The 57,671-nt window shown below is 69.9% G+C and carries 40 protein-coding genes (2 of these 40 cut by a window edge); 13 read left to right on the top strand and 27 right to left on the bottom strand.

Annotated features, from left to right (window positions below; genetic code table 11):
* Positions 1–1,131, bottom strand: the start of a protein-coding gene (locus HNQ52_RS05275) for a hypothetical protein (protein WP_183960076.1). Its footprint begins 1,734 nt before the window's first position; 1,131 of the gene's 2,865 nt are visible here — the first part of the coding sequence; the start codon lies at positions 1,129–1,131; the stop codon falls past the left edge of the window.
* 617 nt (positions 1,132–1,748) lie between these two features.
* Between HNQ52_RS05275 and gltB the strand changes: the two genes are divergently transcribed.
* Together gltB and HNQ52_RS05265 are read left to right on the top strand one after the other, a co-directional pair.
* The gene (gene gltB, locus HNQ52_RS05270; protein ID WP_183960075.1) at positions 1,749–6,227 is read left to right on the top strand and encodes a glutamate synthase large subunit; all 4,479 of its coding nucleotides are present in this window, start codon (positions 1,749–1,751) and stop codon (positions 6,225–6,227) included.
* 107 nt (positions 6,228–6,334) lie between these two features.
* On the top strand, positions 6,335–7,768 hold the full coding sequence (locus HNQ52_RS05265; RefSeq protein ID WP_183960074.1) for an FAD-dependent oxidoreductase: 1,434 nt from the start codon (positions 6,335–6,337) through the stop codon (positions 7,766–7,768).
* Between the two features lie 554 nt (positions 7,769–8,322).
* On the opposite strand, the gene HNQ52_RS05260 is transcribed toward HNQ52_RS05265, so the two are convergent.
* The 5 genes from HNQ52_RS05260 to HNQ52_RS05240 all read right to left on the bottom strand — a co-directional run bounded on the left by HNQ52_RS05260 (position 8,323) and on the right by HNQ52_RS05240 (position 15,330).
* Positions 8,323–9,261 carry a hydroxymethylglutaryl-CoA lyase gene (locus HNQ52_RS05260; RefSeq protein WP_183960073.1) on the bottom strand — a complete coding sequence of 313 codons (939 nt, stop codon included), beginning with the start codon at positions 9,259–9,261 and terminating at the stop codon, positions 8,323–8,325.
* Positions 9,262–9,546: 285 nt separating this feature from the next.
* Positions 9,547–11,610, bottom strand: coding sequence for an acetyl/propionyl/methylcrotonyl-CoA carboxylase subunit alpha (locus HNQ52_RS05255; protein ID WP_221281955.1), 2,064 nt, complete (start codon positions 11,608–11,610; stop codon positions 9,547–9,549).
* On the bottom strand, positions 11,607–12,416 hold the full coding sequence (locus HNQ52_RS05250; RefSeq protein ID WP_183960072.1) for an enoyl-CoA hydratase/isomerase family protein: 810 nt from the start codon (positions 12,414–12,416) through the stop codon (positions 11,607–11,609). Before HNQ52_RS05250 ends, HNQ52_RS05255 begins: the two co-directional genes overlap by 4 nt.
* Positions 12,417–12,420: 4 nt before the next feature.
* Positions 12,421–14,028: a carboxyl transferase domain-containing protein gene (locus HNQ52_RS05245; RefSeq protein ID WP_183960071.1), complete on the bottom strand. Its 1,608-nt coding sequence runs from the start codon at positions 14,026–14,028 to the stop codon at positions 12,421–12,423.
* Between the two features lie 144 nt (positions 14,029–14,172).
* Entirely contained in the window at positions 14,173–15,330 is a 1,158-nt protein-coding gene (locus tag HNQ52_RS05240; protein ID WP_183960070.1) for an isovaleryl-CoA dehydrogenase, read from the bottom strand.
* Positions 15,331–15,520: 190 nt separating this feature from the next.
* Between HNQ52_RS05240 and HNQ52_RS05235 the strand changes: the two genes are divergently transcribed.
* Positions 15,521–16,126, top strand: coding sequence for a TetR/AcrR family transcriptional regulator (locus tag HNQ52_RS05235; RefSeq protein ID WP_183960069.1), 606 nt, complete (start codon positions 15,521–15,523; stop codon positions 16,124–16,126).
* 66 nt (positions 16,127–16,192) lie between these two features.
* Here HNQ52_RS05235 and HNQ52_RS05230 read toward each other — a convergent pair whose 3' ends face one another.
* From HNQ52_RS05230 to ubiB, 5 genes are all read right to left on the bottom strand, one after another.
* Positions 16,193–16,927 carry a 2OG-Fe dioxygenase family protein gene (locus HNQ52_RS05230; protein WP_343059225.1) on the bottom strand — a complete coding sequence of 245 codons (735 nt, stop codon included), beginning with the start codon at positions 16,925–16,927 and terminating at the stop codon, positions 16,193–16,195.
* Positions 16,928–16,967: 40 nt separating this feature from the next.
* Complete coding sequence (locus HNQ52_RS05225; RefSeq protein ID WP_183960068.1) at positions 16,968–17,594, bottom strand: ECF-type sigma factor; 627 nt, start codon at positions 17,592–17,594, stop codon at positions 16,968–16,970.
* 90 nt (positions 17,595–17,684) lie between these two features.
* Positions 17,685–18,389: a pseudouridine synthase gene (locus tag HNQ52_RS05220; protein WP_183960067.1), complete on the bottom strand. Its 705-nt coding sequence runs from the start codon at positions 18,387–18,389 to the stop codon at positions 17,685–17,687.
* Between the two features lie 7 nt (positions 18,390–18,396).
* Positions 18,397–18,978: an ECF-type sigma factor gene (locus tag HNQ52_RS05215; RefSeq protein ID WP_183960066.1), complete on the bottom strand. Its 582-nt coding sequence runs from the start codon at positions 18,976–18,978 to the stop codon at positions 18,397–18,399.
* 128 nt (positions 18,979–19,106) lie between these two features.
* The gene (gene ubiB, locus HNQ52_RS05210) at positions 19,107–20,762 is read right to left on the bottom strand and encodes a ubiquinone biosynthesis regulatory protein kinase UbiB (RefSeq protein WP_183960065.1); all 1,656 of its coding nucleotides are present in this window, start codon (positions 20,760–20,762) and stop codon (positions 19,107–19,109) included.
* 174 nt (positions 20,763–20,936) lie between these two features.
* Here ubiB and HNQ52_RS05205 point away from each other — a divergent pair, with 174 nt between their 5' ends.
* Positions 20,937–21,797 (top strand): NAD(P)-dependent oxidoreductase, encoded by an 861-nt coding sequence (locus HNQ52_RS05205; protein WP_221281954.1) that lies wholly within the window; start codon positions 20,937–20,939, stop codon positions 21,795–21,797.
* A 76-nt stretch (positions 21,798–21,873) separates the two neighbouring features.
* Entirely contained in the window at positions 21,874–24,303 is a 2,430-nt protein-coding gene (locus tag HNQ52_RS05200) for a DUF7507 domain-containing protein (RefSeq protein WP_183960064.1), read from the top strand.
* Positions 24,304–24,340: 37 nt separating this feature from the next.
* Here the strand turns inward: HNQ52_RS05200 and HNQ52_RS05195 are convergent, their stop codons facing one another.
* Positions 24,341–24,943 (bottom strand): SPOR domain-containing protein, encoded by a 603-nt coding sequence (locus HNQ52_RS05195; RefSeq protein WP_183960063.1) that lies wholly within the window; start codon positions 24,941–24,943, stop codon positions 24,341–24,343.
* A complete protein-coding gene (gene argS, locus HNQ52_RS05190; RefSeq protein WP_221281953.1) occupies positions 24,943–26,724 on the bottom strand; it encodes an arginine--tRNA ligase in 1,782 nt (593 codons plus the stop codon). Before argS ends, HNQ52_RS05195 begins: the two co-directional genes overlap by 1 nt.
* A gap of 225 nt (positions 26,725–26,949) precedes the next feature.
* On the opposite strand from argS, the gene HNQ52_RS05185 reads away from it, so the two are divergent.
* A complete protein-coding gene (locus tag HNQ52_RS05185) occupies positions 26,950–30,057 on the top strand; it encodes a TonB-dependent receptor (RefSeq protein WP_183960062.1) in 3,108 nt (1,035 codons plus the stop codon).
* A 345-nt stretch (positions 30,058–30,402) separates the two neighbouring features.
* A complete protein-coding gene (locus tag HNQ52_RS05180; protein WP_183960061.1) occupies positions 30,403–32,118 on the top strand; it encodes a hypothetical protein in 1,716 nt (571 codons plus the stop codon).
* Between the two features lie 169 nt (positions 32,119–32,287).
* On the opposite strand, the gene HNQ52_RS05175 is transcribed toward HNQ52_RS05180, so the two are convergent.
* The 3 genes from HNQ52_RS05175 to radC all read right to left on the bottom strand — a co-directional run bounded on the left by HNQ52_RS05175 (position 32,288) and on the right by radC (position 34,635).
* The gene (locus tag HNQ52_RS05175; protein ID WP_183960060.1) at positions 32,288–33,331 is read right to left on the bottom strand and encodes a hypothetical protein; all 1,044 of its coding nucleotides are present in this window, start codon (positions 33,329–33,331) and stop codon (positions 32,288–32,290) included.
* A gap of 73 nt (positions 33,332–33,404) precedes the next feature.
* A complete protein-coding gene (locus tag HNQ52_RS05170) occupies positions 33,405–33,914 on the bottom strand; it encodes a methyltransferase domain-containing protein (protein ID WP_183960059.1) in 510 nt (169 codons plus the stop codon).
* 46 nt (positions 33,915–33,960) lie between these two features.
* Positions 33,961–34,635: a RadC family protein gene (gene radC, locus HNQ52_RS05165; protein ID WP_183960058.1), complete on the bottom strand. Its 675-nt coding sequence runs from the start codon at positions 34,633–34,635 to the stop codon at positions 33,961–33,963.
* A gap of 117 nt (positions 34,636–34,752) precedes the next feature.
* On the opposite strand from radC, the gene coaBC reads away from it, so the two are divergent.
* The 3 genes from coaBC to HNQ52_RS17380 are packed head-to-tail and all read left to right on the top strand — an operon-like array spanning position 34,753 to position 38,762.
* Positions 34,753–35,961 (top strand): bifunctional phosphopantothenoylcysteine decarboxylase/phosphopantothenate--cysteine ligase CoaBC, encoded by a 1,209-nt coding sequence (gene coaBC, locus HNQ52_RS05160; protein WP_343059224.1) that lies wholly within the window; start codon positions 34,753–34,755, stop codon positions 35,959–35,961.
* A 1-nt stretch (position 35,962) separates the two neighbouring features.
* Entirely contained in the window at positions 35,963–36,421 is a 459-nt protein-coding gene (gene dut / locus HNQ52_RS05155) for a dUTP diphosphatase (RefSeq protein ID WP_183960057.1), read from the top strand.
* A 34-nt stretch (positions 36,422–36,455) separates the two neighbouring features.
* Entirely contained in the window at positions 36,456–38,762 is a 2,307-nt protein-coding gene (locus HNQ52_RS17380; RefSeq protein WP_183960056.1) for a phosphomannomutase/phosphoglucomutase, read from the top strand.
* 48 nt (positions 38,763–38,810) lie between these two features.
* Here the strand turns inward: HNQ52_RS17380 and HNQ52_RS05145 are convergent, their stop codons facing one another.
* The 7 genes from HNQ52_RS05145 to HNQ52_RS05115 all read right to left on the bottom strand — a co-directional run bounded on the left by HNQ52_RS05145 (position 38,811) and on the right by HNQ52_RS05115 (position 47,897).
* A complete protein-coding gene (locus tag HNQ52_RS05145) occupies positions 38,811–39,440 on the bottom strand; it encodes a DUF4124 domain-containing protein (RefSeq protein WP_183960055.1) in 630 nt (209 codons plus the stop codon).
* Positions 39,441–39,460: 20 nt separating this feature from the next.
* The gene (pyrE, locus tag HNQ52_RS05140; RefSeq protein ID WP_183960054.1) at positions 39,461–40,105 is read right to left on the bottom strand and encodes an orotate phosphoribosyltransferase; all 645 of its coding nucleotides are present in this window, start codon (positions 40,103–40,105) and stop codon (positions 39,461–39,463) included.
* A 65-nt stretch (positions 40,106–40,170) separates the two neighbouring features.
* On the bottom strand, positions 40,171–42,420 hold the full coding sequence (locus tag HNQ52_RS05135) for a DUF559 domain-containing protein (RefSeq protein ID WP_183960053.1): 2,250 nt from the start codon (positions 42,418–42,420) through the stop codon (positions 40,171–40,173).
* Positions 42,421–42,429: 9 nt separating this feature from the next.
* The gene (cphA, locus tag HNQ52_RS05130; protein ID WP_183960052.1) at positions 42,430–45,219 is read right to left on the bottom strand and encodes a cyanophycin synthetase; all 2,790 of its coding nucleotides are present in this window, start codon (positions 45,217–45,219) and stop codon (positions 42,430–42,432) included.
* A gap of 134 nt (positions 45,220–45,353) precedes the next feature.
* Positions 45,354–46,190: a cyanophycinase gene (locus HNQ52_RS05125; RefSeq protein ID WP_183960051.1), complete on the bottom strand. Its 837-nt coding sequence runs from the start codon at positions 46,188–46,190 to the stop codon at positions 45,354–45,356.
* A gap of 56 nt (positions 46,191–46,246) precedes the next feature.
* Positions 46,247–47,434, bottom strand: a complete 1,188-nt coding sequence (iadA, locus tag HNQ52_RS05120; RefSeq protein WP_221281951.1) for a beta-aspartyl-peptidase — start codon at positions 47,432–47,434, stop codon at positions 46,247–46,249.
* A gap of 154 nt (positions 47,435–47,588) precedes the next feature.
* A complete protein-coding gene (locus HNQ52_RS05115; RefSeq protein WP_183960049.1) occupies positions 47,589–47,897 on the bottom strand; it encodes a hypothetical protein in 309 nt (102 codons plus the stop codon).
* Positions 47,898–48,014: 117 nt separating this feature from the next.
* Between HNQ52_RS05115 and HNQ52_RS05110 the strand changes: the two genes are divergently transcribed.
* Both HNQ52_RS05110 and polA read left to right on the top strand, forming a co-directional pair.
* On the top strand, positions 48,015–49,148 hold the full coding sequence (locus HNQ52_RS05110; RefSeq protein ID WP_183960048.1) for an acyltransferase family protein: 1,134 nt from the start codon (positions 48,015–48,017) through the stop codon (positions 49,146–49,148).
* Between the two features lie 49 nt (positions 49,149–49,197).
* On the top strand, positions 49,198–51,954 hold the full coding sequence (gene polA, locus HNQ52_RS05105) for a DNA polymerase I (RefSeq protein WP_183960047.1): 2,757 nt from the start codon (positions 49,198–49,200) through the stop codon (positions 51,952–51,954).
* A gap of 446 nt (positions 51,955–52,400) precedes the next feature.
* Here polA and hemF read toward each other — a convergent pair whose 3' ends face one another.
* Positions 52,401–53,306, bottom strand: a complete 906-nt coding sequence (gene hemF / locus HNQ52_RS05100; protein WP_183960046.1) for an oxygen-dependent coproporphyrinogen oxidase — start codon at positions 53,304–53,306, stop codon at positions 52,401–52,403.
* A gap of 150 nt (positions 53,307–53,456) precedes the next feature.
* Here hemF and HNQ52_RS05095 point away from each other — a divergent pair, with 150 nt between their 5' ends.
* Positions 53,457–54,353: a chorismate transformation FkbO/Hyg5 family protein gene (locus tag HNQ52_RS05095; protein WP_183960045.1), complete on the top strand. Its 897-nt coding sequence runs from the start codon at positions 53,457–53,459 to the stop codon at positions 54,351–54,353.
* A 50-nt stretch (positions 54,354–54,403) separates the two neighbouring features.
* Here HNQ52_RS05095 and HNQ52_RS05090 read toward each other — a convergent pair whose 3' ends face one another.
* The 3 genes from HNQ52_RS05090 to HNQ52_RS05080 all read right to left on the bottom strand — a co-directional run.
* The gene (locus HNQ52_RS05090; RefSeq protein ID WP_183960044.1) at positions 54,404–56,149 is read right to left on the bottom strand and encodes a hypothetical protein; all 1,746 of its coding nucleotides are present in this window, start codon (positions 56,147–56,149) and stop codon (positions 54,404–54,406) included.
* A 101-nt stretch (positions 56,150–56,250) separates the two neighbouring features.
* A complete protein-coding gene (gene tsaC, locus HNQ52_RS05085) occupies positions 56,251–56,811 on the bottom strand; it encodes an L-threonylcarbamoyladenylate synthase type 1 TsaC (protein WP_183960698.1) in 561 nt (186 codons plus the stop codon).
* 72 nt (positions 56,812–56,883) lie between these two features.
* Positions 56,884–57,671: the 3' end of a DNA topoisomerase I gene (locus tag HNQ52_RS05080; protein ID WP_183960043.1), read on the bottom strand. It continues 1,720 nt past the right edge of the window; the window shows 788 of its 2,508 coding nt (coding positions 1,721–2,508); its start codon lies beyond the right edge, outside the window — the gene reads right to left on this strand; it ends in the stop codon at positions 56,884–56,886.

Below are 57,671 nucleotides of genomic sequence, written 5' to 3'. Positions count from 1 at the left end.
GATCTGCGCGGCGGCGGCCTCGCGCGCGCGCGCGGCCTCGGCGAATTTCGCGCGCAGCCGTTCTGCGAGGTCGCGGAACCGGCGCTCGGTCTCGCGCTCTTCGTCGAGCAGCGGCTGCGCCTGCGACAGCCGGGCGAGCCAGCGGCGCTCGATGCCGTCCAGGTCGCGCGGACCGAGCCGGTCGGCGCGTGCTTCCAGCTCGCCGAGCAGGGCGATGAGCGCGGGGTCGACGTCGCGCGTGGGCAGATCCGGGATCGGCGCGGGGATCGGCGCCGGGGCGTCGGGCAGGTCGAGGTGGCCGTCATGTTCGAGCGCGGGCGTGGCGCCGGCCGGGGCGCTGGCGGCGGTGCGCGGCTGCGGCGCGGTGATCGCGGCCGCGAGCGCGGTGAAGTAGCCGGCCACGCGGCGTTCCATCGTCTCGTCGAAGCGCTCGCGCAGCAGGTTCCACTCGGCCTGCAGCGCGTCGGCGCGTTCGCGCGCGGTGCTGGCGACGGCGCGGCGCAGCGCGTCGAGTTCGTCGCAGATCGCGAGCGCGCGTTCGCGCGAGGCCGCCGCATCGCCGCGTTCGAGTTTCAGCGCAAAGGCGCGCTCGCGCGCGGTGCGGGCGAGGGTCTTGTCGGTCTTGCGTGCGGCGTCGGCGATGCGTTCGAGCGCCGGCACGCCGTCGATGCGGTCGAGCAGCCACAGGCGCAGTGCCGGATCGGGGTCCTTCAGGCAGCGCTCGGCGATGAGTCCGGGGCGGGCGACGCGTTCGAGCGCGAGCTGGCGCAGTTCCGGCTCCGGCGCGGACACCGCGAGCTGGGCGAGGATGTCGTTGTCGTCTTCCACGCGCAGCACGCGTTCGCGTTCGGTCACGGGCACGCGCGCGTCACCGAGGCGTTGCAGGTAGCGCTGGCGCGCGGCGGCGCGGACGCCGGCGTCGGTGTCGTTGCGCATGCGGTCGCCGAGCAGCGAAAGATCCTCAACGCGGCGCAGCGCAGCCAGCCGCACCTGTGCGTCGGCATCGTTGCGGGCCAGGTCGGGGAGTTTCTGCAGCAGCTCGGGGCTGGTGTCGCGCGCGGCGGCGTCGGCGCGGCGGGCGGCGTCGCGGTGTTCCCAGGCGGGTTTGCGCAGGAGGGAGAACAGGCTCACGGGTGGACGGTTCCAGAGATGCGCCTGTGGGCGGCGCCGGTCGGCGTTTTTAGCACGAAAGGGTGGCGGGGTTGGGGGGCGAGGGTGGGTGGATGACGATGTGGGGCCGCCTTTGTGTGATGTCGGGATTGCGCTTCGCACTCCCCCTTCGGCGTCATTGCCGCGCATCCGTCCAGCTCTTCGGGGATCTCGCGACACCACCCACCGTCGTCCCGGCGAAAGCCGGGACCCAGTGACGCTGCTCTGTCTGGCTGTGGTGTGGTCGCGCCGGAGCAACGCCGCTGGGTCCCGGCTTTCGCCGGGACTACGGTGGGGGCGGGTGTCGCAGCCTGGAGGACGCGGGACTTCGTTGCTGTGCCACCCCATCCCCCTTTCCCGACACCGCGCCGACACATTTGCCGCGCCGCAACATCTGTGCTTAAGTCGACACGCGACCCCTCGTTCCCCGTCACGGACCGCAACGTCCGCGCGTGGAGGTGTCGCCCGGCGATCAAGGGATGCATCGCCGTCGCCGTGTCGGCAAACGTCGCGCGAATGCGCGGACGCGCCGGCATGGAACCGTCGCACGCCGTGCCGGATTGCCGGTCGGGCGACTTGCGGAACAGGGAGCGGAACCGATGTCGGCGCAAGCCAGTGCGAGTGGGGCCGGCCTCTACGACCCGCGATTCGAACACGACAGCTGCGGTTTCGGGCTGATCGCCAACCTGGACAACAAACCCGGCCGCTGGCTGGTCGACACGGCGCTGTCGTCGCTGGCGCGCATGTCGCACCGCGGCGCGATCCTGGCCGACGGCAAGACCGGCGACGGCTGCGGCGTCCTGCTGCACCGCCCCGAGAAATTCCTGCGCCGCGTCGCCGACGATGCCGGCATCCGCCTCGGCCACAGCTTCACCGCGGGCAACATCTTCCTGCCGCGCGACAACGATCTCGCGCAGCGCGCACGCGACACGCTCGCCGCCGAGCTCGAACGCGTGGAAGTGCGCGTCGCGGGCTGGCGCGAGGTGCCGGTGGTCGAGTCCGCATGCGGGCCGATCGGGCTCGCCTCGCTGCCGCGCATCGAACAGCTGTTCGTGTGCCCCGCCGCATCGATGGACCAGAACAGCTTCCAGCGCGCGCTGTTCCTCGCGCGCCGTCGTGCCGAAATGCGCCTGCACGACGTCGAGGATTTCTACGTCATCAGCCTCTCCGCGTGGACGCTCGGCTACAAGGGCCTTGTGCTGGCGCCAGCGCTCGCGGACTTCTTCCCCGACCTGACGCATCCGGACATGGCCGCCGCCGTGGCCGTGTTCCACCAGCGCTTCAGCACCAACACCGCGCCGCGCTGGCCACTGGCGCAGCCGTTCCGCTTGCTCGCGCACAACGGCGAAATCAACACCATCGAAGGCAACCGCCGCTGGGCGCGTGCGCGCGTGGCGAAGTGGCGCAGCCCGACGATCGACCTGCGCGAACTCACGCCGCCGGTCTCGCTCGAAGGCTCCGATTCGCAGAGCCTCGACAACATGCTGGAGCTGCTGCTCGCCGGCGGCATGGACCTGCTCTGCGCGATGCGCATCCTCGTGCCGCCGGCCACCTCGGTGCTGGAAAACACCGATTCGGATCTGGCCGCGTTCTACCAGTATTTCGGCCTCAACTCCGATCCGTGGGACGGCCCCGCCGGGATCGTGCTGTGCGACGGCCGCTACGCCGCGTGCACGCTCGATCGCAACGGCCTGCGCCCGGCGCGCTGGTCGCTGACGCGCGATCGCCACCTCACCATCGCCTCGGAAACCGGCGTGTGGGATTGCCCGCCGGAGCAGATCGTCGCGAAGGGCAAGCTCGGCCCGGGCGAGATGATCGCGGTCGATCTCTACAGCGGCGAGCTGCTCGATTCGCCGAAGATCGACGAGATCAATCGCGAACGCGCGCCGTTCAAGCGCTGGCTCAAGCGCGGGCTCAAGTACGTCGAACAGGACCTGATCGATCCCTCGCTCGCGGCCGAGCCGATGGACCCGGCCACGCTGCGCCGCTACCAGAAGCTCTTCAACCTCAGCCGCGAAGAACGCGAATCCGTGCTGCGCGTGCTCGCCGAAACCGAGCAGGAAGCCACCGGCTCGATGGGCGACGACACGCCGATGGCCGTGCTGTCGCAGCAGCATCGTTCGCTGTACGACTACTTCCGCCAGGCCTTTGCGCAGGTCACCAATCCGCCGATCGATCCGCTGCGCGAATCGATCGTGATGAGCCTCACCACGCCGATCGGCCGCGAAGGCAATCCCTTCGAACTCACGCCGGAATCCGCGCACCAGATCGTCATCAACTCGCCGATCCTGTCGCAGCGCAAGTTGCGACAGATCCTCGCGATGGAGGAATTCCGCGAGGCGCAGGCCACGATCAAGCTGTTCTACGATCCGGCGCAGGAATCGATGCGCGATGCCGTCACGCGGTTGGCCGATGAAGCCGAGGCGGCGGTGCGCAACGGCGCGGTGATCCTGCTGCTGTCCGACTTCGATCCGCAGCGCGGGCTGTATTTCGTGCATCCGCTGATGGCCGTCGGCGCGATCCACGAGCGCCTCGTGGCCGCCGGCATCCGCTGCGACTGCAACCTCATCGTCGAAACCGGCACCGCACGCGATCCGCACCACTTCGCCTGCCTGATCGGCTTCGGCGCCACCGCGATCTATCCCTACCTCGCCTACCAGACGCTGTTCGACCTCGGCCGCAGCGGCATCCTCGATGCGAAGCGTGGTTCGGAACCCGCGCAGCTCGGTCGCAGCTACCGCCGCGGCATCTGCAAGGGCCTGCTCAAGATCCTGTCGAAGATGGGCATCTCCACCATCGGCAGCTACCGTGGCGCGCAGCTGTTCGAGATCGTCGGGCTGGATCGCGACATCGTCGACCTGTGCTTCCGCGGCACGCCCAGCCGCATCGGCGGCGCCACGTGGGCCGCGTTCGAGGAAGAGACGAACGCGCAGTCGCAGGAAAGCTGGGACGATGCCGCGCCGCTGCTGCCCGGCGGCCTGCTCAAGTACGTGCACGGCGGCGAGTACCACGCCTACAACCCGGACGTGATCGGCAGCCTGCAACGCGCCGTGCGCAGCGGCGATTACGCCGACTACAAGGTCTTCGCCGACCATGTGAACGGCCGGCCGATCACCGTGCTGCGCGACATGCTCGTGCTCGATGCCTCGCGTTCGCCGATCCCGATCGACGACGTGGAGCCGGCGGAATCGCTGCTGCCGCGTTTCGATTCCGCCGGCATCAGCCTCGGCGCGCTGTCGCCGGAAGCGCACGAAGCCCTCGCCATCGCGATGAACCGCCTCGGCTGCCGCAGCAACTCCGGCGAAGGCGGCGAAGACCCGGTGCGTTACGGCACCGAGAAGATGTCGAAGATCAAGCAGGTGGCGTCCGGCCGCTTCGGCGTCACGCCGGAATATCTGGTCAACGCCGAAGTGCTGCAGATCAAGGTGGCACAGGGCGCGAAGCCCGGCGAAGGCGGCCAGCTGCCCGGCCACAAAGTCAACGAACTCATCGCGCGCCTGCGCTACGCGAAACCGGGCATCGGCCTGATCTCGCCGCCGCCGCACCACGACATCTACTCGATCGAGGATCTTGCGGAACTGATCTTCGACCTCAAGCAGATCAACCCGATCGCGCTGGTGTCGGTGAAGCTGGTCAGCCACGCCGGCGTCGGCACCATCGCCGCGGGCGTGGTGAAGGCGCACGCCGACCTCATCACCATCTCCGGCTACGACGGCGGCACCGGTGCCTCGCCGATGTCGTCGATCAAGTACGCCGGCACGCCGTGGGAACTCGGCGTGTCCGAAGCGCAGCAGGTGCTGCGCGCGAACGGCCTGCGCCACAAGGTGCGGCTGCAGACCGACGGCGGTTTGAAGACCGGCCTCGACGTGATCAAGGCCGCGATCCTCGGCGCCGAGAGTTTCGGCTTCGGCACCGCGCCGATGGTGGCGCTGGGCTGCAAGTATCTGCGCATCTGCCACCTCAACAACTGCGCCACAGGCGTCGCCACGCAGGACAAGCGCCTGCGCGACAACTTCTTCATCGGCCTGCCGGAGATGGTGATCCACTACTTCCGCTTCGTTGTGCAGGAAACGCGCGAGTGGATGGCGGTGCTCGGCGTGCGCCGGCTGGAAGACCTGATCGGCCGCACCGAGTACCTGCAGGTGCTCGACGGCGCCACGACCAAGCAACGCGGCCTCGACCTCTCGCCGCTGCTCGCCGACGGCGGCGCGGCGGACGACGCCCCGCGCTTCTGCACCGACGCGCAGAACGCACCGCACGACAGCGCCGACCTCGCCTCGCGCATGGTCGCCGACACGCGCGAGGCGATCGCGCACAAACACGGCGGCGAATTCTCCTACGCGCTCAAGAACTTCGACCGCGCCATCGGTGCCGCGCTCTCGGGCGAGATCGCCCGCGCGCACGGCAACCACGGCATGGGCGACGCGCCGATCACGCTGCACCTCACCGGCATCGCCGGCCAGAGCTTCGGCGTGTGGAACGCGAACGGCCTCGAACTCAAGCTCGAAGGCGACGCCAACGACTACGTCGGCAAGGGCATGGCCGGCGGCAAGATCGTGCTGCGCCCGCCGCGCGAGGCGCGCTTCGTGGCGCGCGAGACGCCGATCATGGGCAACACCTGCCTCTACGGCGCGACCGGTGGCGTGTTGTATGCGGCCGGGCGTGCAGGCGAACGTTTCGCCGTGCGCAACTCCGGCGCCACCGCGGTGATCGAAGGCGCGGGCGACCACTGCTGCGAATACATGACCGGCGGCGTCGTCACCGTGCTCGGCCGCACCGGCGTCAACTTCGGCGCGGGCTTCACCGGCGGCTTCGCCTACGTGCTCGACATGGAGCGTGATTTCGTCGACCGCTACAACCACGAACTCATCGACATCCATCGCCTCTCGCCCGAAGGCATGGACAGCCAGCTGCAGCACCTGCGGCTGCAGATCCTGCACCACGTCAACGAAACCGGCAGCGTCTGGGGCGAACAGATCCTCGGCGACTTCCGCGATTTCGTCGGCAAGTTCTGGGTGGTGAAGCCGCGCGCGGCGTCGCTGGATTCGCTGATCGACGCACTGCGGAGGGCGGCGTGATGGGGAGTGTGATTCGGGATTCGGGATTCGGGATTCGAAAAAGCGCGGTGCGCCTCCCGATTATCGACAACGTCGCTCTTGCCAATCACTAATCACGAATCACGCCCATGGCTGACAACGTCTTCCAGTTCCTCGACATCCCGCGGCGCATGCCGGCGGAAGTGCCGACCACGGTGCGCATCACCGGCTGGCAGGAAATCTACGGCGGTTTCGATGCCTCGTCCGCCGCGCAGCAGTCCGGCCGCTGCCTCGACTGCGGCAATCCGTACTGCGAGTGGAAGTGCCCGGTGCACAACTACATCCCGAACTGGCTCGCGCTGGCGAAGGCCGGCCGCCTGTTCGAGGCCGCGGCGCTGGCGCACGAAACCAACCCCCTGCCGGAGATCTGCGGCCGCATCTGCCCGCAGGACCGGCTGTGCGAAGGCGCATGCACGCTCAACGACGACTTCGGCGCGGTGACGATCGGCTCGGTCGAGAAATACATCGTCGATGAAGCGTTCCGGCAAGGCTGGCGGCCGGATCTGTCGCGCGTCGTGTCCACCGGCAAGCGCGTCGCCGTGATCGGCGCGGGGCCTGCCGGGCTCGCGTGCGCGGATCGCTTGGCGCGCCGCGGCATCGAGGCGCACGTGTTCGACCGTTACGAGGAAATCGGCGGACTGCTCACCTTCGGCATCCCGCCGTTCAAGCTCGAAAAGGACGTCATCGCCACGCGCCGCGGCGTGCTGGAAGCGATGGGCGTGCGATTCCATCTCGGTGTCGACATCGGCACCGACCTCGCCTTCGCCGACCTGCTGCGCGACTACGACGCGGTGTTCGTCGGCACCGGCGCCTACACGCCGCTCGATGGCCGCCTGCCGGGGCAGGATGGGAACGATGTACGCCTCGCGTTGCCGTTCCTGGTCGCGAACGTGCGACGCCTGCTGGCCATTTCGTCCGACAGTACGCCGGCATCCGAGCGCGGCGACGTCGATCCGCTGCTCGACGTCGCCGGCAAACGCGTCGTCGTGCTCGGCGGCGGCGACACCGCGATGGACTGCGTGCGCACCTCGGTGCGCCTGGGCGCGATGCAGGTCACCTGCGTCTACCGCCGTGACGAAGCCAACATGCCGGGTTCGCGCCGCGAGGTGAAGAATGCGCGCGATGAAGGCGTCGGCTTCGTCTTCAACCGCCAGCCGCTGGCGATCGAGCATGATGCGGACGGAAACCTCGCCGGCGTGCGCGTCATCGAAACACGCCTTGGTCCGCCGGACGCGAAGGGCCGCCGCAGCGCGGAGCCGGTGGAAGGCAGCGAGCAGCTGATCGCTGCCGACGTGGTGATTCTCGCGTTCGGCTTTCGCGCGAGCCCGGCGGCGTGGCTCGGCGAGCACGGTGTCGATCTCGAAGCCGACGGCCGCGTGCGCGCGGTGGCGCCGAAATACCAGACCAGCAATCCGAAGATCTTCGCCGGCGGCGACAACGTGCGTGGCGCGGACCTCGTGGTGACCGCGGTGCACGACGGGCGCGAGGCCGGCGAGGCGATTGCGAGGTATCTCGCGTCCTAGTTGCGCTGCTGTTCGAAGCAGCGCATGAGAGAGCCGCGATGCATCCCGATCTCGTCTTCCCGCGAATGCGCATGGCTGTCCGGAGAGCGTCTTGCACCGCATCCCGTCGTCCCGGCGAAAGCCGGGACCCAGTGACGTTGCTTGGTTCTCCTGCGTGATCGGTCTGCCCAGAGCAACGTCTCTGGGTCCCGGCTTTCGCCGGGACGACGGTGGGTGGTCGGTGATCGAGTCGCGGGTTGGCCTGGTTGCCGTGCCGGTCGCGTGGCGGCACGCCGAGCGGCGTGGAGTTGGCATTTTCTCCGGAGAGCACTGCGCATTTGCGGGAATGACTATCCGGAAGGGGTTGCGCAAGCGACTGGCTACGGATTCCGATGCAGGCTCAATCCGTGATTCCGCGGCAAGTGCATATCGGCGCGGAACAGGACAATTGGGTAGCTGGGTATAGGGCCAGAGGGGCTTCTCAGGGCCGCTGTGCCGAAGGTCGATGTCAGTTCGTCACGAAAAGCGAAGGCGCGCGCGTCCGCCGTCGTGACCATCGAGTGTGCGAACGAATCTCACGCCGCGCTCGTCTTCGGAAACCGTCGCTCGTTGGGAATCTGCGCCAGCCGACTCACCGGCGCTCGCCGCAGCTCGCCATTGATCCACCGCGCGGTATCGCACACCGCATCGAGGTCGACACCCGTCTGCATGCCCAGCCCGTGCAGCATGTAGACCAGATCCTCGCTCGCCACGTTGCCGCTCGCGCCCTGCGCGTACGGGCAACCGCCGAGGCCGCCGACGGCGCTGTCCACGATGCGCACGCCGGCGTCGAGGCAGGCGGCGATGTTGGCGAGTGCCTGCCCGTAGGTGTCGTGGAAATGCACGGCGAGTTTCGCCATCGGCACGTCGTCGGCGCAGGCTTCGAGCATCGCGCGCGCCTTGCGCGGCGTGCCGACGCCGATGGTGTCGCCGAGCGAGATCTCGTCGCAGCCGAGTGCGTACAGCTCGCGCGTGACGCGTGTGACGTCGGAGAGCGGAACCTCGCCTTGGTACGGACAGCCGAGCACGGTGGAAACGTAGCCGCGCACCCACAGGCCGTCGGCCTTGGCGCGCTCGATCACCGGCGCGATGCGGCGCAGCGACTCGGCGATGTCGCAGTTGATGTTGCGCTGGTTGAAGGCGTCCGACGCCGCGGTGAAGACGGCGATTTCGCGTACGCCGGCAGCCAGTGCGCGGTCGAGGCCTTTTTCGTTCGGCACGAGGACGGGATAGAGCATGCCGTCCTTGCGCGCGATCGCGGGCAGCACGTCGTCGGCATCGGCAAGTTGCGGTACCCATTTTGGGCTGACGAAGCTGGTGGCTTCGACGACCGGGAAGCCGCAGGCGGATAGGCGGTCGATCAGCGCGATCTTCGTCGCCGCGGGGATGATGGTTTTCTCGTTCTGCAGGCCGTCGCGCGGGCCGACTTCGACGATGCGGACGTGGTTTGCGTTCGAGGTGTCAGGAGTATTCACGTCTGTCTCCGGTGTTGCCGAATGTTGCCGGTATCGCCGTCGAACCGAGGCCTCGCTCACGACGCCGACGCGTCGCTCTTGATGTCCGATCCGAAGCTCGTGCGCAATACGTCACGAAAACCTCTCCCACCGTCATTCCCGCGAATGCGGGAATCCAGTGACCTTGCTCGGTTTTGAAATGCCGACGAAGCAAAGTCAGGAGAAATGAACCAAAGAAAGGTCACTGGATTCCCGCATTCGCGGGAATGACGGTAGGAGAGGGTGGTCGTGGTCCGCGGCTCCGTTCTAGTCCGCGTCGGCCTCGAAATCGACCAGCGTCGCGCCGTCCGCCACCTGCTCGCCAACCGCCGCGAAGAATCCTTTCACCACACCCGCCGCCGGCGCAGCCACCGTGTGCTCCATCTTCATCGCCTCCATCACCAGCAACGGCGCGCCGCGTTCCACGCGCGCGCCCGGCGCGGCGAGCAATGCGACGATCCGCCCCGGCATCGGCGCCACGAGTCCACCATGCTGCGCGTCGTGTTCACCGGCATGCGCCAGCGGATCGATCACGTCGAACACAAACCGTGCATCGTCGACGAACAGGTGGAGACGATCGGGCACGAACACCACCCCGGCGTCGATGCGGCGCTCGCCGAGCACGGCCTGCAGCCGGCCCGCGTGCAGCGTGCCGCGGGCCTGCCAGGTCGACGTGCCAAGCGACAGTGCGAAGCCGTCGGCCGAATGCGTGGCCCGCACATCGCGCCGCTCGTCGCCGATCGACAGCGTCACGTGCGACACCAGCACGCCGTTGAGACGCCAGCCGTCGCGGATGTCCCACGGCGATGATGTCGACGCCCCCGCGCGAGCTGGCGAAAGCGAGTCGCCGTGCCGCTGCGCGCCGACTGCATCCGTGTCGAGGCCATGACTGCCCGCACCACGATCCCGCAGCAGCAACGCCAGCGCCGCCAGCGCCCATGCCGCGTCGTCCGGCGACGCAATGGCCGGAAACAAGGCATCGTGATGCCGCGCGATCAGGCCGGTATCGAGGTCCGCCGTCGCAAACGGCTCGCTGCGCACCAGCCGTTCGAGGAACCCGACATTGCTGCGCACGCCCACCACGCGCACCTGCGCCAGCGCGCCCGCCATGCGCTGCAGCGCACGTTCGCGCGTGCTGTCCCAGACGATGAGCTTGGCGATCATCGGATCGTAGAACGGCGCGATCGCATCGCCCTGTTCCACGCCGGTATCGACGCGCACATGCTCCGACGCCGGCGGGAACGACAGATGCTGCAGCGTGCCGGTCGACGGCAGGAAACCGCCCTCGGGATCCTCGGCATAGATGCGTGCTTCGATCGCATGGCCGTCGATCGTCAGCTCGTCCTGCGACAGCGGCAGCGCTCCCCCGGCCGCCACGCGCAGTTGCCACTCGACCAGATCCTGCATCGTGATCATCTCGGTGACCGGATGCTCCACCTGCAGGCGCGTGTTCATCTCCATGAAGTAGAACGCGCCGTCCTGGCTCGCGATGAATTCCACCGTGCCCGCGCCGACGTAACCGACCGCGCGCGCCGCTTCCACCGCAGCCGCACCCATCGCCGCACGGCGCTCGGGCGTCATGCCCGGCGCAGGCGCTTCTTCCAGCACCTTCTGGTGGCGTCGTTGCACCGAGCAATCGCGCTCGAACAGGTGCACGACATTGCCGTGGCTGTCGCCGAACACCTGGATCTCGATGTGGCGGGGGCGTAACACGTATTTCTCGACCAGCACGTGCTGATCGTTGAACGACGACGCAGCCTCGCGCTGGCACGAGGCGAGTGCCGCTTCGAAGTCCTCGCTGCGTTCGACCAGCCGCATGCCCTTGCCGCCACCACCGGCGCTGGCCTTGATCAGCACGGGGTAGCCGATCGCATCGGCCTGCTCGCGCAGGAACGCAGGGCGCTGATCGTCGCCGTGGTAACCCGGCGTCAGCGGCACGCCGGCGGCGCCCATCATTGCCTTCGCCGCACTCTTGCTGCCCATCGCGCGGATCGCGCTCGCGGGCGGGCCGATGAAGACGATGCCGGCCGCGGCGCAGGCGTCGGCGAAGTCCGCGTTCTCCGACAGGAAGCCATAGCCCGGATGGATCGCCTGCGCGCCGGTCGCGCGGGCCGCGGCGAGGATGCGCTCGGCCACCAGATAACTCTCGCGCGCAGGCGCGGCGCCGATGTGCACGGCAGTGTCGGCGAGGCGCACGTGGCGGGCGTTCGCATCGGCGTCGGAATACACGGCGACCGTGCGGATGCCGAGCCGGCGGCACGTGGCGATCACGCGGCAGGCGATCTCGCTGCGGTTGGCGATCAGGACGGTGTCGAACAGACGGGTGCTCATGCGCGTTGCGTCCAGGCTGCGGCGCGTTTGTCGAGGAAGGCGCCGAGGCCTTCGCGCGCTTCGTCGGTGGCGCGGATGCGGGCGATGCGGTCGGCGGTGTCGGCGACGAGGGCGTCGTCGACTGGCTGGCCGGCGAGGTCGGCGATCAGGCGTTTCGAGGCGGCCTGTGCGTTCGGACCGCCGGTCGACAGTGCGCTGACGATCTCGGCGATCTTCGTATCGAGTGCATCGGACGCGACGACCTCGTGCACGAGGCCGATCTGCAACGCACGCGCCGAATCGATGCGTTCGGCGGTCTGGAAGTAACGCAAGGCCTGCCGCGCACCGATCGCGCGCAGCACGTAGGGGCCGATGGTCGCGGGAATCAGGCCGAAGCGCACTTCGGAGGTCGCGAACACGGCGTTGTCCGACGCGACGGCGATGTCGCAGGCGCACGCGAGGCCCATGCCGCCGCCGAGCGCGGCGCCGTGCACGCGTGCGATGGTCGGCTTCGGCAGCTCGGCGATCGTGCGCAGCATCGCGGCGAGTGCATCGGCGTCGGCGCGGTTCTGGTCGATGCCGTAACCCGCGGCGCGGCGCATCCAGTCGAGGTCGCCGCCGGCGGAGAAGCTCTTGCCGCGGCCGGCCAGCACGACGACGCGCACGGCGTCGTCCTCACCCATCGCGCGGCTGGCGCGGGCGAGGTCGTCGATCAGGGTTTCGTCGAAGGCGTTGTGCTTGTCGGCACGCGTCATCCACAGCGTGGCGACGGTGCCGCTGCGTTCGATCTCGAGGTGGCCGCTCTGAAACTGAGTGCAAGTGATCATCGCATCACATCCGGAAGATGCCGAACTCGGTCTGCTCAACTGGTGCATTGAGCGAGGCCGACAGCGCGAGCCCGAGCACGCGGCGCGTCTGCGCGGGATCGATGATGCCGTCGTCCCACAGTCGCGCGCTGGCGTAGTACGGGTGGCCCTGCGCCTCGAACTGCTCGCGGATCGGCGCCTTGAACGTGTCCTCGTCCTCGCTCGACCACGAGCCGCCGCGCGCCTCGATGCCGTCGCGCCGCACGCGTGCGAGCACGCTCGCAGCCTGCTCGCCGCCCATCACGCTGATGCGCGCGTTCGGCCACATCCACAGGAAACGCGGCGAGTACGCGCGGCCGCACATGCCGTAGTTGCCGGCGCCGAACGAGCCGCCGATGACGACGGTGAACTTCGGCACCTTCGCGCACGCCACCGCCATCACCATCTTGGCGCCGTCGCGCGCGATGCCGCCGTTCTCGTACTTGCGCCCGACCATGAAGCCGGTGATGTTCTGCAGGAACAGCAGCGGGATGCCGCGCTTGCTGCACAGCTCGACGAAGTGCGCGCCCTTGAGCGCGGACTCGGAGAACAGGATGCCGTTGTTGGCGACGATGCCGATCGGATGCCCGTGCAGGTGCGCGAAGCCGGTGACGAGCGTGGTGCCGTAACGCGCCTTGAATTCGTCGAAGCGCGAGCCATCGACGAGGCGCGCGATCACTTCGCGCACGTCGTAGGGTTTGCGTGTGTCGGCCGGGATCACGCCATAGAGTTCGTCCGGCGCGTACAGCGGTTCCGCGACCGGTTGCATCGCAAGCGAACCCTGCTTGCGCCAGTTGAGGTTGGCGACGATGCGGCGCACCTGCGCCAGCGCGTGGTGGTCGTTCTCGGCGAAGTGGTCGGCCACGCCGGACACGCGCGTGTGCACGTCGGCGCCGCCGAGGTCTTCCGCGGTCACGTCCTCGCCGGTGGCGGCCTTCACCAGCGGCGGGCCGCCGAGGAAGATCGTGCCCTGGTCCTTCACGATGACGGTTTCGTCGCTCATCGCCGGCACGTACGCGCCGCCCGCGGTGCACGAGCCCATCACGCAGGCGATCTGCGGGATGCCCTGCGCGGAGAGATTGGCCTGGTTGAAGAAGATGCGGCCGAAGTGGTCGCGATCGGGGAAGACTTCGTCCTGCATCGGCAGGAAGGCGCCGCCTGAGTCGACGAGATAGATGCAGGGCAGGCGGTTCTGCTGCGCGATTTCCTGCGCGCGCAGGTGTTTCTTCACCGTGATCGGGTAGTAGGTGCCGCCCTTCACCGTGGCGTCGTTGGCGACGATCACGCATTCGGTGCCTTCGATGCGGCCGATGCCGGCGACCATGCCGCCGCAGGGCACGTCGCCGTCGTGCATGCCGTGGGCGGCGAGTGGGGCGATCTCGAGGAAGGCGGTGCCGCGGTCGAGCAGGGCGTCGATGCGGTGGCGGGCAAGCAGCTTGCCGCGGGCGACATGCTTGTCGCGGGCGGCCTGGCTGCCGCCCTGCGCGGCCTGTGCGACCTGTGCGCGGAGGTCGTCGACGACGGTGCGCATGGCGTCGGCGTTGGCGCGGAAGGTGTCGCTCGACGGTTGAAGCTGGGATTTGAGGATGGTCATCTTGTGCTCTTCCTTCTCCCCGCGGGAGAAGGTGCCGAAGGCGGATGAGGGCGCCACGTTTCGTCTGGCGTCGAGGGCGGGTGAGAGGTGGCGCCCTCATCCGCCCTGTCGGGCACCTTCTCCCGCGGGGAGAAGGAACCAGCGTCAGCCGGCCTGCTGGAACAACTCGCGACCGATCAGCATGCGCCGGATCTCCGACGTGCCCGCACCGATCTCGTACAACTTCGCATCCCGCCACAAGCGCCCGGTCGGGTATTCGTTGATGTAGCCGTTGCCGCCGAGCGCCTGGATCGCCTGGCCGGCCATCCACGTCGCCTTTTCGGCCGCGTAGAGGATCGCGCCGGCCGCATCCTTGCGCGTGGTCTCGCCGCGATCACACGCCTTCGCCACCGCGTACACGTAGGCGCGGCAGGCATTGAAGCCGACGTACATGTCGGCGATCTTGCCCTGCATCAGCTGGAACTCGCCGATGCTGCGGCCGAACTGCTTGCGGTCGTGCACGTAGGGCAGCACCACGTCGAGGCAGGCGGCCATCAACCCGAGCGGGCCGCCGGACAACACGAGGCGTTCGTAGTCGAGCCCGGACATCAGCACGCGCACGCCGCGGTCGACGCCGCCGAGCACGTTTTCTTCCGGTACTTCGCAATCCTGGAACACCAGTTCGCAGGTGTTGGAGCCGCGCATGCCGAGCTTGTCGAGCTTCTGCGCGGTGGAAAATCCCGGGAACGTCTTCTCCACGATGAACGCGGTGATGCCCTTGGACCCTGCGGCCACGTCCGTCTTGGCGTAGACGATGAGCGTGTCTGCGTCCGGGCCGTTGGTGATCCACATCTTGTTGCCGTTGAGCACGAAACGGTCGCCACGTTGTTCCGCGCGCAACCGCATCGACACCACGTCCGAACCGGCGCCCGGTTCGCTCATCGCAAGCGCGCCGACGTGTTCGCCCGAGACAAGCTTCGGCAGATACCGCGCCTTCTGCGCTGGCGTGCCGTTCTTGCGCAGCTGGTTCACGCACAAATTGGAGTGCGCGCCGTAGGACAGGCCGATGGCGCCCGAGGCGCGCGAGACTTCCTCCATCGCCACCACGTGCGCCAGGTAACCCATGTCGCTGCCGCCGAATTCTTCCTCGACGGTGAGCCCGAGCAAACCCATCTCGCCGAGCTTCGGCCACAGCTGGTTCGGAAAGGCGTTGTCGTGGTCGGCCTGCGCGGCCAGTGGCGCGATTTCCGCCGCGGCGAAGCTGCGCACGGCGTCGCGCAGCATGTCGATCGATTCGCCGAGGTCGAAGTTGAGGCCTTGCATCGTTCCTCCCGCGCGGGCGCGGCGACGGTGATCCGGTGGCGGTTCCGGCAGCGGCGGGGCGATGACGTCGGCGCGCGCTTCGACTACCCTGAACACGGCTGTTGCCCCGTCAGCCTACCGCATCCGCGCATAGAAGTGAATTCCGGTTCATTTGTTTGCGCCGCCACACGTCTGTCTTGCCGAGCCCGCCATGGCCTACCGCCGCACCCGCCTGATGCAGGAACGCCTCGCCAGCAACCGCGAGAAGATCCTGCTCGCCACGCGCAAGCAGATCGCCGAAGGCGGCTTCCGCAATGCGCAGATCGCGGCGGTGGCGGCCGAGGCGGGCGTGTCGACGGGCATGATCTACCGCTACTTTCCGTCGAAGGCCGAGTTGTTCGTCGAAGTGCTGACCGCGGCGGTCGATTACGAGATCGCGATCCTCAAGCGCATCGCGGCCGAACCGCGCGACGCGCGTTCGCGCCTGCACGACCAGGTGGCGTCGTTCGTGCGGCGCGCGTTGACCGGCCCCAATCTTGCGTACGCCTTCATCGCCGAGCCCGTCGATCCGGAGGTGGACGCCGAACGCATCCGCTGCCGCAAGCGTTTCGGTGCGGTGTTCAAGGCGGTGCTGAAACAGGGCGTGGCGGCGCGCGAATTCCCGGCGCAGAACCTCGACGCGGCGGCGGCGTGCATCGTCGGTGCGTTCACCGAGGCCCTCGTCGGCCCGATCGGACCGAGCCGCAAGAGCGTGCGCGACAAGGAGCGGCTGGTCGATGCGATCAGCGCGTTCTGCCTGCGCGCGGTCGGAGCCTAGAGCGAGTGGAGAGTGGATAGGTGTGGGAAACGAGTGAGAGCCCCAACACGAGCTTCTGCTCGTTTCTCACTCCTCTCCACTCATTGCTCGCTCCGCCCGGAATGTCACCACCAGCACGTCGCGGAACGCCGGCAACGACGGGTCGACCGGTTCCACCGCGGTGACGCCGTGGTACACGCGCGCATCGTCCACGAGCGCTGCGTCGAACGGCTCGGCAAGGGTGAAACTGCCGAGCGGGGTGCGATCGAGTGCGTGGATGGTGGTGGTGCCTTCGGCGATGTTGGTGCGGCGGATCATCAGCACCAGCACGTAGTCGACGCCGTCGCGGTGCATGCCCTCCGGCGTCGGGCGGCCGGGTCGGCCGGGCACCGCTTCGATGCGGAACTGGTGCACCTCCACGCGCCAGCGCTGCACGTCCGGCGCCCATGCGCCGAAGTGCGCGTGGCACCAGCGCAGGATGGTGGTGAGGCTGTCGCCGCCGGCAAGCGCGTCGGCCACCGGCGCGAACCAGCGCGCGACGCCGCCGTTGAGCGGGTTGTAGTGCAGGCTTTGCCAGTGCGGCTGGTCCGCTTCGCGCGTGATCCGTCCGTCGCGCGCGATCGAGAACACGGCGTGGCGGCGGCGGCGGTCGCGTCCGCCGTCGGCCATGTACTCGTCCATCGCAAGATCGGCCCAGCTGGCCTCGAACGCGGGCCAGTCGGCCAGGGCACCGGCCTGCCGCAGCCAGCGCTGCATCGTCGTGCCTTCGACGAATGCGAAGCCCTGCGCGGCGAGCTGCGCGACGATGGCGGCCGTGGGCACGGTCAATGCGTCCGGTGCGCGTGCGAGGGGCTCGGCGCGCTCACGCGTCGGGCGCGGCGCCGTCGCGCCGCGCCTCCAGCGCCAGCGTCAGCCAGGTGCGCGCCTTGTGCCAGTCGCGGTTGACGGTGCGCACGGTCACCTCCAGCAGGTCGGCGGTTTCCTGCGCCGAATAGCCGGCGAAGTAGCGGTACAGCACCACCTGCGCGAGGCGCGGATTGAGCTGTTCCAGTTCGTCCAGTGCCGAATCGATTTCGAGCAGGCGCGCGAGCTCGGCGGCGTCCTCGTGCGGGCGGTCGCGCAGTTCGCGTTCCACCTCGCGCATGCGGCGCTGCTCCGCGAGGCGCGAACGTGCGTGGTCGATGAGGATCTGCCGCATCGCGCGCGCCACGAGCGAGAAGAAATGCACGCGGTCAGCGAGTCCCGGATGATCGGCGCGGCGCAGCTTGAGATAGGCCTCGTTGACGAGCGCGGTGGTCGAGAGCGTTTCGCCCGGCTCCATCTGGCGGCGCTGCGCACGGGCCAGGCGGCGCAGGTCCGCATAGACCAGCGGCAGCAGCCGGTCGAGCGGTTCGGGTTCGCCGGCCGCAGCAAGGATGGCGGTGATCTGCCCGATGGCGTCGCCCTCGGAGCGGGCGGACGGCGGCGTGGGCGCGGGAGGCGTGGTCATGGTGGGTGTGCGGTGATGGTCCGGAACGCGAACGGCAGGCCCGCAGGCGGGCATTGTGCCCGGGGCGCAAGCATGCGCGCAAAGCGCCGCTTACGTCGGCGTCGGTTCGGCCCAGCCGAACAGCGCCAGCGCACGGCGAAATTCCGCGTCGAGCGGTGCGTGGATACGCAGGTGTTCGCCGCCGGACGGATGCTCGAACGCCAGCGTCCACGCGTGCAGCAGCATGCGGTGGATGCCCAGGGCACGGAAATCGCGATTGCGCCGCCCGTCGCCGTGGCTGGTGTCGCCGATCAGGTGGTGGTGGACGTGCTTCAGATGCCGGCGGATCTGGCGGAAGCGGCCGGTCTGCGGCCGGCACGCGAGCAGCGCGTAGCGCGAGGTCTCGAACCCCGCCGCCGGTACCTGCATCTCGCCGGTGGCGAGGCGCTCGAAATGCGTGACCGCCGGCTTCTTCAGCGGTTTGCCGGGACCGCCGTCGAGGTCGTGCTCGATCGTGCCGGCGGCGTCGGGCCAGCCGCGGCACACCGCGAGGTACGTCTTCTCGACCGCGCGCGCCATGAACTGTTCGCCGAGCCGGCTCGCGGCCTCGCGTTCGAAGGTCAGCAGCAGGCAGCCGCTGGTGGCGCGATCGAGCCGATGGACCAGATGGATCGGCCGGCCGAACTGCTGGCGCAGGCGATCGGCCGCGAAGTCGTCTTCGCCGCGTGCCAGCGTGCTGTCGTGCGCCATCAGGCGCGCGGGCTTGTCGACCACGGCGAGCACGTCGTCGCGGTACAGCACGGGCAGCGCGGTCATGCGCCGATCAGAGGTCCGGTTCGAGTTCGCGTTCGAGGAACGCGCGCGCGGCGCGCGTGTCGCGCTTGATCGTGGCTTCCGACACGCCGAGCAGATCGGCGATTTCGGTGACTTCCAGCCCGCCGAAGAACCGCATCTCGACGATCTGCACCAGGCGTTCGTCGAGCTGCGACAGACGCGTGAGCGCCATGTCGATCTGCACCAGGCGCTCGGCCTCGGCGTCGATCGCCAGCGGTTCGCCTTCGAGGCCTTCGAGCGAGGCGTGGTCGCGCTTGCCGCCGCCGCGGCGTTCGGCCAGGCGCTGGCGCGCGTAATCGATGACCACCTGGCGCATCGCCACGGCGGCCGTCGCATAGAAGTGCTTGCGGTTCTCGTACACCCGCGGCGAGCCGCCGAACAGCTTGAGGTACGCCTCGTTCACCAGACCGCGCGTATCGAGCGTGGCGCCGCGCCGGTGCTTGGCGAGCTCGGCGCGCGCGATCTTGACCAGTTCGTTGTAGACCACGCCGAGTGCGTGCTTGCGGCGCTCCGGGTCGGCGGGACTGGCGGAGAGCGCGTCGATGATCTGTTCGGCGTTGAAGGAGGTCACGGCTGCTGTCCGCGGCGGGGCGAGACCAGTGTAATGCGTTCGCGGAGCGCCGGGGAGGGATTGGATCGAACTGTGAGAGGGGTCGCTTGACGGTTGTCAAATTTTGTGAAACGTGTGGCGGGTGCCCGTCACCGCGGGCGCGCCGCGACGAAGGCGAACAGCGCCGCGGCGCCGGTGGCCCAGGCCGCCACCGGCAGGCCGAGCATGCTCCTGCCGCCGTCGTGGAACAGCGCCAGCAACACGCTGCCGATCAGCAGGCCCGTGCCGGCCAGCGCCCAGACGATGCGCTTTTCCGCATCGCGCGCGATTCTGACCAGGGCCGCGATATCGTCCGAACGCATGCGCAGCAGATGCTCGCCGCTGACCTGCTGCGACAGCCAGGCGTGCATCAGGCGCGGCATGTCCGGGGCGCGGGTGACGAGTTCGGGCAGGCGTTTGCGGAACTCCTTCGCGAGCTGCTTCGGGCTGTAGCGCTCGCGCAGGATCTGTTCCAGCACGGGCCGGGCCACGGCCCAGATGTCGAGCTTCGGATCGAGCCGGCGGCCGACGCCCTCGATGCTGAGCAGGGTCTTCTGCAGCAGGATCAGCTGCGGCTGGATGGTGAGTTCGTAGCGTTGCGCGGTGCGGAACAGCTTCAGCAGCACTTCGCCGAGCGAGATTTCCGACAGCGGCCGGGTGAAGTACGGCTCGCAGACCGAACGCGCGGCGGCCTCGAGTTCGTCGAGGCGGATGTGCGAGGGCATCCAGCCGGCCTCGACGTGCAGTTCGGCGATGCGGCGGTAGTCGCGCTGGAAGATCGCCATGAAGTTTTCGGCGAGGTAGTACTGATCCTGCGCCGAGAGCTGGCCCATGATGCCGAAATCGAGCGCGATGAAACGCGGGTTCTCGCGCCGCGCCGGATCCACCCAGATGTTGCCGGCGTGCGCGTCGGCGTGGAAGAAGTTGTCGCGGAATACCTGGGTGTAGAACACGCGCACGCCCTTCGCCGCGAGCGCGGGGCGATCGATGCTGGCGGCGTCGAGGCTCGCGATGTCGTCGCTCGGGATGCCGCGCACGCGTTCGAGCGTGAGCACGCTTTCGGAGGTGTGGCTCCAGAACACTTCGGGCACGTAGAGGTCGTCGCTGGCGAGCCAGTTGCGGCGCAGCAGGCTGGCGTTCGCGCCCTCGCGCTGCAGGTCGAGTTCGGCGTGCAGCGTGGATTCGATTTCGTCGACCACGCTCTGCGGGCGGATCTTGTCCGCGCGCGGGTGGTGGCGCTGCGCGAGCGAGGCGAGGATGCGCAGCAATGCGATGTCGCCGGCGATGCGTCCGCCGATGCCGGGGCGCAGGACTTTCACCACCACCTCGCGCCCGTCCGGCAGCGTGGCGGCGTGCACCTGCGCGATCGACGCGGACGCCAGCGGCTCCAGCGCGAAGTCCGCGTAGAGCTGCGCGATCGGCGCGCCCAGCGCCTGTTCCACGAGCCGGCGCGCGCTGTCGCCGTCGAACGGCGCGACGCGGTCCTGCAGCAGGGTCAGCTCGTCGGCGATGTCCATCGGCACGATGTCGCGCCGGGTGGACAGGATCTGCCCGAACTTGACGAAGATCGGTCCCAGTTCCTGCAGCACCAGGCGGATGCGCGCGCCGCGCGGCAGGTTGGCGATCTCGTCGCGCGCGCGCGGCACGAACGGCTTGAGCAGACGCAGGCGGCGTTCGAGCAGGGTGCCTTCGAGCAGTGCGTCGAGGCGGTAGCGCAGCAGCACGCGCGCGATCTGCAGCACGCGCAGCGAGCCGCGCGTCAGCATCGGAAACTCGTGGAGTGGCGGGGCGGGACCATGCGCTGCGCGGGTGGGAACGGACGCGACACTGTGACACGCGGGGTGGGGCAAGCCAATATCGCGCGCCGCGGCGCTTGCGCGGCGGCGTGGCGCGGAGTGAAATCGCGGTCTGCGCGTCGTTGCGCTGTCGTCGGATTCGCCATGCCCATCCTGCGTTGCGGTTTCATCGGACTCGGCGCAATGGGCGCGCCGATGGCGCGGCACCTGCATTCGCGCGGCCTGCTCGCGGTGGTGGGCAACCGCAGCGCGGCGAAGGCGACGGCGCTGGCCACCGAGCTGCAGGTCCGCGGCGCGGCCGCGCCGGCGGCGTTTTCCGGCTGCGACGTGGTGCTGCTGTGCGTGTCGGCCGATGCCGACGTGCTGCAGAACGTCGATGCGCTGGCCGCGGTCCTGCAGCCGAGCGCCATCGTGGTGGACCACTCCACCGTGGCCCGCGCCACCGCGCTCGACGCGGCGCGACGCCTCGGGGAACGCGGCATCGGCTTCGTCGATGCGCCGGTCTCCGGCGGCGTGGAAGGCGCGCGCAACGGCAAGCTGTCGGTAATGGCGGGCGGCGTTGCGGAGCACGTGGACCGTGTCCGCCCCGCGCTCGATGCGTACGCGGCGCGGGTCACGCATCTTGGCGGCGTCGGCGACGGGCAGGCGGCGAAAGCGGTGAACCAGGTCCTCGTCGCGGGCATCAACGAGGCCGTGTGCGAAGGCCTCGCGCTCGCCGAACGGCTCGCGCTCGATCCGGCGAAGCTGCTTCCCACGCTCGGCGCCGGCGCTGCGGCCAACTGGTTCCTCGACAAACGCGGCGCGACGATGCTGCGCGACGAGTTCGTCCCGGGCTTCAAGTGCGCGCACATGCTCAAGGACCTGCGCATCGTGCAGGCGATGGCGCAGTCGGCCGGCGTGCGCCATGCGGTGATCGACCAGGCACTGGCGGACTACGCCGAACTCGTCGCCGCCGGCCGCGGCGACGAGGACACCTCCGCCCTGATCCGTCTCAAGCGCGATTGAACTGCGCACGACGCTGCGTTGCGCCGCGATGGTATAAAGCAGGGCTCGGGGGCCAGCGACACGGACGGAGAGAACGATGCGATTCCCACACGCGGCCCTGTGGGCCTTCCTGCTGCTGCTCGGCGCACTGCCGCTTCGCGCGCAACCGCTGCCTGCGGACCTCGCGCTGGTCACGATCAATCCCGGCCAGAACCTTCCGGGCGTGGTCGGCGTGCGCCATGCCGGCGACGGCAGCGATCGCCTGTTCGCCATCGTCCGCACCGGACAGATCCGCATCTTCGACGACGAACGCGATCTGCTGGCGACGCCGTTCCTGAACCTGCAGGCCGATTCCCCGCCGCTCGGATTCACCGTGGTCGGCGCCACCGGCGGCGACGAACGCGGCCTGCTCGGACTTGCGTTCCATCCGCTGTATGCGATCAACGGCAGGTTCTACGTCTACTACCTCGATGGCGCCAGCAACAGCGTCGTCACCGAATACACCGTGTCCGCCGGCAACGCGAACGTCGCCGATCCGGCGTCGGCGCGCGTAATCCTGCGCGTCTTCCAGCCCTTCACCAACCACAACGGCGGCGACATCCATTTCGGCGCCGACGGCTATCTGTACGTGGGCCTGGGCGACGGCGGCTCGGGCAACGATCCGTGCGAAAGCGGCCAGGCGCTGACCTCCGGCGCCATGAGCAACAGCGCAAGCTGCATCGCCGACGCCGCGTTCACCGGCACCCCGCCGGCCGGCGTGCCGCAGGGGCAGGCCGCCTCGCGCGCGCTGCTGGGCAAGATGCTGCGCATCGACGTGGACAGCACCGACACGCCCGCCGGCGCGGACCTGTGCGGCGCCGATCCCGCCAACCGCCGCTACGGCATTCCGGCCGACAACCCGTTTGCCGGCGACGCCGGCGGCAACGCCGCGGCCTGCGACGAGATCTACCACTATGGCCTGCGCAATCCCTACCGCTTCAGCTTCGATCGCGACACGCACGATCTGATCATCGGCGACGTGGGCCAGGGCACGTTCGAGGAAGTGGATCTCGTGCCGCCGGCCGGCGGCCTCAACTTCGGCTGGAAGGTGTGCGAGGGCTTCAACCAGCGCGGCTCCACCGGCATCGACTGCCCGCTCGCCGGCGCCACCGATCCCATCCTGACCTACGGCCGCGACTTGGGCGTCTCGATCACCGGCGGCTTCCGCTACCGCGGCCCGTACACTGCGCTGCAGGGCGTGTACTTCTACGCCGATGCCTACTTTTCCACCGTGTTCTACGCGCGCGAGACCGCCGGCAGCTGGACCGGCGCCACGTGGCTCAACAACCAGGGCACCGTGGTCGGTTTCGGCGAGGACGAGGCCGGGCATCTGTACCTCACGACGCTGGCCGGGCAGGTGAAGCGGTTCACGCTGCCGCAGGGTGACGTGGAGGTGACCAAGACCGCCACGCTCACGACCGACGGCGGCACGCCGGGCGTGGCGGATGCCGGCGACGTCATCACCTATGCCGTGTCGGTGCAGAACATCGGCTCGCGCGATGTCACCGATCTGGCGGTGGAGGACAGCTTCGGCGGCGGTGCACCGCAACCGCTCGCGTGCACGCCCGTCGCCACGCTGGCGCCGGGTGCCACCGCCACCTGCACGGCCTACACGTACACCGTGACGCAGGACGACATCGATGCGGGCATCGCGCTGGTGAACGTGGCGCAGGCGGTGGCGCAGACCGCCGAGGCGGGCGAGGTCGGCGACAGCGACGCCGCCGAAGTGTCCGTGGCCCCGGGCCAGTCCGGGCTGGACGTGCTGCTGGACGCGACGCTGGACGACGCCGACGAGAGCGGCGCCGCGAGCGCGGGCGAGGACATCGTCTACACCTTCGCGGTACGCAACACGGGCAACGTGCGGGTGCACGACGTCGTCCTCGTCGCGTCGCTCACCGGTCCGGCCACCTGCACGCCGACCACGCTCGATCCCGGCGCCACGGCCGACTGCGGCAGCGCCACGCACACGGTCACGCCTGCCGAGGCCGGAGGCGGCGTCGACATCGTCAACGTGGCGCAGGCCGACGCGTCGGCCCCCGACGACAGTCCGGTGTCCGGCAGCGCACAGGCGCAGACCCCCGTGGACGGCGCGCCCGGGAAACCCGCGCTTGCGCTGGCCGGGACCATGACGCTGCAGGACGACGCCGACGGCGACGGTCTCGTGGACGAGGGCGACAGCGTCGTCCACGTCTACACCGTCGAGAACACCGGCGAGGTGGATCTCGCGGCCGTCGCGGTCGACAGCACGCTGCACGGAGACGTGGCGTGCGTCCCTGCGGCGATCGCGCCGGGTCAGACGGCCACGTGCACGTCCGCCGCGTATGTCGCGACGGCCGCGGATGCGGCGCAGAGCGCGCTCGGCGACACCGCGGTGGCGCAGGGCGAGGTCGAAGGCGGCGGTGCGCCGGTGCAGTCCGAACCGCTGCTCACCGCGCTCGACGTGGACCGCCCCGACGCGCTCTTTGCCGACGGCTTCGAGGGCGGCTGACCGCGATCCCCGGCCCGGGCCGCCGCGCGTCGTCGCGTTACGGCTTGGGTTCCCGCACCGCGATCGTCTGGCTGATGCCGTTGTCGGCGAGCTGCTTCTTCGCCGCTTCGAGCTCGCGCGCCGAGGCGTACGGGCCGAGGCGGACGCGGTAGATCGGGCGGTTGTCGATCTGCGCGGTTTCCACGCGCGCCACCAGGCCCGACAGCGCGACGCGCGCCTTGAGCGCTTCGGCGTCGCGCGTGTCGCGGAAGGCACCGGCCTGCAGCACGTAGCGTTCGCTGGCCGCCGCCGCGGTGGGCGGCGCTGCCGCTTCGTCGCGCGCCTTCTGCGCCAGCTCCGAATCGGGCACCAGCACCTCCTTGCCCGGCAGCACGGTGTAGAAGTCGTAGCGCGGCTTGCGCGGCTTGTCCTCGACCGCCGGCGGCGGTGCCACGGCCGGCGTGCGTTCGGTCTCGCGCGGGGCCTGCGCTTCGGGATTGGGGCGCGGCACGCCGCGGTTGCCGCCGCCTTCGCGCATCAGCACGAACACCGACAGCGCCAGCCCCAGCAGCAGGCCGGCCAGCAGCCAGATCCAGCCCGGCACGCGCCGCGCCTGCGCGCCGCCGCGCCTGGCCTGCGATTTTCCGCGCCGCGCCGCCATCACATCTTCTCCGGGGCGGACACGCCGATCAGCGCAAGGCCGTTGACCAGCACCTGCCGGATGCCCTGGCACAGGCCCAGGCGCGCGTTGCGCAGGTCTTCCTCGGGCACGAGGATGGCGGTGGCGTTGTAGTAGCTGTGGAACGCGGCGGCCAGTTCGCGCAGGTAGTTGGCGACGGTCTGCGGTGCGCGGTTGGTGGCGGCCGATTCCACCACCTCGGGGAAGCGCAGCAGTTCGCCGAGCAGCGCGATCTCCTGCGGATCGGTCAGGCGCGCGCGTGCGGCGTCGGCGGCGCTGCGGTTGTAGCTCCACTGCTTTTCCGCCAGCTGGCGCATCAGCGCGCAGATGCGCGCGTGCGCGTACTGCACGTAGTAGACCGGGTTGTCGTTGGACTGGCTCTTGGCCAAGTCCAGATCGAAATCCAGGTGCTGGTCGTTGCCGCGCATGATGTAGAAGTAACGCGCAGCGTCCGTGCCCACTTCCTGGCGCAGTTCGCGCAGCGTGACGAAACTGCCGGCGCGCGTGGACATCTGCACCCGCGTCTCGCCGCGGTACAGGATGGCGAACTGGACCAGCGGAATCTCGATGCGGGCCGGGTCGAAACCCAGACCCTGCGCGGCCGCGCGCAGGCGCGCGATGTAGCCGTGGTGGTCCGCGCCGAGGATGTAGATCGCCCGATCGAAGCCGCGCTCGAACTTGCTCAGCAGGTAGCCCAGATCCGACGCGAAATACGTGGTGACGCCGTTCTCGCGCACCACCACGCGGTCCTTGTCGTCGCCGAAGGCGGTGGCGCGGAACCACGTGGCACCGCCGTCGTCGTACAGGTGGCCACGCTCGCGCAAGGTGTCGATGGCACGCTGCACGTAGCCGTCGGTCATCAGCGAGCGTTCGGAGAAGAACGTGTCGTGGTGCACGCCGAACTGCGCGAGATCCTCGCGGATGTCGGACAGGCACCACTGCAGGCCGGTGTCGAACACCAGGCGATAGTCGGTCTCGCCGAGCAGCGCCTTGGCGCGTGCGATGAGCGCGTCGACGTGCGCTTCCTTGTCGCCCGGCGCGGCCTCGCTGCCCTGGCTTTCGTCCGGCGGGAGGTCGGCGGTGATCTCCATCATGGTGCGGCGCAGGCGGTCGCCTTCCTTCGCGCGCAGGGCGCGCGCGATGTCGACCACGTAGTCGCCCTTGTAGCCGTTGTCCGGAAAACGCACGGAGACGCCGCCGAGCTCCAGGTAGCGCAGCCACACGCTGACGCACAGGATGTCCATCTGGCGGCCGGCGTCGTTGACGTAGTACTCGCGCTGCACGGTGTGTCCGGCGGCCTGCAGCAGGTTGGCGACGCTCGCGCCGAACGCGGCGCCGCGTCCGTGGCCCACATGCAGCGGGCCGTTCGGGTTGGCCGAGACGAACTCCACCGTGACCGACTCGCGCGATTCCTCCGGCTGCCAGCCGTAGCGCTCGCCCTGCTCGGCGATGCGGCGCAGCACGCTCAGGCGGCAGGCCTGATTGATGTGGAAGTTGATGAAGCCCGGGCCGGCGATATCGGTGCGTTCGAGGTGCTGCGATTTCGGCAAGGACGCGGCGATGGCCTGCGCCAGTTCGCGCGGATTGCGGCCCAGGGGCTTTGCCAGCAGCATCGCCACGTTGCTGGCGTAGTCGCCGTGCTGGGGGTTCTTGCTGCGGTCGATCGCGAACGCGGGTTCGCCGTCCAGCGTGATCTGGCCGGAGCGCTTGAGATCGAGCAGGGCCTGCAGGACCAGCTCGCGCAGGTGGTCTTTGATGGACATCGGGGTTCCTCGGAGAGCCGCCTAGTTTAGCGCGCCGGGGCCGTGCCTGCCTGAGCGGCCGCCCACGCGCGGGGCCTCCATGACAGCGCTGTCACGGTTCTGTCACGCCGCCCGCCTAGCCTGTGACGATCCGGAGCGGTACGGACCACCGGCGCGGCGGCGGCCTGCCGCCAGGCGCGGATGCGGCCGGCCGCCGCCTGTTTCCGCATCCCAGAGTCCATCGCCATGAAACGCTCTCCTCTCGCCGCTGCCGTGCTGGCCGCGCTGCCGCTGCTGTTTGCCGGCGCCGCGCAGGCCGGCCCGGCCGTCGTCGATTTCTACCTGTTCGACGGCAGCACGCCGGTGTCGGGCGTCGAACTGCAGCTCGATACCGCGCCACAACCGCCCACCGGCGACAGCGGCGGCGCGCGCCTCGAAGTGGCACCCGGCACCCACGTGCTGCGCGCACGCACGCCGTCCGGTGTCGAGATCGACATGCCGCTCGACGTGGCCGACGACGAAACCCTGCAGATTTCCGCCGCACTGTATCCGGACCGGCCGCCGGTCTACCGCGTGGTGAGCTCGGTCTCCGGCGAAAGCACCGTGGACCTGTCGCAGACCGACTCGGCCGAACTCGCCGGCACCGTGGTCGATGCCACCGGCGCACCCGTGGCCGGCGCGGAGGTGACCGTCAACGGCGTCACCGCCACCACCGACGCGAGCGGTGCCTACACCCTGCGCACCCGGCCCGGCACCTACCCGCTGCTCGTGGCGGCGCCCGGCTACGAATTCACCTCGCTGCCCGGCACCGGGCTGGCGTACGGCGACAACGCCGTGCCGCCGGTGACGCTGGCGGCCGCGGCACCGGTGGCCGGTGCGGGTCCGGCGTCGTCCGAAGCGAGCACGCTGCAGGGCGTGACCGTCGAGCAGGCGGTCGAAACCGACGACGGCGGCGAATTCGAGCTCGCCGTGGAGCGCCGCGACACCGCGCAGGTGATCGACACCCTGTCGATCGACCAGATCTCGCGCGCCGGCGACTCCGACGCCGCCACCGCGCTCAAGCGCGTCACCGGTCTGTCGCTGGTCGACGACAAGTTCATCTACGTGCGCGGGCTCGGCGAGCGCTATTCGTCGGTACTGCTCAACGGCGCGCAGATCCCGAGCCCGGATCCGACCCGCCGCGTCGTGCCACTCGACCTGTTCCCGTCCGACATCCTCAGCGCCATTGCCGTCCAGAAGACCTACAGCCCCGACATGCCGGGCGAATTCGGCGGCGGCACCGTGCAGCTGCGCACGCGCGGCGTGCCGGATGCGTTCCTGTTGCGCGCCTCGGGCACGCTCGGCTACGTCGACGGCACCACCGGCGAAGACGGCCTGCGCTCGGTCGGCGGCGGGCGCGACTGGCTCGGTCGCGACGACGGCTTTCGCGATGCCCCGGACGGCCTGTTCCAGCGGCCGCTGCCGCCGCGCGGGTCCGACGCGCTCGCCGCGCTCGGTCGCGACATCGCCGGCAAGGGCCTGGGCGTCGGACGCAAGGAGATCGGACCGGACACCGGCTTCGGCGTGTCGGTCGGCAACCGCTTCGGCGACGACGACTTCGCACTCGGCTTTCTGAGCGCGGTGCGCTACGCGCAGAACTGGGACCAGCGCGAGGAGCATCGCCGCGAGTTCAGCACCGATGCCACCGGCACGCTCACCGCGCGCGAGGACTACATCCGCGAGCGCACCGAGCGCGTGATCGACAGCGGCCTGTTCCTCGCCGCCGGCGCCGACATCGGCAGCGAACACCACCTCACCGCCACCGCGATGCAGCTGCGCCAGACCGAGGCCGAAGACGCTATCGACGAAGGCCTGCGCTCCAACGGCAGCGTGCAGCGCAGCACGCGCATCGAGTGGACCGAGAACGAGCTCACCACGCTGCAGCTCGGCGGCGAGCACACGCTCCCGGCGGCCGGCGATCTGGGCATCTTCTGGCAGTACACGGACTCGCGGGCCACGCGCGACCTGCCGCTCGGCCGCGCCTACCGCTACGGCCAGAACGGCGCCGGCGAGTTCGTCTACACCGCGAGCTTTCCGCCGCAGGTGCGTTACGAATTCCTCGACGACAACGCCGACGAGGCGCAGTTCGGCCTCCGCTATCCGTTCACGCTGGGCGACGAACGCACGCTCACGCTCGACCTCGGCGGCAGCCGCGTGCGGCGCGACCGCGCGTCAGAGATCTGGCGCTACAGTTTCCGCAATCTCGTCGCCGCGCCCGGCGGCGAGGTGCCGATCGACGACATCATCAACCCCGGCGCCATCGACAGCGGCACCATCGAACTCATCGGCGTGAGCAACGCCACCGACTTCTACACCGCGGACCAGAGCCTCGACGCGCTCTACCTCAACGGCGACCTGCAGCTGGGCGACTGGCGCATCAACCTCGGCGCGCGCCAGGAAGACAACACCCAGCGCGTGATCACGCAGAACCCGTTCCTGCCCGGCACGCCGCCGGTGGTTGCGGGCATCGACGGCAACGACCTGCTGCCGAGCGCGGCGATCACGTGGGCATATTCCGAAAGCGCGCAATGGCGCCTGGGCTACAACGAGACCGTGTCGCGTCCGGAATTCCGCGAACTGTCGACCGCGCCGTACGACGACCCGCTGCTCGACATTTCCGTCGTCGGCAATCCGGACCTGGTGCAGACCGACATCCGGAGCGTCGACCTGCGCTGGGAGTATTACTTCAACGATCTGGAAAGCGTGTCGATCGCGCTTTTCAGCAAGCAGTTCGACAACCCGATCGAGCTGGTGCGCACGCCCGGCTCGAACGATCTGCTGAGCCTGCGCAACGCCGACAGCGCGGACAGCCGCGGCATCGAATTCGACATCTCGCGCAGCCTGGGCTATTTCGAGGAAGCGACGTGGCTGCCCGAGTCGTGGCGCCGCAGCTTCTGGCAGGACCTGAGCGTGTCGGCAAACTACGCGTGGATCGACTCGGAAGTGGATCTGGGCGATGCGGTCGGGATCCAGACCTCGGCCCGGCGCCCGCTGCAGGGCCAATCGAAATACCTCGCCAACGTCGCGCTGTCCTGGTTCGATCCCGAAGGCCGCGGCGACGCGACCCTGCTCTACAACGTCGCGGGCGAACGCGTGACCCGCGCCGGGCAGAGCGGCCTGCCGGACGAATACGAGCAGCCTTTCCATCAACTCGACTTCACCTGGAGCCGCACCCTGCCGTGGGACGGCTGGAAGGCGAAGCTGCGCCTGCGCAACCTGCTCGATCCGGAAGCCGAGTTCACCCAGGGTGGCGAGGTGTCGCGCCGCTATCGCAAGGGCCGCGAGGTGGCGGTGTCGGTGGAGTGGAAGTACTGAGGCGTTGTTGACGTGGAGCGCCCCCCTTCCGCCTGCGTTCCGCCGGTGGCAACCGGCGTCACCCTTCCCCCGCTGCGCGGGAGAAGGGATCTTCGATGAGGTTGCCGGATAACTGATGGCACTCTGGTTCCACGCATCCTTGCTCGGAGAAATCCTTCTCCCGCGCAGCGGGGGAAGGTGCCGGCAGGCGGAAGGGGGCGCGCGGAGCGCGACGAGGCCCCGCATGACGCCGGTAGCAATTCTGTCACCCGCCTGCATCGCGACTGTCACGCAAGCGTCGCAACATGCCGAGGTTCATGGCGAGCCCGGCTCGCCGCTCCGACCCACGACGCCGAGGATCTCCGCATGACCATCCGCTTCCGCAAATCCCTGCTCGCCACCGCGCTGCTCGCCGCCGCCGGCGGTGCCAGCGCCGCCATCACCCTCAACGACGGCCTCGACGGCACCTGGGCCAACGCGGCAGAAAGCGGCCGCGGCGTGGCGCTCGACGTGATCCCGGGCGCCGACGGCTCGGCCATCGTTTCCGGCGGCATCTTCAGCTACGACGCGGACGGCAATCCGGTGTGGATGACCTTCGCCGGTTCGATCGGCGCGGGCGAAAGCGCGGTCGACGGCGTCGCCCTGAACCTGTTCGAAGGCGGCAGCTTCGGCGCGCCGTTCACCGCGCCCGGCGCACCGGTGCAGGCCGGCACCGCGGCCATCGTGTTCGACAGCTGCACCGCGATGACCGTCGACCTCGACATGACCGAGGCCTCGGGCCTCGACGACGTCACGCTCGAACTCGAACCCACCCAGACGCTCATCGGCGGCAGCGCCAACCCGCTGTGCAGCAGCGTGGCCGAACTGGCCCAGTGCCCGGACGGCACCACCGCCGACGGCGACGCCTGCGCGCTGCCCAACAGCATCACCGGCGCGCTGCACCTGCCGGCCGGCAAGGTCTACACCCTGCAGGGCGAGGTGGCCGTCGAAGACGGCGCCACGCTGACGATCGACCCGGGCGTCACCGTGCGCGGTTCCGACGACACCAGCGCGCTGAACTACCTCGCCGTCAAGCGCGGCGGTCGCCTCTATGCCGAAGGCACCGCCACGCAGCCGATCGTCTTCACCGGTCCGGACGATGTCATCGGCTCGTGGGGTGGCCTCGTGATCGCCGGCAACTCGACCTGCAACGACGGCACCGACACCGACGCGTGCGAATTCGAAGCCAATCCGGCCATCACCTACGGCGGCACCGATCTGAACGACAGCTCGGGCGCGTTGCGCTACGTGCGCGTGCAGTACGCCGGCATCGCGATCAGCGAAGACAGCGAATTCAATTCGATCACCCTGCTCGGCGTCGGTGCCGGCACCGTGCTCGACCACGTGCAGGTCGACAGCGGCAAGGACGACGGCTTCGAAATGTTCGGCGGCAGCGTCAACGGCCGTTACCTCGTGTGCTCGAACATGGGCGACGACTGCTTCGACTTCGACCAGGGGTACACCGGCAAGATCCAGTTCGCGCTCGGCCTGCAGGGCGAAAACACCGACCTGGGCGACGACTCCAACGGCATCGAGTCCGACAACGACGGCGACAACAACGACAAGCTGCCGCGCACCCAGCCGCAGATCTCGAATCTCACGCTGGTCGGCAAGCCGGAACTGACCCGCCATGCGATGCGCCTGCGTCGCGGCACCGGCGGCAACTACACCTCGGTCGTGATGACGAGCTACACCGAAGAATGCCTGGAGCTGGGCGACACCGGCACGTTCGCCCAGGGCACGGCGAGCGAGCAGGGCGAGACCCTGTCGATGACGCACACCTTCATCGGCACCTGCACCGGCGGCGAATTCAAGGACGACGCGAGCGACGCCTACCTCGTCAGCGACTGGTTCGCCGCGGGCGAAGGCAACGAATCGGGCGGCGATCCGATGCTCGACGGCTTCCTGCCGATGCCCGGCTCGCCGGTGCTCGAAGGCGGCGCCGCGAACGCCGACGCCTTCTTCCGCCCGACCAGCTACCGCGGCGCGTTCGCCGAAGGCGAGAACTGGACGGCCGGCTGGACCGTCAACCTCGGCAACTGATCCGCACGCGTCATCGCTGCACATCGGGCCGGCCTTGCCGGCCCGATGCCGTTTCGGGGGGCGGGAAACACCGTGGCCCGCACTTCGTGCCGGCGCGCGACATGACACGCGCAGGTCTGCATTGCGTATGTTGCGAGCGTCCGGGTGCCGTGCGCTGCGACGGAGCCGATCAGCCCCGTGCCAGCGCCAGCGCCGAGAACGCCCGCAGCGCGTCCGCGCCGGTGTCGAACCGCGCGGTGCCGATCTGCGCGGCCATCGCGCGCACATGCTGCGCATTCGCCCGTTTGCCCGGCTCGAAGGTCGTGCGGCCGAGGGCCGAGCAGAAGCGGTGCAGGTCGAAGAAGTAGCGTTCCTGCCCGGTGCTGAGGAAGCCGGCGCACGGTTGCGCCGATTCGGCGCTGTCGAGCGCGCGGCCGAAGCGCATTTCGCGTTCCTGGCACAGGCGGCTCGCGCTCTCGGCGAGCCAGACCAGCGGTTCGGCGACGTTCGCGGTGTCGAGGTCGGAGGCGATCTGCGCCAGCTCCACCGCGCGCACGATGTCGGCGTCCTCGCGCCAGCCCGGGCGCTCGGCATCGAGGATGGCGGGGAGTTTCGGCGCCAGCGCCCCGCCACTGGCGGCCAGTTCCGCCGAGTTGCTTTCCGCCGTCGGCGGCGCCGGACGGGCGTCGAAGGTCGAGCCGGCGATCATCAGCTGCAGCGCGAGGAACAGGCGGCGGTCGCGTGTCGCGTCGAAGCCGGCGAGTTCGAGGATGCGCGCCGTCTCGGCGATGCTCGCGGCCTCGTTGTTGCCGATCGGGTGACTGAAGTCGAGCACCTCGCGCTGGCGCAGATCGTGGCAGGCGGCAAACAGCGACAGCGCCAGCCAGTCCCGCGCATCGAGCGCGTCGGTGCCGGCGTGTTTCAGCAGTTGCCCGAGGCGCCCGTCCAGCACCTCGAGCGCATGGTTTTCGTTGTGGTAGTGGTGGAAGTCGCTGCCCCAGCTGCCGTGGCGCACGCCGAAGCGCGCCAGCGCCAGCAGCAGCGCGTCCTCGCAGCGATCGAGGTCGGGCAGCAGTGCATTGCCGAAGGCGCCGAGCAGCAGGTCGCGGCGCGCGGCCAGCAGCACGCCCACGTCCGTGCGCTGCGCACCGACCAGCCGCCGCGCGCTGGCCACGTCCGGCACGGCCCGTTCCACCGCATCGGCGGGAAAGGAATTGGCCAGCCCCACGATCACCGCATCGGTCTCCCCGCGGGCACTCCCTCCCGCGTGCCGCCGAGTATACGGCGGGCGCGCGCCGCGGCGGCGCTCAGCGCCGGACCAGGGTTGCGCGCAGTTCGGCCACCACGTTGAGCGAATGCGCGCGAGCGCGGTCGAGTTCGGCCTTCGGCAGGTGCGCGAACTGCGGCAGCACGCTGAAGCCGAAACTCACGTCGAAATCGCAGCGGATCGGATAGAAATCCACGCCCATCTGTTCGCGCAGAGCCTTGCTGAAGTAGTGGTACGACTGCTCGGCGATCGGCGGCCACTTGTGCGTCGGATCCTGCACCGCGCCGACCCAGCTCCAGTACGGCGTGACGATGAGCGCAGTGCCGCCCGGGCGCAGCACGCGGTAGAGCTCCTCCATGAAGGCGATGCGTTCCTCGCCGTCGAGGTGTTCGAGAAAATGGCCGGAGTACACCTCGTCGACGCTGGCATCGTCGAACGGCCACGGCATGCAGCGCAGGTCGTGCAGCACGTCCGGACTGCAGGCGGCGGACATGTCGACGCCGATGAAGCCGGCGCGGGGTTTGCGGCCGCAGCCAAGATCCAGTTTCACGCGCGGTCTTCCCGACATGGCCCGCGCGCAGCATACCGCGCCGCGTTCACAGCCAGCCGCGCGCGGCAAAACTCAGCACAGGTCCGTCGCCGACGATGAAATGATCGAGCACCCGGATGTCCACCAGCCGCAGCGCGTCCACGAGCCGCCGCGTGACTGCGCGATCGGCGGCGCTGGGGTCGGTGACCCCGCTCGGATGGTTGTGGCCGAAGATCACCGCCGCCGCGTTGTGCTGCAGGCAGCGGCGCACGACTTCGCGTGGATAGACGTCCGCACCGTCGAGGCTGCCGGTGAACAGTTCCTCGAACACGATCATGCGGTGGCGGCTGTCGAGGAACGCGCAGGCGAACACCTCCTGCGGCCGATCGCGCAGGCGGACGGAGAAGTAGGCGGCGGCGCGGCCCGGATCGCCGAGCGGGTCGCCGCGGTCGAGATCCGCGCATAGGTGCCGGGCGGCCAGCTCCAGTGCGGCGAGCAGGCGTGTCGTACGCGCCGCGCCGAGTCCGCGTTCGCGCAGCAGGGCTGCCGGCGGCAGGCGCAGCAGCGGGCGCAGGCCGCCGTGGCGGCGCAGCAGATCGCGGCCCAGTTCGACGGCGTCCATGCCGCGCAGGCCCGAGCCCAGGAACACGGCCAGCAGTTCGGCATCGGACAACGCCGCGGCGCCGCGCAGCAGCAGTTTTTCGCGGGGCCGTTCGCTGTCGGGCCAGTCCCGGATCGTCATCGTGGTTCGCCTGCATATCGACAGGCGCCAGTGTCATGACGCACGCGCCGCGCCGCAGCGGGAGAAAATGCGACATTCGGGTAAGCTGATCGCCCTTTGCAGGCAGGATTTTCGCCCGTGACCCCGGATCCGCACCGCCCCCGCATCCTGCTCGGCGTGAGCGGCGGCATCGCCGCGTACAAGGCCGCCGAGCTCGTGCGGCGCCTGCGCGAGCGCGAGGCAGACGTGCGCGTGGTGCTGACCGACAACGCCGCCCGCTTCGTCACGCCGCTCACCTTCCAGGCGCTCTCCGGGCAGCCGGTGCGCAGTTCGCTGTGGGACGACGCGGCCGAAGCGGCGATGGGCCACATCGAACTCGCGCGCTGGGCCACGCGCGTGGTGATCGCGCCGGCCTCGGCCGATCTCATCGCCCGCCTCGCGCACGGTCTCGCCGACGACCTGCTGACCACGCTGTGCCTGGCCACCGAGGCGCCGATCACCATCGCCCCGGCGATGAACCGCGTGATGTGGGCGCAGCCGGCGGTGCAGGCCAACGTCGCCACGCTCGTCGCGCGCGGCGTGCAGGTGCTGGGACCGGATGCCGGCGACCAAGCCTGCGGCGAAACCGGCGCAGGGCGCATGTGGGAGGCGCCTGCGATCGCGCAGGCCGTGCTCGCGCCGATGCAGGGCACGGCATGGGCCGGCCGCCGCGTGCTGATCACCGCCGGCCCCACCTACGAGGACTTGGACCCGGTGCGCTACCTCGGCAACCGCAGCTCCGGCCGCATGGGCTACGCCGTGGCCGCCGCCGCCGCCGCGCAGGGCGCCGAGGTGACCCTCGTCAGCGGCCCGGTGACTCTCGCCACGCCGCCCGGCGTGCGCCGCATCGACGTGCGCAGCGCCGAGGCGATGCACGCCGCCGTCCTGGACGCGTTGCCGGGGCAGCACGTGTTCATTGCCACCGCCGCCGTGGCCGATTTCCGACCGCGCGAGCGGCAGGCCAGCAAGATCAAGAAGCAGGCCGGCAGCGGCCTCGCGCTGGACCTGGTGCAGAACCCGGACATCCTCGCCGATGTCGCGGCGCGTCAGCCGCGGCCCTTCGTGGTCGGTTTTGCCGCCGAGACCGACGACGTGGAGCGCTACGCGCGCGACAAGCTCGTGCGCAAGAAGCTCGACATGATCGCCGCCAATCGCGTCGGCACCGACGATTGCGGCTTCGATTCGGACCGCAACGCGCTCGCGGTGCTGTGGCACGACGGCGGCGCGCAGGTGGACATGGCCGACAAGGCCACCGTGGCACGCCGCTTGCTGGAACTGATCCTCGCGCGCCTGCCCGACGGAGCCTGACATGCTCGACGTGCAACTGAAGATCCTCGATTCCCGCCTGGGCACCGAGCTGTACCCGCTGCCGGACTACGCCACCGCCGCCTCGGCCGGCATGGATCTGCGTGCCATGCTCGACGCGCCGCTCGCGCTCGCGCCCGATGACGCCGCCCTGGTGCCGTCCGGTCTGGCCTTCCATATCGGCGACCCGGGCTGGTGCGCCGTCGTGCTGCCGCGTTCGGGCCTGGGCCACCGCCACGGCCTGGTGCTCGGCAACGGCACCGGCCTCATCGATGCCGACTATCAGGGCCCGCTGATGATCAGCCTGTGGAACCGCAGCGGGTCGGCCTATACCATCGCGCCAGGGGATCGTGTCGCGCAGCTGGTGTTCCTGCCGGTGGCGCGGGCGCGCTGGGTGCGGGTCGACGACTTCGCCGCGTCCGAGCGCGGCGCGGGCGGCTTCGGCCACACCGGCTTGCGCTGACGCCCCCGCCCACACGCACCGAGCAGGAAACCGGATGGCCAGGAAAGCGAAAGCCGAACGCGAACCGTCGCGCCTGACGATTCCGCCGCAGCTGCGCGCGCCGATCTTCGGCGCGATTGCCGTGCTCGCCTTCGTCGCGGGTGCGGGCATCCTGTGGCAGACGTTCCAGGCCTGGAGCGACACCTCGGTGCAGCCGCAGCTCGAACGCCTGCGCGGCACCCTCGTCGGCGACATCGCGCAGCGCATCGCGCAGGAGCGCGAACGGCTCGACGGCGCGGTCGACAACGACTACATCCACGCCGACGCCGAAGCCGGCGCATACGCCGATGCCGCCGCGCGGCTGAAGACCGACTGGCCCGAGCTGCTCGCCGCGGAGATGTTCGACGAAGCACTCGAAGCGCCGTTTGCGCAGGACATCAAGGCGGTCGGCTTCGCCAAGCTCGCGCTGCTCAGCGACGCGGCCACGAGCGGCGAATCGACCGCCGGCATCGTCGTGGTCGACAACGCACCCGAACTCGGCCTGGCCGCGCCGGTGCGGCACGGCGAACGCATCGTCGGCGTGGCCTACGCCGCGCTGCCGATCGGCACCGTCACCGACGCGATCGACCAGGCCGCATTCCCCGGCGGCTACCTCGAACTGCGCAGCGGCCAGCGCGTGCTCGCCACGCGCGGCGACGAGCGCCTGCGCTACGGCGCCACCACGGTGCCGGTCGCGGCGGCCGCGCTGTCGATCGGCACGGCCGCGCCGGCGCAGCAGTCCGTGTTGCCGTATTCGATGCCGGTGCAGCTCGGCCTGGGCCTGGGCGCGATCGCGCTCGGCGTGATCCTGCTGCTGCAGCTCAAGCGGGCACGCGCGCGCGCCGACGCCAGCTCGGTCGACGAAGTCACCTTGGGCGAGGCGATCCGCCAGATCGGCGGCGAACCCGCGCCGCGCGTGCGCACTGCGCCGCAGCGTGCGGTGCCGGCGAGCGTGGACCGCAGCATCTTCCGCGCGTACGACATCCGCGGCGTGGTCGGCAAAACGCTCGACGAAGGCGTCGCGCGTCTCATCGGCCAGGCCATCGGCAGCCTGATGGACGAGCGCGGCCACAAGGAAATCGTCGTCGGCCGCGACGGCCGGCTATCCGGCCCGTCGCTCGCCAACGCGCTCATCGAGGGCTTGCGTGCGGCCGGGCGCGACGTGATCGACATCGGCGTCGCACCGACCCCGGTGGTGTATTTCGGCACGTTCCAGCTGCACACGGGCTCCGGCGTTGCCGTCACCGGCAGCCACAATCCGCCCGACTACAACGGTTTCAAGATCGTCGTCGGCGGCGAAACGCTGTCCGGCGAGGCGGTGCAGGAGCTGTACGCCCGCATCGCGGAAAACCGCCTGCTGGCCGGCGGCGGCGGCGCGCTGCAGACGATGGACATCAGCCAGGAATACCTCTCGCGCATCGCCAGCGACATCGCGCTGGAGCGCAAGCTCAAGGTGGTGGTGGACGCCGGCAACGGCGTCGCCGGCGGCATCGGTCCGCAGGTGCTCGAAGCCATCGGTGCCGAAGTGGTGCCGCTGTACTGCGAGGTCGACGGCGACTTCCCCAACCACCACCCCGATCCGAGCGAGCCTGCCAACCTGCACGACCTGATCCACTTCGTGCAGAAGCTCGACGCCGACCTCGGCATCGCCTTCGACGGCGACGGCGACCGTCTCGGCGTGGTCACCAAAGCCGGCGAGATCATCTATCCGGACCGCGTGCTGATGCTGTTCGCGCGCGATGTGCTCGGCCGCAACCCGGGCGCCAGCGTCATCTACGACGTGAAATGCACCGGACATCTGGCCGGCCAGATCCTGCGCCACGGCGGCAGCCCAATCATGTGGAAGACCGGGCACTCGCTGATCAAGGCCAAGATGAAGGAAACCGAGGCGGAACTGGCCGGCGAGATGAGCGGCCACTTCTTCTTCCGCGAACGCTGGTTCGGCTTCGACGACGGCATCTACGCCGCCGCGCGCCTGCTCGAAATCCTCGCCGCCGACGACCGCGACATCGACGAGATCTTCGCCGAATTCCCCAAGGGCGTCAGCACCCCGGAACTGAAGGTGGCGATGGAGGAGGGCGAGCACTACGCCTTCGTCGACCGCTTCCGCGCGCAGGCGCACTTCGACGGCGCCAAGATCGCCACCATCGACGGCATCCGCGCCGACTGGCCCGACGGCTGGGGCCTGATCCGCTGCTCCAACACCACGCCGAGCCTGGTGCTGCGCTTCGACGCCGACGACGCCGAGGCCCTGCAACGCATCCAGGATGCGTTCCGCAAACAGATCCTCGCGCTGGCACCGCAGATGCAGCTGCCGTTCTGACGACCGCGCACGTGCCACGTCGGCGACAGCGCCGACGCACGGCTGCTTTCACGTCCCCGTGACGGGATCCAGCCCCTTGAGTTCGCGGTAGCGCTTGACCAGCGCATCGAACTCCGCGCGCAGCGCGGCGCCTTCGGCTTCGCGGCGCTGCAGGTAGCCGCGCTGCTCGGCGACCTGGGCGCGGGTGCGGGTGATGGAGTCGATCACGGTCTGGTTGACCGGCTTGCCGTTGCGTTCGAGGTCGGCGGCGTGCGCGAGCAGGTCGGCGAGGCTCTTTTCCTGGCTGCGGATGCTGACGCGGGCCGATTCGAGGCTTTGTTCGATGAGATCGAAACGCTCCTTGTAGGAGCGCTGCAGGTCGGCTTCGGACGGATAGGAGCCGACGAGCACGGCGTCCATCTTGGCCTTTTCCTCGTCGATGCGCCGCTGTTCGGCGGCGCGGGCATCGTCTTCGGCCCGGGCCGCCTTTTCTTCGGCGGTCAGCGCGCGCTCGGTGCGTTCGACGACGACGCCCTGCTGGTTGAGCTGTTCGCGTTCGTCCTTGGCCGCTTCGGGCGGAAGCTGGTCGGTGTAGTGGACCTTGCCGTCCTTGTCGGTCCAGCGGTAGAGCTTCTGCGCCGCCGCATCGGACGCGAAGAACAACAGCGGAAACAGCAGCACGAGAGCGGAACGGCGCATCGAAAGCCCCCTGCGGGCAGTCAGTCGTCGGTGCCGTAGGTGGCGCGGTAGGCGAGCAGGCGCTCGCGCTGCGCGACCAGGTCGGCGCGTGATCCAGTATAGGCCAGCAGGTCGGACAGGCGTGCGATGGCGATCACGGGAATGCCGAACTGCGCGGTGACCTCCTGCGCGGCCGAGAGCCGGCCCTGGCCGCGCTCCTGCCTGTCGAGCGCGATCAGCACGCCGCACGGCGTGGCGCCGGCATCGCGGATCAGCGCGATCGATTCGCGGATCGCGGTGCCGGCGGTGATCACGTCGTCGACGATCAGCACGCGTTCGGCCAGCGGCGCGCCGACGAGCGTGCCGCCTTCGCCGTGGGCCTTGGCTTCCTTGCGGTTGTAGGCCAGCGGCACGTCGAGCCCGCTCGCGGCGAGCGCGGTGGCGGTGGCGGTGGCGAGCGGGATGCCCTTGTAGGCCGGGCCGAACAGCATGTCGAACCCCAGGCGCGAGTCGAGCAGCGCGGCGGCGTAGCACTCGCCGAGCGTGCGCAGCGCGCCGCCGCTGTCGAAGCGGCCGGCATTGAAGAAGTACGGGCTGCTGCGGCCGGACTTGAGGGTGAAGTCGCCAAAGCGCAGCACGTCGCGCGCGAGGGCGAGGTCGAGGAAGGTGCGCTGGTGCGGATGCATCGGAAGCCGGCCTTTGTCGCGGATGCGGGAGGGTAGCGCAATCGCCGTCGACCGCGCGGTGCCGGCTATCGCGCCCGGCCGTCCAGCAGTTCGATCACCGCGCGCCGCGCGGCGACGCCATGCACCGGCAGCACCAGCGTGTCGCCCGGTTGCGCCCAGGCGAGCAACTCGCGCACCGCCTCGACTTCGTCGCCGCAGTACGCGATCGCCCCGGCCGGCATGCCGCAGGCCAGAAGCGCGTCGCGCAGCACCGCGGCCACGGCGCCCTCGGCGCGGCCGCGTTCGTAGCCGACGATGTCCTTGAGCACCACACGCGCCGGGGCCCAGCGCGCGGCGGTGGCGGCGAGATCGCGCAGATCTTCGTCGCGGCGGTTGCCGGCCTGGCCCAGCAACAGGCCCAGGCGCCCGCGCGCCGCGCCGCCGCGCGCCACGTCGAGCAGGGCGGCGAGGCCGTCGGGGTTGTGCGCGTAGTCGAGCCACACCGCCACGCCGTCGACCGACCAGCGCTCGAGCCGGCCGCGATTGTCCGCATTGTCCTCGCCGAAATGGGCGAAGACCTGCGCGACAGTGGATGCTGCGATGCCAATCTCGGACGCCGCCAGCGCCGCTGCGGCTAGGTTTGCGATGTTGTAGCGCGCGCGCCCGTCCACGCTCAGTGGCATGGCCGCGACAGCGCCCAGATCGTGCGCGGTGCCGTCGCGCTGCAGCAGCAGGCGCCCGCCGCGCACGCCGCACACGGGTTGGCCGGCGGCGCGCGCGGCGAACAGGGCGGGGCTTTCGATGTCGAGTCCGAACCAGCCGATGCGCCCGGCATGCGCGGTGGCGCACTGGCGCAGTGCCGCGTCGTCGGCATTGAGCACGAGCAGACCGTGCTCGGCCACCGCGCGCGCGACGGTGAATTTCACCTGCGCCAGGCGCGCGATGTCGAACACGCCGTATTCGCCGAAGTGGTCGGCGCTGACGTTGGTGATCACCGCCACGTCGGCGGCGTCCACCGCCAGTCCGCGCCGCAGCATGCCGCCGCGCGCGGTTTCGAGCACGGCGGCGTCGACCCGGGTCTCGCGCAGCACCGTGCGCGCGCCGACCGGACCGCTGTAGTCGCCGCCGCGCAGCACCTCGCCGTCCACCACCAGGCCCTCGGTGCTGCTGCTGCCCACGCGCCAGCCGTGCGCGCGGCCGAGCGCGGCGAGCAGGCGGACGGTGGTGGTCTTGCCGTTGGAGCCGGTGACGAGGGCGGTGGGGATGCCGTGCAGCGCGTGCCAGGCCACCGCGTCCGGCGACGGTGGCGCGGACCGCGGCCACGAGTGCTGGCCGCTGCCGCGACCGAGCGTGACGCAGTCGTCGTCGACGCTGGCGCACACGCCGCGCACGCGCGCGGCGTCGAGCAGCGCCAGCAGCGCGGGCTCGGCCTCGCTGCGCGACAGCGCATGCAGGGTGTGCAGCGCGAGCGCCCGGTCCCACGCCGCGGGGTGTCCCGGTGCGTGCGGCAGCGCCAGCTTCCTTCTCCCCGCGGGAGAAGGTGCCCGAAGGGCGGATGAGGGCGCCACGCCATGCCCTCGCCTTGACGCTGCAACAGAACGTGGCGCCCTCATCCGCCTGCCGGCACCTTCTCCCGCAGGGAGAAGGAGATTCTCCGCTGCGAGTGTTTCGCGGCGGGCGGTGATTCGGTGATTCAACTGCACGAGCACGTCGCCGGTTCGCGCGAGCGCATCGTGGTTCCAGATGCGAAACACGTCGATACCACGCGACGCCAGGAACGCGTCGCGTCTTGAATCACGCGCGACAGAGGACGGCTCGTTGTGCTGACCACCGTCCAGTTCGATCGCAAATCGCAATTGGTCGCAGTAAAAATCGAGCACATACGGCGACAGCACATGCTGTCGCCGAAATTTGAGCCCTGCGATGCGCCGATCGCGCAGCAGTTGCCAGAAAAACGATTCGGCATCGGTGCTGCGTTCCCGCAACGTCCGGGCGAAGTCGAGCAGCTCGGGATCGACGGGATGATGCTGCGTCGGAGCCAGTCGATCGCGCTCCAGCACCGCCGCCCCCAGCGCCCACTCGTTGACCTCCGTCGCACAGAACAGCCGATCCACCGGCGCCTCGAACGCAAGGCTCGCCCCCGCCGCGTGCGGCACGGCCACGATCTCGCCGACCGGCCACCCGAGCTCGGCCACGACCGCACACACATGCGCACGCCAGCGTTCCAGCAGCGCGGCGTCCACATCGATGCCCGGCGCCAGCTCCAGCGCCGCGCCCGGCGCACGCAGCCACACGCTGGGCCCGGTGAGCCGGCGCGAATCCTCGAACGGCGTCACGGCGTCACGTCAGTCGTCGCTCTCGCGCGCGAAACGGATGCCGCGTTCGTCGCGGATCATGCCGTCGAGGGCGGCGTGCAGGGCTTCCTCCTGCTCGGGCGTCGACATCGGCAGCGCCGCGGCCGTTGCCGCCGCCGGCGTCGGTGCCGGGGCGCCTTCGGGCCGGAACTTGATGATCTGCTTCCACGAACGCGTCAGCGCGTCGGCGAACACCAGCAGCAGGTCGCCGGCGCGGCTCATGCGCAGGGCGGTGTCGATGGCCAGCTGCTCGTCGGGGATGATCTGGATCGCGTCCTCCGCCACGCCGGCCGCACGCAGCGCCTTGGCGATGATGCCGGGCACGGCATCGCCGTCGCGGCCGCGGGTGTTGTCGTCGCGGCGGCAGATGTAGTGGTCGAAGCGATTCGCCACCGCATCGGCGATGGCGCGCAGATCCTCGTCGCGCCGGTCGCCGGGGCCGGCCACGACGACGATGCGGCGTCCGCTCACGTCGAGCCGCTGCGCGAGGTCGGCCATCACGCCGACCGCGTGTGCGTTGTGGCCGTAGTCGAACAGCACCTTGAACGGGTGCTGGTCGAACACATTCATGCGGCCGGGCGCCTGGAAGAACGTGGTGTCGAAGGTGCGCAGGCCCTGGCGGATCGCGTCGAGCTTGATGCCGAGCGAAAACGCCATCGCCGCGGCCACCATCGCGTTCTGCACGTTGTGCAGGGCGCGGCCCTCGAGCGTGGCCGGGATCAGATGGGTCCACAGCAGCGGGATGTGCGATCCCTTGTCGTACAGCGTGATCATCTGGCCGTTGACGCCTGCCTCCAGCGCACACGCACGGCCCCCGGCGCGGATGTGCTCGCGCACCAGGCCGTGCGACGGATTCATCGTCACGTAGCAGAGGGTCTTGGCCTCGGTGTAGGCCGACATCTTCAGCACGTTCGGATCGTCGGCGTTGAGCACGGCGCAGTCGGTCGCCACCTCAACGACGATGCGTTTCACCTCGGCCAGTTGCTCCAGCGTGTCGATGCCCTTGATGCCCAGGTGGTCCGACTGCACGTTCAGCACCGCGCCGACGTTGACGCTCGGCACGCCCATGCCCGCGCGCAGCAGGCCGCCGCGCGCGGTCTCCAGCACGGCGATGTCGATCTGCGGATCGGCCAGCACCATGCGCGCGGACACCGGGCCGGTCATGTCGCCTTCGACGGTGCGCTGGCCGTCGATGTAGACGCCGTCGGTGGTGGTGAGGCCGGGCGTGTAGCCGGCCATCTTGGTGATGTGCGCGAGCATGCGCGCCGTCGTGGTCTTGCCGTTGGTGCCGGTGACGGCCGCGATCGGCACGCGCGAGGGCGTGCCGGGCGGGAACAGCAGATCGACCACCGGACCGGCCGCGTCGCGCGGCGTGCCTTCGCTCGGCGCCACGTGCATGCGGAAGCCGGGCGCGGCGTTCACCTCGCAGATGCCCCCGCCGACGGTCTTGTAGCTCTCGGCGATGTTCGGCGAGATGAAATCGACGCCGCCGACATCGAGGCCGATCGCGCGGATCGCGCGCACGGCCATGTCGCGGTTGTCGGGATGGATGATGTCGGTGACGTCGGTGGCGGTGCCGCCGGTGGAGAGGTTGGCGGTGGAGCGCAGCGGCACGATCTGGCCCGCGAGCGGCACCGAGTCGGCCGTCATGTCGAGCCGCGCGAGCATCATGTCGGCCTGCGCGTCGAGCACCAGCCGCGTCAGCACCTTCTCGTGGCCGACGCCGCGGCGCGGATCCTGGTTCACGATGTCGACCAGCTGCGCGACCGTGCTGACGCCGTCGCCGACTACGTGGCCCGGCGTGCGGCGTGTCGCGGCGACGAGTTCGCCGGCCACGACAAGCAGGCGGTGGTCGTCGCCGGCGACATAGGTTTCCACGATGACCGAGCGCGAATGTTCCTTCGCGGCGTGGAAGCCGGCGCGGATGTCTTCTTCGCTCGAGATGCCGATGGTGATGCCGCGGCCGTGGTTGCCGTTGTACGGCTTGGTCACCACGAGCCCGCCGAGCCGCTGCGCGGCGCGCAGCGCCTGGCCTTCGGTCTGCACCAGCTCCTGGCGCGGCACCGGCAGGCCGAGCGAGCCGAGGATCTTGTTGGTTTCCTCCTTGTCGCTGGCCAGTTCCACCGCGATGTGCGAGGTTTTTCCGGTCACCGTGGCCTGGATGCGTTGCTGGTACTTGCCGTGGCCCAGTTGCACGAGGGACTGGTCGTTGAGGCGCAGCCACGGAATGCCGCGCGCTTCCGCGGCGTGCACGATCGACGCGGTCGACGGACCGAGTGCGCGGCGCTGGGCGTAGCGGATGAACTCGTCGCGCGCCTGATTCCAGTCGAAGTCGGGCGCGTCACCGTGCTGCAGCTCCTTCGGCAGCAGCGAGGTGAGCAGCTTCAGTGCGAGTTCCCCGGCGGCGATGCCTTCCTCGCGCTGGGCGTATTCGTAGACCACGCTGTAGACGCCGGGCCTGCCGTCGATGCTGCGCGTCTTGCCGAAGGTGACGTCCTCGCCGGCGACGTTCTGCAGCTCGATCGCGACGTGTTCGAGCACATGCCCGAGCCAGGTGCCGTCGCCTTCGCGCATGCGGCGGATGAAGCCGCCGGGTTCACGGTACGAACAGCCATGTTCGGCCAGGCCGGGCAGCGCGGCGACGAGACCGTCGATGAAGCCGGCGCCGAGTTTCGCCGTCGGCCACGCTTCGAGCGCGCCGAGGTCTAGCTCCAGCCGGATCACCGGAAAGTGGGCGTACAGCGACGGGCCGACGTAGACGGAGCGTTCGAGAATGCGCATGCGGGTCCCGGGGTGGCTGGCGGAGGAAGGCGAACCTGCACCTTCTCCGGTCATGCGCCGGAAATCAACCGGTGGCAGCGCCCGAGCGCTCGATGGCACGGGCCGAACGCGTCTGCCGGAGACGCGGGCCGGGCCTACCCCTTCGCCAGTGCCCCCGCCGACGCCTTGCGCGTCTTGAGGTCGAACGTCGCGCCGTGGATCAGGAAATGCACCTTCAGCCCGATCAGGCACACCGGTTCATTCTCGTCCGCCTGCGCCATCGAAGAGAATTCGGCGGCGTCGGCGTCCACGACGGTGACCGCGCCGCTGCCTTCCACTTCGAGCACGTTGTCCGGCGAGATGAACGCCGCCGTGTCCTCGTCCAGGCCGATGCCGACCGAAAACGGATTGAACGCCAGCGCCGCCACCAGGCGGCCGAGGCGGTCGCGCTGGCGGAAATGCTGGTCGATGATGAAGCGGTTGGTGAGTCCCAGCCCGGGCGCGAGGCGCACGCTGTCGGCACGCGGCGAACTGCCTTCGGAGCCGAACGCGATCATGTGCTCGGACAGGATGCTGGCGCCCGCGCTGGTGCCGCCGACGGTCATGCCGGCCGCGTTGCGCACGCGGATCATCTTCGCCGCGGGCGTGCCGCCGAGGATGGTCGACAGGCGCAGCTGGTCGCCGCCGGTGAAGAACACGCCGCTCGCGCGCTCGATGCGTTCGAGCCAGCGCGGCGTGCTGCCGTCCTCGCGCGTGGCGAAGTTCAGAGCCTTGGCGCGCTTGACGCCGATCTCCTCGAAGATGCGCTCGTAGCGCGCGCCGGTGTCCTCCATGCGGCTGGCGGTGGGAATGACGACGATGTCGGCGTCGCTGCCGCCGCACAAACGCACGAAGCGCTTGAGGATGGCCGGATCGTCTTCCTTTTCCTCGGCGCCGCCGATCGGCACGATCCAGCCGCGTTCGTCGCCGTCGGCAACCTTGCTCGGGCACATCGTCTACTCCTGGCACAGCCTGTTGGCGGCCGCGGTGCGGGTGCGCCGCGCGGCCGTCATTGTTCGAAGGTTCCGCGCAGCACGGCGCGGCCGTCGCGCACGTGCACGCGGCCGCGCGCGATCACCAGCGACGCGGCGTGGGCCGCGTCGAGCGCGACGAGGTCGGCATCGGCGCCGGGCGCGATGCGCCCCTTGCGCGGCAGGCGCAGCAGGTCGGCGACGTTGCGGGTGAAGGCCGGCAGCGCGCGCTCGAGCGGCACGCCCGCGGCGAGCAGGTCGGCGAGCGTGGCCAGCAAGGCCCCGGACTGGCCGACGTCCATGCCGCAGACGTGGCCTTGGGCATCGAAGCACGGCAGGCAGCCGCCGGCGTCGGAACTGATGGTCACCCGATCGGGCGGCGCACCGCTGTCGAGGTAGCGCACGAGTGCGTCCGCCGCGCTCCACGCATCCTCGCCGTCGGCCACCGGAAACGCGGTGATGTCGACGCTGCAGCCACGGTTGGCCAGCACCAGCGCTTCGTCGAACAGCGCGCGTCTGCGGTTGACATGCGTGGGCTGGAACACGCGCGGCGGCAGCTCGCTGGCATCGAGCGCACGCGTGACCAGATCGAGTCCGCGCGCGCCGTCGCCCAGGTGCAGGTGCACGATGCCGGCCTTGCCGGTCATCATGCCGGCCACGTGTGCGTCGGAAGCCAGGCGCAGCAGTTCGTCGAGCGTCGGCTGGCTGGAGCGGTGATCGCTCAATGCCACTTCGCCGACGCCGATCAACGCATCGACGAAGACGATATCGCCGCGCACGCTGCCGGTGAGCGTGGCCGGCGGCAGGTGGTAGCCGCCGGTGTGGCCGTACGCGCTCAGGCCCTCCTCGCGCAGCGCGGACAGCGTGGCGACCAGATCGCGCGTGCTGCGCGCCACATCGTCGGTGCCGAGCAGGCCGACCACGGTGGTGACCCCGGCGGTGGTGAACTGCGAGAGTTTCATCGGCGGCACGCGGGTGCGGAACCCGGCTTCGCCGCCGCCGCCGGTCACGTGCACGTGACCGTCGATCAGGCCGGGAATCAGGCGCCGCCCGGCCAGATCGATGCGTTCGACCGCATCGGACACCGGCGCCTCGCCCGGCGCGCCGAGCCACAGCACCTTGCCGCCGCCGAGCAGTACATCGCGCCGGCCCAGCGCCTCGGGCGCGAACACGTCGGCGTTGCGCAGCAGCAGGAGGCCGGCGGTGGGCAGGGCGGGCAGCGACACGGAGGTCCGGGGTCGAATTCGGCGCGCGAGCTTAACGGAAATGCGCCGGCGACGGCATCGCGTGCCCGGGTGCCGGTGCCGCCACGCCTGCGCGCCTGCGGCCGCATCCGGCATGGACGGGTTGCGGCGCCACGGGAGCGCGGGCCGTCGTCGCTCAGCGGCGTGCCAGCAATCTGCGACGCAATCCCACCGCCAGACCCAGCACCAGCAGGAACACGCCGTAGCCGATCAGGCTCGCGAGCACCTGTTTCCAGATCGCGCCGGCAGCAAGGTCGGCGTGGCGGAATCCCCAGATGCCGCCCGCCACCGAGGCGCCGATCGCAACCGCCACGCTCGCAAGTTCGAACAGGCGCACGCGCGCCGCGCGCGGGCCCCGCGGAAACAGCAGGAACAGCGCGGTCAGGATCAGATACCACGGCAGCAGCAGGACGAAGCCGAGGTTGAGTTCGAGCAGTGGGTTCACGCGCGGGGTCCGGTTGCGATGGGGGCGGCGGGCTGCCGCCGTGGCCGTAGGCGCGATTGTGCCAGCAGGCGCCCGTCCACGCGCCGGTGCACCGCGCCACTCTGCTATAACGCCGCGATGTCCAGCGCGCCGAATGCCGATCATGTCGCGACACTGACCGGCCTGCGTGGACTGGCGGCGGTGTGGGTGATGCTGCTGCATCTGTGGCTGCTGGCCGGGGCGCCGGTGCTGCAGGTGGCCGGCATCGACGTGACGGCGCCGTTCGCCACCGGCTATCTGGGCGTGGACCTGTTCTTCGTGCTGTCCGGATTCCTGCTGGCGCGGCCGTTCCTGCGCTGGATCGACGGGTTCGGCGGGTTTCCGGACCTGCGCACCTACATCTGGCGCCGCGCGCTGCGCGTGCTGCCGGCGTTCTACGTGCAACTTGCGATCCTGCTGGTGGCGGCACGCTTCGCCGACGGCGTGTGGCCCGTCGACGGGCTGCAACTGCTGGCCTATCTGAGCATGCAGTTCTGGCTGCACCCGGCAATGGGTGGGCTGCTCAACGGGGTGTGGTGGACCTTGCCGGTGGAGTGGAACTTCTACCTGTTGCTGCCGCTGCTGGCGTGGGTGCTGGCGCGTGCGCGGGCATGGCTGGTGGTGATGGCGGTGCTGCTGTGGGTGGCGGCGTTTCGCCTCGCGGCGTACGAGAGCCTGTTCAGTGGCGTGCTGATCTTCGGCATTCCCACCGAGGTCTACGGCGCCGGCATGATCAACCAGATCGTCGGACGCATCGACCAGTTCCTTGCCGGCCTGCTCGCGGCGTGGGCGTTGCTGCGGCTGGGTGCGCGCGGGGTGCGTTTCGCCACGCCGGCGTTGTTGCTCGGGCTGCTGGCGATGTTCGCGATGGTGCTGGACCTGCACCTCAACGGCAGCGTGATCGAACGCGGGCGCGTGCCGCTGCTGTTCTGGCACCACACGCTCACCGGCGCGGCGCTGGCGTGCGTGGTGTTCGGCGCGGCGGCCGGCGCGCCGCTGGCGCAGCGGCTGTTCGGCGGGCGCGTGATCGGATTCCTCGGCGCCATCAGCTACAGCCTCTACCTGTGGCATGCGGTGGTGTTCCAGGTGGCGCACGACACCGGCTTCGTGCACTGGCCGCCGGCCGCCGGGCTGGGGCGGCTGGCGCTGTGGCTGGTGCCGGTGGTGCTGGCGGTGTCGTGGCTGTCGTACCGCGTCGTGGAGCGGCCGTTCGTGCAGCTGGCGCACCGCTGAGCGCGGGCGGTCGGGATCACATCGCCGCGGTTGGCACTAGACTGTCGCGATGACTCGACTGGTCCTGATCGACGGCTCGTCCTACCTGTACCGGGCCTTCCACGCGCTGCCGCCGCTGTCAAACGCGGCCGGCGAGCCCACCGGCGCGCTGTTCGGCGTGGTCAACATGCTGCGCGCCACGCTGAAGGAAAAACCCGAGTACGTCGCCTTCGTGGTCGATGCGCCGGGCAGGACCTTCCGCGACGACCTGTACCCCGACTACAAGGCCAACCGCGCCGCGATGCCGGACGACCTGCGCGCCCAGGTCGACCCGATGCTGACCATCGTCGAGGCGCTCGGCATGCCGATCCTGCGCATCTTCGGCGTGGAGGCGGACGACGTGATCGGCACGCTGGCGCTCGACGCGGCGTCGCGCGGCATCGACGTCACCATTTCCACCGGCGACAAGGATTTCGCGCAGCTGGTGCGGCCGGGCGTGACCCTGGTCAACACCATGTCCGGCAGCGTGCTCGACGCGGACCGCGTGCTGGAAAAATTCGGCGTGCGGCCCGAGCGCATCGTCGATCTGCTGGCGCTGATGGGCGACAGCATCGACAACATTCCCGGGGTCGAGAAGTGCGGGCCGAAAACCGCGGCCAAGTGGCTCGGCGAATACGGCTCGCTCGACGCGGTGATCGAAAACGCGGCGAAGGTGGGCGGCAAGATCGGCGACAACCTGCGCGCGGCGCTCGACCGGCTTCCGCTGAACCGGCAACTGGTCACGATCAAGACCGACGTGGAGCTCGACAGCACGCCCGAGCAGCTGCGCCTGCGCGACCCGGATGTCGACAGCTTGCGCACGCTGTACGCGCGCTACGGCTTCAACCAAGCGCTGCGCGACCTTGGCGGCGGCGGCGACGTGCCCGCCCCGAAGGAAAAGGAACCCGGCCGTGCGCGCGGCACCGGCTACGTGGCCGCGCCGGCGCCGACCGAAACACTCGATCCGGCGCTCGCCGCCAGGGGCGAATACGAGACCGTGCTCGACACCGCGCAACTGGATGCGTGGATCGCGCGCCTGCAGGCGGCCGAGCTGATCGCGTTCGATTGCGAGACCGATGCGCTCGATCCGATGCGCGCCAACCTCGTCGGCTTGAGTTTCGCGGTGGAACCCGGACGCGCGGCCTACGTGCCGCTCGCGCACGACTATGCCGGCGCGCCCGCGCAGTTGTCCCCGGACACCGTGCTGGCCGCGCTCAAGCCGCTGCTGGAGGACCCGTCGCGACCCAAGCTCGGCCAGCACGGCAAGTACGACATGCACGTGCTGCGCCGGCACGGCATCGCGCTGGCAGGTTATGCCGAGGACTCGATGCTCGAGAGCTTCGTGCTCAACTCCACCGCCACGCGCCACGACATGGATTCGCTCGCGGCGCGGTACCTCGGTTACAGCACGCTCCGTTACGAGGATGTCTGCGGCAAGGGCGCCAAGCAGATTCCATTTGCGCAGGTGGATCTGGAACGCGCCACGGCCTATGCCGCCGAGGATGCCGACATCACGCTGCGGCTGCACCGCGTATTGCACGCGAAGGTGACCGCGGAGCCGTCGCTCGAACGCGTCTACCGCGGCATCGAGATGCCGCTGGTGGAGGTGCTGGCCACGATCGAAGCCAACGGCGTGCTGATCGACGCGGCCGAACTGCGCCGCCAGAGCAGCGACCTGAGCGCACGCATGCTGGCGTTGCAGCAGCGCGCGTTCGCGCTCGCCGGGCGCAACTTCAACCTCGACTCGCCCAAGCAGCTCGGCGCGCTGCTGTTCGACGAGCTCAAGCTGCCGGTGCTGGTGAAGACCCCGTCCGGTGGTCCGAGCACCAACGAGGAAGCGCTCGAAGCCATCGCCGACCAGCACGAACTGCCGCGCCTGATCCTCGACCACCGCAGCCTCGCCAAGCTGCGCGGCACCTACACCGACAAGCTGCCGGACATGATCCACCCGCTCACCGGCCGCGTGCACACGAGCTACCACCAGGCCGGCGCCGCGACCGGGCGCCTGTCGTCGAGCGATCCGAACCTGCAGAACATCCCGATCCGCACCGAGGACGGCCGTCGCATCCGGCAGGCCTTCGTCGCGCCCGCGGGCCGCCGCATCGTGGCGTGCGACTACTCGCAGATCGAGCTGCGCATCATGGCGCACCTGTCGGAAGACCCGAGCCTGATCGGCGCCTTCGAAAGCGGCCAGGACATTCATCGAGCCACGGCGGCGGAAGTGTTTGCGACGCCGCTCGACCAGGTCGACACCAACCAGCGCCGTGCGGCAAAAGCGATCAACTTCGGCCTCATGTACGGCATGGGCGCATTCGGCCTCGCGCGCCAGCTCGGCATCGGCCGCGGCGAGGCGCAGGACTACATCGCGCTGTACTTCTCGCGTTACCCGGGCGTGCACGCGTTCATGGAGCGCGCGCGGCAGCAGGCGCGCGAGCAGGGCTATGTCGAAACCGTGTTCGGCCGCCGGCTTTATTTGAACGAGATCAACTCGCGCAACCAGGGCCAGCGTGCCGGTGCCGAACGCGCTGCGATCAACGCGCCGATGCAGGGCACCGCCGCCGACATCATCAAGCGTGCGATGCGCTCGCTGCACGACTGGCTGGTGCCGCACGCATCGCGCGCGCTGATGATCATGCAGGTGCACGACGAACTGGTATTCGAAGTCGATGCCGACTTCGCCGATACGCTGGTGGACGCGGCGAAATCGCGCATGACCGCCGCCGCCGATCTGCGCGTGCCGCTGGTGGTGGATGCGGGCATCGGCAACAACTGGGACGAGGCGCACTGACACGCGGCGCGGCGCGTTCCGCGTGCCTCGACGCGGCAACACATGCGCGGCCCATCACGCCCCTTCGGTTCGGCGCGCACACGCGATCGCGTGCGACGTTCCGGCCCCGATTCGCGTCCGTGACCAATGGCAGGGCACGCACCTGCCGACCGCGTTTTCGGGATGAATGCGCACTGAACTTTACCGTGTGGAAACGGTTTCTTTCAGGGAACCTTCATTCCGGATGCGTAGTCTGTAACCACGGTGGACGCAACGCCACCCGTGATCCAGATTCCCGCCCCCCTCGGGACCTGGATCCGCTGGAACCCGGCTCTCCCCAAGCCCGCTTCCAGCCCGGCTCCGCAGGTTCCCCCTAACCTGCGGAGCTTTTTTTTGCGCGTGTGTTTTCGGCGAACGCGTCGCTTTCGCGGGCGGTGCGTCGACGCTGCATCGCAGACGCTGCGTGCCTAACCGGCGCCCAGCCAGTCGCGCGGTTGCAGATAGTCGGCGAGGCGCGCTTCGGCGCTGCCGGGCTCGGGCACGTAGCCGTATTCGAAGCGTACGCGCGGCGGCAGACTCATGAGGATCGATTCGGTGCGGCCGCCCGACTGCAGGCCGAACAGCGTGCCGCGGTCCCAGACCAGGTTGAACTCCACGTAGCGGCCGCGGCGGTAGAGCTGGAACTCGCGCTCGCGTTCGCCGAAGGGTGTATCGCGGCGGCGTTCGACGATCGGCAGGTAGGCGTCGAGGAAGCTGTCGCCGATGGCGCGGGTGTAGGCAAAGCAGCGCTCGAAGCCGCCGGCGTTGAGATCGTCGAAGAACACGCCGCCGACGCCGCGGGTCTCGTTGCGGTGCTTCAGGAAGAAGTATTCGTCGCACCAGCGCTTGTGTCGCGGGTAGACGTCCTCGCCGTACGCGAGCGCGGCGCGCTGGGCGGTGCGGTGCCAGTGCACGATGTCCTCGTCGACCGGATAGAACGGGGTGAGGTCGTAGCCGCCGCCGAACCACCAGATCGGATCGCGCCCGGCCGGCCGCGCTTCGAAGTAACGCACGTTCATGTGCGTGGTCGGCACGTACGGGTTGTGCGGATGGAACACCAGCGAGACGCCCAGCGCCTGCCACGGCGCACCCGCGAGCTCGGGGCGGTGCGCCGTGGCCGACGGCGGCAGCGTGGCGCCGTGCACCTCGGAAAAGCCGATGCCGGCCTGTTCGAACACACCGCCGCCCTTGAGCACGCGCGAGCGCCCGCCACCGCCTTCGGCGCGGGTCCAGGCGTCCTGCGCGAAGCGCGCGCCGTCGATCCCTTCGATGCCGCCGCAGATGCGATCCTGGAGCGCACGCAGGTAGGTGGCGACGGCGGTGATGTCGGGCATGGCGATCCGGGGTTGCGGCGGCGGTGACGCATTTTCCCATGCCGCGGCGCCCGTGCGTTGCCGCGCCGTGGCGCGCTTTCTATACTCGCGCGCTTGCCCGCCGAGTGTGCCGATGCCGCGTTTGCGCCACCCAGTCCTGCGATCGTCCGCGTGAGTGCGCTGCAGGTGCGGCACTCCGGCGACGCAGCGGCGCTGCTGCGTTTCGGCACGGCAGGCGAGATGGCCACGCTGCCGCAGGTGACCCTGTACTGCACGCCGCTGGCCGGGCCGACCGGTCCCGAGGCCTGGTTCGACACCGGCACCGACGCGGCGCTGCGCGTGGTATCGATCGAGGTGCGCGAAGCCGACGGCGACATCGAGGCCGCCGCTGCCGAGGCCTACCGCCGCCTGCTCGCGCAGGTGCGCCCGTCCTCGCATCCGTACATGGTGCGGGTGTGGAACTATCTCGACGCCATCAACGCCGGCAGTGGCGACGAGGAGCGCTACCGCCGCTTCTGCGTCGGCCGCGCCGCGGCCGTCGACGCGATGTTCAACGATCCGCCGCCGGCCGCGACGGCCATCGGCAATACGCTCGCGTCCGGCGTGGTGCAGGTGGTGGCGCTGTGCGCGACGACACCGCCGCTGGCGCTGGAGAACCCGCGCCAGACCCCGGCCTGGCGCTATCCGCGCGACTACGGCCCGGTGCCGCCGGGATTCTCGCGTGGCGCGCTCGTGGGCGTCGGCGCGCAGACGCGGCTGCTGGCCTCGGGCACGGCCAGCATCGTGGGGCATGTGTCGCAGCACGTCGGCGACGCGGCGGCGCAGGCGCGCGAATCGCTGGCGAACCTCGACGTGCTGCTGCAGGAAGGCAGCCGCCGCAGCGGCCTCGACTTCGCGCTGACGCGCCACGAGGCGCTGCGTGTGTATCTGCGCGACGCCGCCGACCTGGCCGCGGTGCAGGCCGCGCTGGCGGCGCGCCTGCCGCTGTCGCAGGTGTGGTTCCTGCAGGGTGATGTCTGCCGGCGCGAGCTGCTGGTGGAGCTCGAAGGCGTGTTTGCGCCGGGCTGAACGCGCCGTCGGGCCCGGGACCGCGCCGGACCGGTTCGGTACGGCCCGCCTCAGGGCATCCGCATGCGCTGTTCGATCACCACGCCGTGGGCATCCACGTCCACCGTCACGTCGATCCGCTTGACCCACGTGCTGTAGAGCTGGTGCATCATCGCGCCCATGTCCTCGGCTTCCTTGCGTTCGGCATCGGTGGTGGCGGCGGCCGCGGCCTGCGCCATTCCGAACCGCATGAAGTCCGCGTACGCGGTGCCGTCGATGCCGTAGACCAGCAGCGGCTGGAAGGCGGGATCGAGCGCCAGATCGGCGCCGAGCATGGCCTGCTGGTCCGCGCCCACGCCCAGCGCCAGCACCTGCGGGCTCATCGCGGCGAACACCGGCAGCGGAAGCGGATTGGCGGCGAGGGTCGGGATCGCGACCACCTTGCCGTCGGGCTTGAGGTCGATGCTGGCGATTTCCGGCGCGAAGTTCTTCGCCATCGACAGCAGCGCGGCCGGGTTGCCGGACGCGATCAGGATCTTGCCCGACGCATCCGGCGTGCCCGCCTTCATGCTGTCGAGGTCGACGCGGGTCAGCATCAGGCGCATCGCGCTGAAGACCGGTGCGACGGTGTAGATGGCGGCATTGCTCGATCCGCTGCGCAGCTGCGTGGCGGTCGCGTTGAGGTCGGCCAACTGCGGGCACGCGAAGGTCTGCGCCTGCGCGGCGTCGGCCCAGGCGTTGAGCACGGCCGGGAGTGCGCCGACCTTCAGACCGATGCCAAAATCGAACAGGGCATCGTCGGCCATGCGCGGCCCGGGCATCGGCGTGCGCAGCGTCTGCAGGTCCGCGGCGATCTTCGGCAGCGTTTCGATGCGCGTGGCCATGTCCATGTGGCCGTCGGCGATGCGCGTGTAGCCGGCGCTCAGGCGCGGCACCAGCGTCGCCAGCAGCGCCGCCTCGCTCCTGCACGCGGCGTCGACCGCGGGTTTTTCGACATCGATCGCGGCCAGCAGCGCGGTCTCGAGCGGCGTTGCCGGCGACGTGAGCAGGTCGGCGATGCGCGCGGTGTCGACATAGCCGCCGCCCACCGGCAGGTAACCGAACGTCGCGTTGAGCGCCTGCAGCGCGCCGCTGTCGCGCAGCGAACGCGCGGGGCGCTCGATGCCGAGCAGGGTGCGCAGCGCGGCGTCGTCGGCGCCGGGCCCGACGGTGATCACCAGATGCCGGTCCTGGATGGCGAAGATCGCGCGCAGCGTCGTTCCGGGCAGCGCCACGTACCAGTAGCCGATGCCGTCGATGCTGGCGGTGGCGAGGGTGTGGCCGGTGCGTTGCTCCATGCGCGCGACGGTGGCGCGCAGCGCGTCGGGATCGGCGAGTTCCGAGCGCATCACCGGGGCCAGGCCGACACCGTAGAACGCGCCATGGCCTTCGAGACTGGCGCCGAGCGAGGCCACGACCTGTTCGACCGACTTGCCGGCGAACTCCGCATCGAGCGCGTCGACCCAGCGCGACACCACCTGCGCGTCCGCATCGTCCTGCTCGGCAAGCCGCGCCCGCATCACCGCGATCTGGCTTTTCCACATCGCCGCGACGCCGTCCATCTGGCCCATCCAGCGCTCGCGCTCGGCCTGCGGCAGCGGTTCGAGGTTGGCGAACACATACGGCGTGTCGGCCGGCACGAAATCGAGCGGCGCGTCCGCGGCGATGGTGGCAGCGCCGCCGCCGACGCCCGGCAGGCCGCCATCGCGTCCGAAGAACCACCAGGCGCCCGCCGCGAGCAACGCGACGGCGACCACAACAGCAACGAGCTTGCGCATGACGGACTCCCCGGGAAGGCGCGCGATGCTACCAGAGGCGCGCCGCAGCGCCGAATGTGACCGCGCGTGCCGGCGCGGCGCGGACGGGCCGGTGGCCGGGGTCAGCCGCGCAGCACGGTGCCGCTGCGCGCGTCGCGGATCGTGCTCGGTTGCGCGTCGCCGCCGGTGTCGCCCGCCACCACGCCGTCCAGCGCGGCCACGAGCTCGGGATCGAGCGCATCGATGCTGCGCGGCGCCGGCGCGCCGCTGCGGTTGGCGCTGGTCGATACCAGGGCACCGCCGAACGCCTCGCACAGCGCCGCGGCCACGGGGTGGGCGGTGACCCGCACCGCCAGCGTCGCGTGTTTGCCGCGCAACCACGTCGGCGTGTCCGGCGGGCACGGCATCAGCCAGGTGTTGGGGCCGGGCCAGCTGTCGTACACCGCGTCCAGACGCGCGGCATCGAGCGCGTCCCAGCGCACGAAGGCGTCGAGCTGCGCGCGTTGCGACGCGATGAGGATGAGCCCCTGGGCCGGATCGCGGCGCTTGATCGCCAGCAGTCGATGCACCGCCGCCGCGTCGCGCGGATCGCAGCCCAGGCCCCAGACCGATTCGGTCGGATAGGCGAGCACGCCGCCGCCGCGCAGCACGGTGGCGGCGGCGGCGGGTGCGAGGGTGTGGATCGAAGGCACGGGTCGGGACGGCGCGCGACGCCTTCGCTCAGCGAAGACGTGTGCGGTGTGCCGGAGCGCGCCTCACGCGGATGCCCGCGGCGGCGCGGCCTTCTTCGCCGGCGTCTTCTTGGCGGCCTTCTTGGCGGCTTTTTTCGCCGGCGTCTTCTTCGCCGCTTTCTTGGCCGCTTTCTTCACCGCTTTTTTTGCCGGGGCCTGTTTCGCGACGGTGACGGTCGGCGCCTTGGTCGCCTTCTTCGCCGGGGCCTTTTTCGCCACGCCCTTCCTGCCCCAGCCCTTGCGCACCGGTTTGCCGGTCGCGGCCATGAATTCCTGCGCCTCGGCCAGCGTGATCGACGCCGGCTCGCGATCCTTCGGGATCTTGCCGTTCATCTCGCCGTCGGACAGATACGGCCCGAAGCGTCCGTTCAACACCTGGATCTTCGAGCCGTCGAACGACTTGATGATGCGGTTGGCCGCGATCTCTTCCTTCTGCCGGATCAGGAACAGTGCGCGGTCGAGTTCGATCGTGTACGGATCGTCTTCCTTCGCGAGCGAGGCATACGTCGCACCGCGCTTGGCGAACGGCCCGAAGCGGCCGACGCCGACCGTCACGTCCTCCTCGCCATCCTTGCCCAGGGTGCGCGGCAGACGGAACAGCTGCAGCGCGTCTTCGAGCGTGATGGTGTGGATGCTCTGCGTCGGGCGCAGGCTGGCGAACGTGGGTTTTTCCTCGTCGTCCTTGGTACCGATCTGCGCCATCGGTCCGTAGCGGCCGAGGCGCACGCTGATCGGCTTGCCGGATTTCGGATCGGTGCCGAGCACGCGTTCGCCGGTGGCCTCGGAGCGATCCACCGACTCGCTCTTGTCCT

It is taken from the genome of Chiayiivirga flava, assembly GCF_014202825.1.
Taxonomy (GTDB): domain Bacteria; phylum Pseudomonadota; class Gammaproteobacteria; order Xanthomonadales; family Xanthomonadaceae; genus Chiayiivirga; species Chiayiivirga flava.
Note: the sequence above shows the minus strand (reverse complement) of the source record. Positions and strands in the feature narration are given on the sequence as shown.

What these genes read in the sequence shown, in the direction of transcription:
- HNQ52_RS17380 (WP_183960056.1), top strand. Translation starts at nt 36,456, where the DNA reads ATGGCCAGGAAAGCGAAAGCCGAACGCGAACCGTCGCGCCTGACGATT.
- argS (WP_221281953.1), bottom strand. Translation starts at nt 26,724, where the DNA reads ATGTCCATCAAAGACCACCTGCGCGAGCTGGTCCTGCAGGCCCTGCTC.
- HNQ52_RS05110 (WP_183960048.1), top strand. Translation starts at nt 48,015, where the DNA reads ATGTCCAGCGCGCCGAATGCCGATCATGTCGCGACACTGACCGGCCTG.
- HNQ52_RS05205 (WP_221281954.1), top strand. Translation starts at nt 20,937, where the DNA reads ATGCCCATCCTGCGTTGCGGTTTCATCGGACTCGGCGCAATGGGCGCG.
- HNQ52_RS05090 (WP_183960044.1), bottom strand. Translation starts at nt 56,149, where the DNA reads ATGCGCAAGCTCGTTGCTGTTGTGGTCGCCGTCGCGTTGCTCGCGGCG.
- HNQ52_RS05250 (WP_183960072.1), bottom strand. Translation starts at nt 12,416, where the DNA reads ATGATCACTTGCACTCAGTTTCAGAGCGGCCACCTCGAGATCGAACGC.
- hemF (WP_183960046.1), bottom strand. Translation starts at nt 53,306, where the DNA reads ATGCCCGACATCACCGCCGTCGCCACCTACCTGCGTGCGCTCCAGGAT.
- HNQ52_RS05180 (WP_183960061.1), top strand. Translation starts at nt 30,403, where the DNA reads ATGACCATCCGCTTCCGCAAATCCCTGCTCGCCACCGCGCTGCTCGCC.
- cphA (WP_183960052.1), bottom strand. Translation starts at nt 45,219, where the DNA reads ATGCGCATTCTCGAACGCTCCGTCTACGTCGGCCCGTCGCTGTACGCC.
- pyrE (WP_183960054.1), bottom strand. Translation starts at nt 40,105, where the DNA reads ATGCATCCGCACCAGCGCACCTTCCTCGACCTCGCCCTCGCGCGCGAC.
- dut (WP_183960057.1), top strand. Translation starts at nt 35,963, where the DNA reads ATGCTCGACGTGCAACTGAAGATCCTCGATTCCCGCCTGGGCACCGAG.
- radC (WP_183960058.1), bottom strand. Translation starts at nt 34,635, where the DNA reads ATGACGATCCGGGACTGGCCCGACAGCGAACGGCCCCGCGAAAAACTG.
- HNQ52_RS05200 (WP_183960064.1), top strand. Translation starts at nt 21,874, where the DNA reads ATGCGATTCCCACACGCGGCCCTGTGGGCCTTCCTGCTGCTGCTCGGC.
- HNQ52_RS05235 (WP_183960069.1), top strand. Translation starts at nt 15,521, where the DNA reads ATGGCCTACCGCCGCACCCGCCTGATGCAGGAACGCCTCGCCAGCAAC.
- HNQ52_RS05240 (WP_183960070.1), bottom strand. Translation starts at nt 15,330, where the DNA reads ATGCAAGGCCTCAACTTCGACCTCGGCGAATCGATCGACATGCTGCGC.
- ubiB (WP_183960065.1), bottom strand. Translation starts at nt 20,762, where the DNA reads ATGCTGACGCGCGGCTCGCTGCGCGTGCTGCAGATCGCGCGCGTGCTG.
- polA (WP_183960047.1), top strand. Translation starts at nt 49,198, where the DNA reads ATGACTCGACTGGTCCTGATCGACGGCTCGTCCTACCTGTACCGGGCC.
- HNQ52_RS05195 (WP_183960063.1), bottom strand. Translation starts at nt 24,943, where the DNA reads ATGGCGGCGCGGCGCGGAAAATCGCAGGCCAGGCGCGGCGGCGCGCAG.
- HNQ52_RS05220 (WP_183960067.1), bottom strand. Translation starts at nt 18,389, where the DNA reads ATGACCGCGCTGCCCGTGCTGTACCGCGACGACGTGCTCGCCGTGGTC.
- HNQ52_RS05225 (WP_183960068.1), bottom strand. Translation starts at nt 17,594, where the DNA reads ATGACCACGCCTCCCGCGCCCACGCCGCCGTCCGCCCGCTCCGAGGGC.
- HNQ52_RS05265 (WP_183960074.1), top strand. Translation starts at nt 6,335, where the DNA reads ATGGCTGACAACGTCTTCCAGTTCCTCGACATCCCGCGGCGCATGCCG.
- HNQ52_RS05185 (WP_183960062.1), top strand. Translation starts at nt 26,950, where the DNA reads ATGAAACGCTCTCCTCTCGCCGCTGCCGTGCTGGCCGCGCTGCCGCTG.
- gltB (WP_183960075.1), top strand. Translation starts at nt 1,749, where the DNA reads ATGTCGGCGCAAGCCAGTGCGAGTGGGGCCGGCCTCTACGACCCGCGA.
- HNQ52_RS05145 (WP_183960055.1), bottom strand. Translation starts at nt 39,440, where the DNA reads ATGCGCCGTTCCGCTCTCGTGCTGCTGTTTCCGCTGTTGTTCTTCGCG.
- HNQ52_RS05255 (WP_221281955.1), bottom strand. Translation starts at nt 11,610, where the DNA reads ATGAGCACCCGTCTGTTCGACACCGTCCTGATCGCCAACCGCAGCGAG.
- HNQ52_RS05125 (WP_183960051.1), bottom strand. Translation starts at nt 46,190, where the DNA reads ATGTGCCCGAGCAAGGTTGCCGACGGCGACGAACGCGGCTGGATCGTG.
- HNQ52_RS05245 (WP_183960071.1), bottom strand. Translation starts at nt 14,028, where the DNA reads ATGACCATCCTCAAATCCCAGCTTCAACCGTCGAGCGACACCTTCCGC.